Raw genomic sequence first — 55,455 nt, forward strand, 5'->3', positions numbered from 1 at the left:
ATGAGGCCGGTTCCGATCACTGCCGCGCTACGCATGTGCGCCGTCCTTCCCGTCCCGCACCGTCCACGCCGCCGCGTCCGGAGCGAGTGCGGCGCCGCCCGGCGGCCCCGGCTCGCTGGTCAGCAGGACGGTGTGGCCCTCGGGCAGCGGGACGGCGCGGTCCGAGAGGTTCACCACGCACACCACGTCACCGCGCCGGAAGGCGAGCACGCCGGGGCCGCCGGGCAGCCACTCCAGCGGCGCGCCGTGCAGCGCGGGCAGCGCCCGCCGCAGGCGCAGCGCCGCCCGGTACAGCTCCAGCGTCGATCCGGCCACGCCCTCCTGCGCCTCGACGGTGAGCTCCGCCCACCCCTTCGGCTGCGGCAGCCACGGCTCGGCGTCCTCACCCGTGAAGCCGTACGGCGGGGCGGCACCGCCCCACGGCAGCGGCACCCGGCACCCGTCGCGCCCCGGATCCTCGCCGCCCGAGCGGAAGTGCATCGGATCGCGCAGCCGGTCCGCCGGAATGTCCTCGACCTCCGGCAGGCCCAGCTCCTCCCCCTGGTAGAGGTAGACGGATCCCGGCAGGGCGAGGGTGAGCAGCGCGGCGGCCCTGGCGCGGCGGGTCCCCAGGGCGAGATCCGTCGGCGTGCCGTGGGCCTTGGCGGCGAAGTCGAAGCCGGTGCCGGCCCGGCCGTAGCGGGTGACGGTGCGCGTCACGTCGTGATTGCACAGCACCCAGCAGGCGGGGGCGCCGCCGTGCGCGGCGAGCGTGGCGTCGACGCAACGGCGCAGCTGTTCGGCGTCCCAGGTACTGCGCAGAAAGTCGAGGTTGAAGGCGGTGTGCAGCTCGTCGGGGCGCAGATAGCGGGCGAAGCGCCCGGGTTCGTGCAGCCACATCTCGCCGATGAGCGCGCGGTCGCCGGGATAGGAGTCGGTGATCCGCCGCCAGGAGCGGTAGAGGCCGTGGAGTTCCTCGCGGTCGGCGTACGGGTGCGAGGGGTCCTCCGGGGCGAGGCCGGGGTCGGCGAGGTCGGGCAGGGCCGGGTCCTTGGCGAGCAGGGTCGCGGAGTCCACGCGTATGCCCGCGACCCCGCGGTCCAGCCAGAACCGCAGTACCTCCTCGTGGGCGTCGCGCACCCGGGGGTGGCCCCAGTTGAGGTCGGGCTGGTCGGGGGAGAACAGGTGCAGAAACCACTCGCCGGGCGTTCCGTCCGGCCCGGCGGTCCGCGTCCAGGCCGGGCCGCCGAACTCCGAACGCCAGTTGTTGGGCGGCTCCTGACCCGACGGGCCGCGCCCGGGACGGAAGTGGAACAGCGCGCGCTCCGCGGAGCCGGGGGGCGCGGCGAGCGCGGCGCGGAACCACGGATGGGCGCTGGAGACGTGATTCGGCACGATGTCCACGACCGTACGGATGCCGAGCTCAAGGGCTTCGGCGATGAGCCGCTCGGCCTCGTCGAGGGTGCCGAACAGCGGGTCGACACCGTGGTAGTCCACGACGTCGTAGCCGCCGTCGGCCATGGGCGAGGGGTACCACGGCGTGAACCACAGGGCGTCGACGCCGAGCCGCGCCAGATACGGCAGCCGGGCCCGGACCCCGGCGAGGTCGCCCGTGCCGTCCCCGTTGCCATCGGCGAAGCTGCGCAGGTAGATCTCGTAGATCACCGCGCTCCGCCACCAGGCCCGGTCCTGGGGCACGGACCGTACGGAGCGCGCGGGTCGCGCCGTTCGCGCCGTCACGGCTGCCCGGCCCGGGCCGGATCCGCGAGGGACAGCTCCGCCACATCCACCACGGTCAGATCGGGCAGCACACGGTGGGCGAGCGAGTAGTCGCAAGCACGCGTCAGCGGGGTGGGAACGGCCAGCACCGTCATGCCCGCCGCCCGGGCCGCCGCGACCCCGCTCACCGAGTCCTCGAACACGACGCAGCGCTGCGGCGCCACCGAAAGCCGCGCGGCCGTCTCCAGGTACACGGCGGGGTCGGGCTTCCGCCGCGGTACCTGGTCACCGGTGACGACCGTCGCGAAGCTGCCGGCCAGTTCGTAGTGGCGCAGCCAGCGCCGCACCCAGCCCTCGTCCGCCGCCGAGGCGACCGCGAGCGGCAGGCCCACGGCCCGCAGTGCGGCGAGCAGTTCGCGGACTCCCGGCATCAACCGCACGTTCTCGGGGGTGAAGTGCTCGGCCCACAGCGTGTCCAGCCGGTCCTGGAGCTGGGCGTCGGTACGGGTGACGGCCCCGGCGGAGTTCCGCAGCATGCCGAACAGCAGGGGGTGCGCGTCGGGGCTGCCGCAGACCTCCCGCGCCCACCGCCCCTGGGGGAGTTCCGCGCCGTGCTCCCGGAACAGGGCGGAGCAGGCGAGGAAGTGGGGGCGGATCGAGTCGACCAACACTCCGTCGTGGTCGAAGACGACGGCCTGGATCGCTGGGTCCATCAGGAACCTTTCTCGGGTACGTCAGGGGCGGGGGAGCGGGGTCACGGCTGTGGCCGTGGCACCTCGCGGATCACGCGGGCGGGGTTGCCCACCGCGATCACGTCGGCCGGCAGGTCCCTCGTGACCACGCTTCCGGCGCCCACGACGGTCCGTTCGCCGATGGTCACCCCCGGCAGCACGATCACCCCGCCGCCGAGCCACACGTCGTCCCCGATGGTGATCGGCCGGGCCCGCTCCCACATGGCGCTCCGCCGTTGTGGGTCGAGGTCGTGGTCGGCGGTGTAGAGCTGGCACCTCGGCGCCAGCCAGACGCGCGAACCCAGCACGATCGGCGCGCAGTCCAGAAGCACGGCGTCGAAGTTGATCCTGGTCTCGGCGCCCAGCTCGATGAAGAAGCCGAATTCGCACAGGAACCGGGGCATCACCCAGCCGCCGGGCCCGACCCGGCCGAGCAGCTCGTGAAGAATCGGCTGCCGGGCCTTGTCGTCGGTGAGCGCGGTCGCGTTGAACGCGTCCAGGAGGCGGGCACAGCGCTCCCGGTAGGGCATCAGGGCCGGCTCCGTGGACACGTACGGCAGTCCGCCGGCCATCCGGGCCTTGAGCGCGGCCAGTTGTCTCCGCTCGTCGGTCGCTTCCATGTCCTCGTCCATTGAGATGCCTTTCCGGGGGCTGGTTACCGGGGGCGGAGCCGGAGGGTGATCGGCCGGTGGTCGGAGGCGCCCGGCCGTCCGTCGTGCGGGAGCAGCCGGGGGTCGTCCACCGCCTGGTACGAGGCCAGCGCCCCGGTCAGGGGCGGCGACAGCAGGAACACGTCGATGCGGCGCGGCGCCTGGCCCGGCGGGTGGTGCCCGAAGGTCGGCGAGCGATCCCGCGCATGGGCTCCCGCGTCGACGAACAGCGGATCGTCGGCCTCGCCCAGCAGCCGCCGCAGCGGAGAGCGGTCGGCGTGCTTCTCGCCGGGCCACCGGTGGTCGTCGCGGCGGTGGCGGGGCACGGTCGTCCAGTCCGGCTCCGGATCGTCCGGCGGGAGGGAGTTCGCGTCCATGGCCAGGACCGTGGGGGCCGGCGCGGCGGGGTTCGCGTACTGGCGCAGCCGGTCGGACTCGATCCGCCGGTTCGTGGGGCTGAACGGGTCCAGATGGGCCACGACGAACCGCAGCTCGTGCGACCACCCGGGCAGCCGCAGCGTGACGCTGCCGTGGCCGTGCCACGGGGCGAGGTCGTGCGGTATCCGCTCGGTCTCCACCGGTTCGATGTCCCGCTGCCAGAAGATCGCCAGATGGCAGCCGGTCTTCGCGGTGAACAGCGCGCCGTCCATGCCGAACCCGGCCTTGGCGTCCTCGAAGAACCGCCCCCCGTCCCGGTCCCAGCCCCACCCCTCGGTGGTCATCAGCACCCGGGGCCGGTGTTCCGCGACGATGTCCCGCTGCAGCAGCCAGCGTTCGTCCCGGCCTTCCAGCCGGTCGATGCCCGCCTCGTACAGGTTCCAGAACATGACGAGGTCGCTCGCGGCGGCCGTCGCCGGCTGCATGCCCGCCCCGCTCACTTGAATCCGAGGATCATGGATTCCGGACCGTCCAGGTGTTCCACGCGGGTCTCCCGGAAGCCCGCCTCACGCAGCCATTCCTGGCACTCGGGGCCGGTGTAGTCGAAGCCGCCGGGGACCTCCAAGTGCATCATGAGGCTGAGGATCAGCCCGACCGCGTTGCTCCGCCGGTCGCCGTCGATCAGCGTCTCGTAGATCAGCACGGCCCCGCCCTCCGGCAGTGCCCGGTACGCCTTGTCCAGCAGCAGCCGCTTCTCCTCCAGCCCCCAGTTGTGCAGGATGTGCCCGAACACCAGCACGTCGGCCGAGGGCAGTTCGTCGCGGAAGAAGTCCCCGGGCCTGAAGCTCATCCGGTCGGCGAGGCCGAGCGCGCCGGTGTACGCCTCGAACCCCTCGCGGGCCTGCGGCAGGTCGAAGCCGACCGCGGTCAGATGCGGGTGGCGCAGCAGGATCCGGCCGGGCAGCGCGCCCTCGGACGCGCCGATGTCGGCGAGCGAGCGGTAGCTGTCCCAGGGGAAGCTCTCCGCGATCACCCGCGCCGAGCCGATGCTCAGCGCCGTCATGTCCCGCTGGAAGGCGCGGACCGAGTTCGACGTCGCGTACATGTCGGCGTAGAAGTCCCGGCCGGTACGGGCCCCGCGCAGCGCCTCGCCGGTCCGCAGCACTCCCGTCAGGTCGTCGGCCAGGCCCGCGCACTGGGTCAGGTAGCTGTCGCCGAGATAGGTGGCGGGCTTGCCCGCGTCCAGGTATTCGTCGGCCGCAGGCGTGTTGGCGTAGACATCGCCGGTACGGTCCAGCAGGTCGAGCGCCACCAGGGCGTCCAGGAAGTCGCCGACGGCGCCGGGGCCGAGACTGAGCCGGCCGGCCAGCTCATCTCCGCGCAGCGGCTCCTTGGCCAGCTCGGTGAAGACGCCCAGCTCGATGGCGCTGAGCATCGTCTTGGTCTTCCAGTACGCCCAGAACAACTCGGTGACGGGCTGAGGTGAGGTCATGTCCTTACCTTCTGGTCGGGTCGGTCGGCGGGGTGCGGATGGGCGGCGGTCGGTTCCGCCCGCCGGGCCAGGGCGACGGCGGCCGTGACAGCCAGGCCGCACAGCAGGGTGAGAGTGGCGATCGACAGCGGAATCGACACCGCTGCCCGGGCCGGGGCGGCGAACAGGCCCAGCAGGGGCGGCAGGGCCGCGCTGCCGATCAGGTTGGTCAGCAGCAGTACGGCGCTGACGCGCTCCGGAGGGAGCGGCAGGGCGGCGGTGGCCCAGACGAGCACGGTCGGGAAGACCGTGCCCAGCGCGAACCCGGCCAGCCCGTAACCCGCCGGTGCCCAGCGGCCGTCGAGCGTGGTGAGGAGCAGGCCGGTGGCGGCGAGCAGGCAGAGCAGGACCAGCCGCGGTTGGCCCAGCCGGTGCGTCACGGGCGGCAGCACCACCCGGCCAGCGGTGAGGCCCGCCCAGAACAGCGCGGTGAGCCCGGCGGCCTCCTCGGCGGAACGGCTCGCGGCCTCCAGGTGGGTGGACTCCAGCGCGCCGATACCGGCCTCCACGCCCGCGTACAGGAAGGCCACGGCCGCGAACACGGTCAGCAGGGGCAGGCGACGGCGCCCGGCCGGGGCGTCGGTGTCGGTATCGGTCGTAGGCGGGGTGCCGGGGCCCGCCGTGCCGAGGTGCCGGGCCGGCCAGAGGAGCGGCGCCGCCAGCCCCGCCGTCACCAGCAGCAGCCACGACACCTCACCGAACCGCCCCACCAGCAGCGGCCCCACGGTGGCGCCCGCGCCGAAGCACGCGTGCAGCAGATTCATCAGCAGCAGCCCGCGCCGCCCCGGGAAGCGGCCGAAGAAGGCGTTCAGATACAGCAGCAGCCCGCCGAAGCCCGTCGCCGTGGCGAACGCGTTCAGCAGCCACCAGGTGGGCGCGAGCGCCATCCCCGCGCAGCCGCCCGCGAACGCGCCCAGCAGGGCGAGGACCGGGCGCCCGGTGGCGGACCCCCCGGCGCCGGTACGGCCGCCCAACCCGCACGCGGCGACCCCGGCGAGCGCACCCAGGTTGTACAGCCCGACCAGCTCGGCCCCGCCCCCCTCGGGCAGCCCGTACGCGGACCTGAGCAGCGGCAACGCCGCTCCCAGCGCCGCGGTGACCACACCCAGCAGCAGGGACAGCACCAGAGGGGCCACGACGAGTAGCCGGGCGGGCGCGGCGGGCGGCACCGGCATGGTCACCTCCGGTCGGGCAGGGCTGTGGCGCGGAACCTGACCGGGGCGAAGACGGCCGAGGCGGACGGGGTGAACGGCGCCTGGACGAAGAGCCCCAGCCGCAGCTCCGGCTCCGAGAAGCCGAAGAACGTTCGTACGAACCGCCAGTCGTCCTCGGGCGCCGCACGGAAGAACACCGCCTGCCGGGGCCCCTCGCGGGTCACCAGCAGCTCCGCCTCGGGACCGGCCAGCGCCGGCCCCAGCGCCTCGTCGGACACCGGCCGGGACAGCACAGTGACCACCGCCCAGCCACCCGCCTTGACCCGTTCCACGCAGACCTTGAGCCAGCCCTCGGGGCCGTGCAGGGCGATCCCGCCCGCGTCGCCGAACGCGGCGCCGTCGACCGAGATCCGGGTCCAGGCGGTGAAGTCGCCCCGGACCGTGCGCTGGAGCAGCGGCAGTCCGCTCGCCTCGTGGGCGCCGGGCATGGCGAACAGATCGGCCCCTCCCGGCGCGGTGATCTCCAGCGACCCGCCGGTACGCGAGCAGGAGAGCGGCTCGGCGGACCAGCTCCAGCCCTCGTCGAAGCCGAACACGGCCTCCGTCTGTGCGGTGCCCGTGGGCTCCGTCGACGCCGTCATGCCGTCATCCCGCCGTCGACGCTGATCGCCTGGCCGGTGACCTTCTTCGCCGTGGCCAGGAAGACCACCAGCTCCGCGATGTCCTCGGGGGTCTGGAATTCCCGCTGGGGAATCATGGTGCGCATCCGCTCCCAGCACTCGTCCTCGGTCTCGCCGGGCCGGACGAACGCCGACAGGAGATAGCTCCACATATTGGTCCGGATCATCCCGGGGCAGATCGCGTTGACCCGGATGCCGTCGCGGGCCACCTCCAGGGCGAGCGAGGAGGAGAAGCCGATCACTCCGAACTTCGCGGCGCAGTAGTGCGACACCTTGGCGAAGCCGCCGCGCCCCGACACCGAGGAGAAGTTGATGATTGCCCCGCCGCCGGAGTCGCGCAGCAGCGGCACGGCGTGCTTGGAGGACAGGAAGACGCCGTCCAGATTCCCGGACACCACCTGCTGGAACTCCGTGAGCTCCATCTGCTCCACCGGGCTGACATGGGTCACCCCGAAGGCGTTGACGACCACGTCGAGCCGTCCCGGCCCGCCTGCCAGCGACCCGTACAGCTCGCGCACCGCGGCCTCGTCGGTGGCATCGACCTCCGCCGCGGTCACCCTCAGCCCCGCCTCGCTCAGCCGGGCCGCCAGCTTCTGGGCGTCGGCGAAGCCGCTCACCCGGGTGGACCGGTAGTGGTTGAACACCGAGGGCAGCCGGTCGGTGTCGGCCACCACCACGGTCGCGTCCTGCCGGGCCAGCGCCTCCACCGCGGCGGCACCGATGCCCCGGCCACCGCCGATGACCAGCGCCACCTTGCCGGCGAGCCCCGTCCCCGTCCCCGTATCGGTCCCGGTCCCGGATTCCGTTGTCGTCATGCCGTCATGTCCTTCCCATGCGTTGCGCTTACGGGCTCCGGCGTCAGGCCGTAGTCGAGCGGGGGTAGCACCAGGGCGTCCAGGAGCCGGGGGAAAGCCCGGTAGTCCGCCAGATTGCGGCTTCCTTCGGTGATCAGCCGCCGCAGCTCCCTCCGGTCCTGGCCCGACTCCTCCGGCAGGGCGTCCACCGCGGACAGCAGGCCGTCGTCCCGGCGCCGGAAGAAGTCGGTGAAGATCTGCTCGGACCGTGCCAGCGCCCGGTCCAGGTCGACGCCCGTCCGCCGCTCCACCGTCAGCCGACCGGTCAGCCGGGCGTCGTAGGCGATCTCCTGTCGCACCACCTCGCCGGACAGCGCCCGCAGGAACGTCCGGTCCTGGTACGGCGACTCGGCAGTCACGTCCGCGGGTTCGAAGTCGCGGCCGCACAGCTTGTCCACGAGCGCGTCCTCGTCGACCCAGCCGAGCGCCTCGACCCTGCTCATGGAGAACGCGGTCTCGGTGTCGAGCGCCGTCGGCACCAGATTGCGCGCGGGCAGCAGTTCGACGGCCGGGCCGATATCGGCACCCAGTACCGGAATCCCGTGGGCGAGCGCCTCCAGCACCACCCGGCCGAGCGTCTCCCGCGACGCCGTGCTCGGGAACAACAGCACATCTATCTCCGAGAAGAACCCGGCGAGTTCGTTCTGCCCCAGGACGCCGAGCACCCGGACGGCATCCGGCTCGACCCCCTGTCGGCCCAGCTCCGCCAGCACCGAACCGGTCTCCCAGCGGGGATGGTTCGGCTTGCCCGCGCACAGCAGACTGACGCGCCCCGGGCTCGCCCGGTGGCAGCGAGCGAAGACCGACAGCACCTGGTCGAAGTTCTTCGCCAGAGACAGGGCACCGAGATAGCCGATGCGCAGCGGCTCGTCGGGCGCCGGTATCCGGGCCCGGGGAAGCCGGGGCAGCCGGTCGAGCATGGGGTAGGCGACCGCCGAGTTGTCCTCGGTGACCGACGCCAGATGCCGGATGAACAGCTGGCGCGTGTACTCGGTCGGGAACAGCACCAGGTCACCGGGGCGCAGCAGCGGCGCGCACAGCTCCTCCTGCGCCCAGTAGCCGGACCACAGCGCCGTGTGCACCTCGCGGACGATCCGGAAGCGGCCCTTCGTACGCTCCCGCCACAGGTGGTGCAGGAAGGCGTACGGGCCTGCCCCGGCGTACACCACCTCGCCCGGCGAGGCCGATGCGACACTCTCGGCACCGCGGGTCAGATCGTGCCAGGCAACGCTCCGGTGGCTGTCCAGCAGTTCAGCCACCTCACGATGCATGAGGATGGCGCCGTCGACGATGCCCGAGGTGTCCGGCGCCCGGTAGTCATGCGCGTGCAGCCGCACGGGGGGCCTCCTCCCCGGGACGGTCCTCGCCGTCCGCGTCCGACGGCCTTCCGTCGAGCAGTTCGCGCAGCTGCGCCGGGCTCATCCGGTGCAGCCGGAGCTGCTTGTCGTGCACGCGGTTGGCGATGTCCCGCTGTACGCCGTGCACCTCGGCCGGGAGCAGGTACTTCGTGCGCAGCCGCTCGCCGAAGCCGCCGTGCGCCCCGTTGTACTCGATGGCCAGCAGCCGTTCGCTGCCGCGCAAGCGCGCGACGGTCTCCGCATCGAGCTCGGGGTCGAGCGCCGCGCAGTGCAGATGCGGCAGGCCGAGGTCCCGATTGGCCTCCGCGACGAGTACGGTCGCGTAGCCGAAGGTGACCAGGGCAGTCCCCAGGTCACCGGCGGCGGGCGGGGTGATCCACACTCCGCCGTCCACGTCTGCGGAGCAGTCCGCCCCGGGCGGGTCGAACTTCGCGTCGACCGTGCTGAGAACGTGCGTGATGTCCGGGTTGTGGTCCAGCCGGTCCAGGCAGGCGTCGAACTCCGCCTCGGTCACCGGCTCGTAGACGCGGGTGTTCATCACCAGGCCGAGCAGGTTCGCGGCGTTGTGCGCGCCGCCCCAGGCCCCCCAGCTGCGCCCGGCCAGCACCAGCAGATTGCGCACGCTGGTGGTCGCCTCGGTGAGCATGCTGAGCGAGTCCATGTAGTACATCGCGTCGGTGGCGACCACCTTCAGCGTCCGCTCGGGCAGCGCGAGGGTCAGGCCGAGGCTGAGCGTCTCCGCGAGCCCGGTGTTGGTGTACGGCACCTTGCCGCGCAGCCCGAAGCGGTTCGCCATGTCGGCGGTGAACACCGCGAGTTCCCGGCCGGTGCGCTTCTGGCGGTCGGCCAGCATCCGTCCGGTGGTCGCGGCGAAGGACACCTTGGCGGGCTTCGCCGGTGCGGCCGAGCCCTCTGCCGGCTTCGGCTTGAAACTGTGGTCGCCCTTGCGGGTCCGGCACACCAGCGCCGCCGACCCCGGCGCGGCCAGCAGTTCGCCGAGCGAGTCCGCGACGGCCTTCGCGTCCAGGCCGTCGACCTCCTCGACACGGTGCAGATAGCCGGCCAGGTAGTCGCGGCTGAGCGGCCTCGGGAGCGGCTCGATGCCCTTGTCGTTGGCGTCCACGACCAGGACCAGATTGGTCAGACCCGCGTCGTGGGCGAAGCGCAGGCACTCGAAGACCACGCCCTCCTGCAACTCGCCGTCGCCGGCCAGGCAGACCACCTTGCGGTCGTCGCCCCGCTCGGCCATCGCGCTGGCGAGACTCACCGCCTGCGCGACGCCCACACCGAGGCTGTACCGCATGGTGTTGCGGAAGCCCAGGTCCCGGTGGATCACCCCGGTCAGTCCGCCCTGGTGCAGGGTGGCCAGCGGTGTGAACGGGAAGGTGCCACGGACGTAGTGCTCGGCGTAGAAGCTCGGCGCGATGTGTCCCCGGCCGACGATCAGCTCGGCCGGGCCCTGGCCCTCCTCGGAGTCCGCGGATACGAGTCCGAGCTCGAAGCAGGCGCGTACGAGCGGCAGGGACGACAGGCAGCTCTGGTAGTTCCCCGAGCCCGCGATCTCGTGCATCCGCAGCAGTACCCGGGCGCTGTCGTCATGGACCCGCTCGGGAACGGCGGCCGCGAGCTTGCGCAGCGAGTCGAGCAGCGGGCCACTGTAATCGCCCGCTTCCAGCTCGGCCAGCTCGCGCCGCACCACCGTGCTCTCCTCGGGCGTCAGCCGGGGCAGCGCGGCCTGACCCGGCTCGGCGAAGAGACCGCTCAGCCCGGTCATCGACCGCTCCCGCACACCTCGTCGAGGGCGGCGGCGAGGACCTGCAGCATCTCGTCCGCCTCGGTCTCGGTCGTCACGAAGGCGGGAGCCATGACGAACCAGTCGTCCTGGCCGCGGATGATCAGGCCGCGCCGCAGGCACGCCTGGGCGAACCGTTCGCCGATCGGCCGTTCGCCGCCGTCCTCCAGCAGTTTGACCCCGTACAGCAGTCCGATCGACCGCAAGGTGCCGCGCCCGCCGATCAGCTCCCGCAGCCGCGGCTCGATGTACTCCGACAGCTTGCCGATCCGCACCGGGAAGTCGCCGTCCCGGAACAGGTTCACCGCGGCCAGGCCCGCGGCCGAGGCCATGGGGTTGGCGGCGTACGTGTGCGAGGGGGCGAAGGCCAGCGGACCGCCGGAGTCACCGAGAATCGCGGCGACCCGCTCGGCCATCAGCACCGCGGCCAGCGGGGCGTAACCGCCGGATATGCCCTTGCCGACGCACATGATGTCCGGGGTGACGCCGAAGGTCTGGGCGGCGAACGGCCTGCCGGTGCGGCCGAATCCGGTGACGATCTCGTCGAAGACGAGCAGCACGTTGTGCCGGTCGCAGATCTCCCGGAGCCGCGTGAGGTAGTCGGCCGACGGGATCGCCATGCCGCGCAGATGGATGACCGGCTCGATGACCAGGGCGGCCACCGAATCCGGGCCCTCGGCCTCGATCGTCCGCTCGATGATCGACGCGGCCAGCGCTCCCGACTCCTCGGGCGGCACGCCCCAGAAGGACTCCAGGCAGTCCGGCGGCCAGACGTGGAGGAAGCCGCCCAGGCCCGGGCCGAAGCGCCCGACATCGGGACGCCCGGTCAGCGACAGCGAGCCGAAGGTGGCGCCGTGGTACCCGTGGTAGTGGCTGAGCACCTTGATCTTGTCGGGGTTGCCGTGCGTACGGTGGTAGAGCCGGGCCAGCCGGACCGCCGCCTCGACGCTCTCCGAACCGCCGTTGACCAGCTTGGCCGCCGTGATGCCGGGCGGCGCCAGGTCGACCAGGCCCCGGGCCAGCTCCAGCGCGGCGTGATTGGTGCCGTGCAGGGGTGGGTTGAAGGGGAGCGTCCGCAGCTGGTCCTCCACCGCCCGCGTGATGGGCTCGCAGTCGTAGCCGAAGCAGGTGACGAACACGCCGGACAGGCCGTCCAGATAGCTGCGGCCGCCGGCGTCCTGTAGCCGGATTCCCTTGCCGGAGGTGAAGAGCACCGCGTCCTCGGAGTGCGGGACCTCGAAGCAGTAGGCGGACAGGTCGGTCGGCCACGACGACAGCGTGGATTCTTGGACAGACATGAGGTATCTCTCTCTGTGAGGGGGTGCGCCCACGCGTTCAGCGTGGGAGCGGAGAGACGAGGGACTGGTGGATCCGAAGCCTGCGCGGGGGTGCGAGCAGGTCGAAGTACTCGGTCCACACAGGGCTGAGGATGTCCCTGAGCAGGATGTCCTTGGCGATGTCGACGATCACCGGCAGCGAGTGGGCCATCAGGAGTGGCATCAACAGCCGCTCCTCGCCCGGCGCGAGCAGGCCGGCGGCCGTCGCCGCCTCCCGGAACGCGGCGAGGGAGCGGCGGCGGCCGGTCTCGTCGGCCACCCGCCCCGCCATCTCGGCCAGCCAGGCGAGGTCCAGCAACCGGTCGCCGACGTGCAGATTGTCGAAGTCCAGCACGGCTGCGACGTCAGGGCCATCGCCTTCGCCCGCACCGTCGCCCGTGGGGGAGAACAGGAAGTGGTGGTAGTGCAGGTCGCCGTGCACCACCGCGGGCCTGGCGGGCTGTTCGCCCGCCGCGGCCGGTCCGGCCTCTCGCAGCAGCCGGCCCGACGCGATGACGCCGCGCAGCGCCGAGGCGGCCGCCCGGCCCCAGCTGTCGCCGCGCCGCTCCGCGAGCGGCAGCAGCCGCTCCTCGGCGTCCCGCAGGGCGGACGGCCAGTGTTCCTCGTCGACCAGCCGGGGCAGCCGGATCGGGGCGAGCGTGTCCGCCACCCCGCCCGGCGGCCGGTCCAGGGCGCGGCGCAGCCCGAGCCCGGTGCGTACGACGGCGGCGGCCTGTGCGAGCGTGAGCTCGCCGGACGCGGCGCCCGGCGCGAGCGGAGCGAGTTCGCACACCAGCCCGTCGTGCCAGACGCTGGTGGCGCCGTCCGAGGCCGCCACGGCCGCCGGGGCGGGCACCCCGTGGCTGCGGCAGTGCGCGAGGACCTCTTCCTTGAGCGGATAGAATCGCGGCTCCCGTGCGGCGTCGGGATTCAGCTGGACCTTCAGTACGTAGCCTGCCTCGGGGCGCTCCACATGCCACAGGCCCGCGGTGTGACTGAGCGGCGCGGTGTCACCGGCCGAGAGCGGCCGCACAGGGATACCGGACCACCGCGGTCCCCAGCGGGCGGCGAGCACCTGGCGCACCCATCCCGCGCTCCCGGCCGCCTCCACGCGGGGCGGCACCGCAGCGGTCATCGGCGGTCCTGCGGGCGCGGTGGCCGACCGGAGCTCCACGACGTTCGCATGGGACCCTCCCCTGCCTGAATCTGGTGGTTGGTGCTGGACAGTGCAGTGATTCCAGCAAGCGGTTCTGTCGTGGCCCTGTGATGCACCTGTCCCGCTGCCGCCGCAGTCTGTGCTCGCTCTGTCGTCCTAGGGATATGACCAGACTTTTGTGGACGTGAGGCCGCAACTGCGGCATCGCTGGCGAGAGCCGATCGCTCTGGACAGTAATGCCCTGGATACTGACCGTATGTTCTTCCAGGTCCTGGGTCCGGTACAGATGCTGGTGCAGCACGGTGCCTTCCGCCCAATTCGGGGCGCCCGGTTGTCGGCTCTGCTGGCCCTGCTGCTTGTCCACGCGCCGGCGGTGGTGAAACGGGATTTTCTGATCGAGGAGTTATGGGCCGACCAACCCGTCAAGGACCCGGTCAACGCCTTGCACCTGCACATTGCCAAGCTGCGCGTCCTGCTGGGCAGGGACAGCGGCCTGCTGCAGACGCGGAAGGGCCTCGGATACCGGATGGGTCTCTCGGCGGACATGCTCGACGCGACCCGCTTCGCACGGCTCGCCGTCGAGGGCAACGACCACCTCGACCAAGGGCGCCCGGCCGACGCGGCGGTGGTGCTTCAGGAGGCACTTCGGCTGTGGCGGGGCCCGGCGCTGGCGGGCGCGGGTGACTCCGTGGCCATCGCCGGTGAGCGGGCGCGGTTGCAAGAACTGCGCCTCGTGGCATCCGAGCATCTCGCAGAGGCGCGACTGGCCCAGGGGCAGCACGTCGCCCTGGTGCCCGAGCTGAAGGCGCTGGTCGCCGAGCACCCGCTGCGCGAGAGTCTGCGCGGGCTGCTGATGCGGGCGCTCTACGGAGCGGGCCAACAGGCCGAGGCGCTCGAGGTTTTCAACGCCACGCGCGGAGTACTCCGCGACGCGCTGGGGGTGAGTCCTTCCCCTCCCTTGCGCGCACTGCACGCCGCTTTGCTGGCCCAGGACACGCTCGCGCTGAACGCCCCGCGAAGGGGGCTCGCCGCCACAACGCCGCCGACGGGGCCTCGGAACGCCCTGAGCCGGGTGGCTCCCGGGTCAGGGTCCCAGACCACCGGTGAGGCAGGCCGGACGGGCGGACTCGTCCCGCCGCTCGACGCGTTCGTCGGACGGCGCGCGGACCTGGGGACCATCACGGCAGCGGTGCGGCAGAACCGCCTGGTGACCGTGGTCGGTCCGGGCGGCGCGGGCAAGACCCGGATCGCCCTCCAGGCGGCGGACAGTCTGCGCGAGGAATTCCCGGACGGCATCTGCCTGGTGGAACTCGCCTCACTTCCCGCCGGTGCCGGCCCCGACCGGCTGGTCGCCGCATTCGCCGAGGCGCTCGGCATCCCGGATTCGCCCGACCGGATCCCTCAACTCGTGCGACTGAAGGCCGCCCTGGCCGGAAAGCGGATGCTCCTTGTGGTCGACACGTGCGAACACGTACGCCAGGGCGTGGCCCACACCGTCGACACCCTGATGCGCGGCTGCTCCGCTCTGACCGTGCTGGCCACGAGCAGGGAGGCGCTGGCCGTGCCCGGCGAAACGGTTTTCCCGCTGCGCCCGTTGCCGCTCGGCGAGGCGGTCGAGCTGTTCCGGGCCCGGATGACCTCGGCCACGCCGGACCTGGGGTGGGATGACGCCACGCGGGCGAGCGCGGCAGCGGTGTGCCGTCGGCTGGACTGCCTGCCGCTGGCCATCGAATTGGCTGTCGGCCGCACCCGCATGCTCACCGTCCCGGACATCGAGGCGCGGCTCGCCGACGGCCTCCATATCCTCGCTCAGACCCCGTCCCCCGCTCCCGAGCGGCATCGCACCCTGTACGCGATGCTGGACTGGAGCCATGACCTCCTCGGCGCCCAGGAGAAGCGGGTCTTCCACGACTTGTCCGTGCTCGTGGGTACCTGGGACCTCGACGCCGCGGAACACTTCTGCGCGGACGCGACCCTGTCCGGCGCGGAGGTGGTCGACACCGTCGGCCGACTGGTCGGCAAGTCGCTCCTGGCCCCCTTGCGGGGAGCGGGCAGCTCACGCTTCCGGATGCTGGAGACGGTGCGTATCTACGCGCACCAGAAGCTCGCGGCCTCCGGCCGCGAGGAGGAGGTCCGCAACCGCCACGCGGCCTGGACCTTACGTCGACCCGAGTCGGCCGCCCGGAGCGGTCCCGAGCCCCACAGCGGTCGGCCCCCCGCCCGGCCGACCGCGCCGGCCCGGCACGATGCCATGTGGATCGCGAGAAGCCAGGGCGCGTGCCGGCACTGCTCTCTCACGAGCTGAGCACACCCGTCCGCGGTCGGTGGCGTAGGCGAGGAACACGCCGATCTGGCTGTTCTCGGTGCGTCCGGCGGTGCCGGAGTACTGCCTTTGCACGCCGGCCGAGCGGATGCCCTTCTTGAGGAAGCCGGTGTCGTCGACGATCAGAACGGTATCCCGGTCTCCGAGGTGTTCGACGACGTAGTCGCGTACGTCGTCCAGGACCTCGTCGGCGTCCCAGTCGATCCGGTTCAGCAGCCGGCGGATGTGGTCGGGCCCCGCGTGTCCGGCTTCTTCCGCGAGCGTCCAGCCGTTCTTCCGCTCCAGCGGAGCGATCATCCCCCGCATATAGGCGAGTGCCGACTGGCGCGGCTCCTCCCGGCTGAACCGGTGCACGAACCGCTCGTGCACCGTGCTCAGTTCCCCGGCCCACAACCTGACATCAGCAAGGTCCCCACCCATAACCAGACCAACGACTGAGCTGGCCAGCAGTCACGGCAAACACCGTTGCAGTACTAGCCGGTGTCGGTGACGGCGCCTCGCCTCAGGGCATCCGGTCTTGTCGGCGGCGAGTAGCGTGACCGAGCCCCAGGTCGCCAATGCGGGCAGCCGAAGGTCCTCCTAGCCGCCCGGGGTCACGAGACCCGATTCGTACGCCACCACTACCGCTTGTGCCCTGCTGTCCAGGTCCAGCTTGGTCATCGTGCGGTTGAGGTGGGTCTTGACGGTCGCCTCGCTGATGTAGAGGCGGTCAGCGATCTCCAAGTTGGACAGGCCGCGTGCGATCAGTTTCAGGACCTCGAGCTCACGGGAGGTCAACGCCTTCAAGTCCGCGGGCTGATCGCTGGCCGTCTGCCGGGCGTACGCCTCCACGAGGCGGCGGGTGACGCTGGGCGCGAAGAGCGCGTCGCCACCGCCGACCGCGGCCACCGCGGCGAGTAGCCGTTCGGGGCCGGAGTTCTTGAGGAGAAATCCGGAGGCTCCGGCGCGGAGAGCCCCATACACGTACTCGTCGAGGTCGAAGGTGGTCAGTACCAGGATGCGGGGCGTGGGGTCGGTGGCCTGGGCGAGGATGCGTTCGGTGGCGTCGATGCCGTCCATTCCGGGCATCCGGATGTCCATCAGGATGACCTCGGGGGCGGTCTCGGCGGCGAGCGCCACGGCCTCCGCGCCGTCGCTCGCCTCGCCGACCACCTCGATGCCGGGTGCGGCGCGCAGCAGCCCCACCAGTCCGGCCCGGATGAGGAACTGGTCGTCCACGACGAGCACCGTGGTCATGTGGTGGCGTCGTCCCCCGCCCTGCGGCCCGCGCGGAGGTCGGCAGGGTCAGCCGCACGGCGAAGCCACCTTGCTCCTGCGGGCCGATGCTGATCTGCCCGCCGTAGAGCTTGGCCCGCTCGCGCATGCCAAGCAAGCCATGTCGCCGCCGGTTCGCACTTTGTCCGGAATCACCCCCTCTCCGTCGTTCGTGACCGCAACAGTGACCTGATGCGGTTCATACCTCAGCCGTACCTCCGCACTCGCTCCGGGTGCGTGGCCGTAGTTAGCGACGCAACCTCGGCCGCTGATCAGCCTGGCGCCCCAGCCCAGAGCCATGGAAAGCCGCTGAACCGGTCCCCTCTCTTCCCACCAGCTCCCAGGGCCGCCCACAAAAAGTGCTGGCCCGGTCCGGCCCCCACCGGGTGGGCTAGCGTGGCCGGGTGATCAGGAGCTGGATGGAATGGGGCGCGATCATCGACCCTGAGCGCTTCAACGACTGGTACCGGAAGGAGCGGGATCGGCTCTCGGACATGGCCCGGGACGCCGACTGGAACGGCCTGTTCGAGGAGCTGCTGGACAGACAACCGGGGCCGGGGCGGGTCAACCTCCCCCGGATCGGGAACCGCACCGGGTTCGCCCCGCTGCATCAGGCAGCCTGGCACGGCGCGGCGTTCGCCGTCGTCTCCCGGCTGATCGCGCACGGCGCCTGGCGCACGCAGCGCACCCGGGACGGACGGCGTGCCGTGGACGTCGCGCGGGAACGGGGGCACACGCATCTGCTCCAGCTTCTGGAGCCGGTCGTGGTGCGCCAACTCCCCTCCCCTCCCGAGATGCTGGAACACCGCTTCCACTCGCTGCTCCAGGCGCGGATCGGCCCCTGCTTCGAGGAGACCGAGCACCTGCTGCCGCCGCTGGCCCCCCTGACGGAAGGACCCGCCATAGAGATCACCTTCACCGTCTGGGGGCTGATGGGCGGCGTCACCTACCGCCTGGAGGAGGACCATCTGCACGTGCACATCCACTCACGGATGGACGCCGACGACGGCGAGCACTACCGGGTCACCCCCGACGGCTGGACCAAGGTCCGATCCCCGCGTCTGGCGCCGCCCCCTCCGCCCGCCCCGCAGCGCCCCACGTCCTGACCGGCGGACGGGCCAGACCATCGTCGGCGGCTGGTGGCCGTACGAACCTCGACATCGCCGCTGCCCTTTCCCGGCTCGACGTTGCCCTGCACGACCGTTGGGAGCTGATGGTCTCGGTGTGGTCCGGGACGACGAGCACGGCCACTGGACAGCCGACAGCACCATGCCGCCGGCCGAGGACCGGGCTTCGGCCGTAGGTGCCCGGGTTCCCGGGCACGCCGAGCGGTCCCAGGCCGGAGGGGGAGACACCAGGTGCGGGCCTCGGGAAGGCAGGCCGACCAGGCTCCGGTACCGGCACCTTGCCGTACGGGTGATCGGTACGCTCACGGGCATGGGGCTGGACATCAATGTCATCATCGCCGATTGGTCATGGCTGGGCGAGGTTCCCCCCAGGCAGAGGCTGTCGCGGTTGAGGGACGCCTGGTACGCCAAGGAGACCGGGCTGTGGGATCTCGATACGCCGGTGGTCGAAGGTGACTGGAGTGGCCACGAGGGCCCAACAGCGACTCCTTCGCCGTCTACGAGTTCCGGGACACCCTCGGTTCGTTCAAGTCGGCCGCCTGACAGCGTGCGGGAACTGGCCGCGACCTGGGAGGAGGTACGGCCCCGGCTCGACGGGCTGCGTGGGGCGTTTGACGAGCATGCCGCCGTGCCCGAGGGCTGGGTCGGCGACTTCGACGAGTTCACCGACCTGCTGGAGGACTGGGGTCGCGTCCTTTCCGAATCCGCCCGGCGGGGCTGGGGACTCGTGGGGCTGAGCGGGTAGGGCGCGACCGGTCACCTCGCGTCGCGGCGCTCGCCCTTCGACATCTGCTCCTCGGGCGGTCACCTGGATGGCCGAGAAGAGCGCCCGTTGGACGCATGACCCGCAATCATCGAATGTCAGTCCCGCTTGCCACCATGGCGATCATGAGTCACAACATCGGGTACTCCACAGCAGACCAGGCCGACGTCCTGGCCTACCTGGGCAGCAACGGCAACCTCACCCCGGATCAGCAACGCCGCCTCGACGGAATGCGCCAGGCCGCCCGGACCCATCAGGCCGACCTCGATCACCAGGGCATCGACTGGGGCCTGTCCATCCCCGACGCTCTGGACCACCTCCTCGCCGGGCGCACCGACGCATCCGCAGAGTACGCGGGCCGGGCGTACCACTCCGCGTTGCAGCACATCATCGACCACAACGCATCCGATCCGTCCCATCTGGGCACCTACTCAAAGCCCTCGACGTTCTTCAGCCTGGTGGACGACGAGCTGGGCCGCCTCGGCGTGCCCGCCCACCTCCTGCCCCACGGCTTCCTCTACGGCGGGCCGCCCGACAGCTTCCCGTTCATCCCGAACTCGATCGACGGATACCCCGCGATCGGCCACCTGCCGCTGGCCAAGGCCAAGCCCGCCGCCGATGCATACCGCGCCGTCCTGGACCAGATGAACCCGGACTTCCGGTACGACGTGCGAGAACTGATCGAGACGCTGGAGTTCGAGCACAGCACGTGGGAAGAGGCCACGGAGAACGTCAGCTGGTACACCCAGGACACCCTCTTCTTCAAGCTCACCTGACCGGCGGCCAGCCCGTGGTCGAGGGGTTCGCCGATCTCCTCGCACAGCGGGGCCAGGCGGGCGGCGGCCTGGTCCTCGGGGAGGTAGCCGGGGGCGACTTCGAGCATCAGCTCACCGAGGGCGAGGACGTTGGCGGCGAGCTGGTCGACGGCGCGCCGCCCGTCCACGGCGGTTGGGTCCGCCGATGGTTCGGTGGGCGCGGATGGCGCGGTGCGGACGCCGTGGACGGCCTGGTGGACGACGGCGCGGACGGCCTCCTGTTCCGGGCCTCAGGCGCCGCTGGCGGTCCAAGCGGCGAGGCGGCGGGCGATTAGGGCCGCGACGTCGTCGGCGCGGTCGGCCACGGCCAGGAGTGCCCCGCTGGGACAGCCCGAAGTCGATCGTGGCCGCCGCCGGGTCGGTGTCTCGCGCGGATTTCCGGCCGGGAGCGTCCCTGTAGTGGCTGTGACCTGGGAAGGAACATAGCGAACATGTCCGGGACGTGGTTGCAGACTTGCTGCGGCTCACTCGATCAGGGGTCGGCGAGCCGCACGATCATGCGATCGGCAGGTCCTGCGACGGGCTGAGTACGAAGCTCCCTGTCGGCACGGGCGGCCCCGCAACGGCATCGCCAGCCGCTACGAAATGATTGCGGCCATCTACCTGGCCGGACTCCGCATGCAGGCATCTTCATCTGGTCCGCCCGATGATCCGGATGGGGAATGGTCTAACTCCCGGCCGTGGCGGCCGTGACTACGGTGACTGCGACCATGGCTGCCTGCATGTCGCGGATGGCAGCGCGAACGCTCTCGGCCGCCCATTGCCCGGCGGCCACCTCCCCCATCCTTGCGGCGACCTGCTCACGCGGGCTGTCGGGAAAGGCCAGGCGGTGCAGCTTGGCGGCGTGGATCAGTGCGATGAGGCCCGCTGTCCGTGTGTCCGGCTCGGCGCTATCCAGTACGACGGCGCGGAGCCGTTCCCGCAACTCAGCCTCGACGGCGCCGTCGGCCTCGGGAAAGCGGCGTATCGGGAACACGCCGAGTGCCTTGTGCTTCTCCTCCACGACCACTCCGCGCTTGCACAGGCTCTCCAGAGCCGCACCGACGGCCTTGGCTTGGTCCTTCGTCAGCCACTCCGTCACCCGTCGCTTCTTGCGACCACGCAGCCACGTCTCCATCAGTGCCGTCCGGCTGTCGAGTAGCTGGTCCCCGGTCGGCGTCGTGTCTGTCAGTTCGAGGTGCTTGCCTGCAACGGACACCCGCCCGGCCAGGACCAGTTCGAGCAGGATCCCTCCCGACACCGCCCACCCAGCGGCTTGCCGCTGCTTCGCCGACCCGGACTCATCGTCCAGAGACAGCAGCATGATCTCCTCGGCCAGTGTGATCGCCATACCCACTACCCCCGTATACGCCCTGAGATCACTTTCTCATGATCAGACGCCCGGAACCGCTAAGAGGTTACCCCGCTAACTCCGGCTTAGCTCGCCCCTCTCACCTCATGCCTGGTCCACTGACTGATCCAAGAGAAACGGCAGGGCGATGGTGGTGACGACGGCGCTGATTCAGGTAGGGACGGTGCCCCAGTCGATGCTGCCGCGGTCACCCCCGCACTATGCCGCGCGGCACCCGCCGACCGGGCCTCTTTCGGCCCACCGGCCTGCTCCTGCGCCGTGCAGGCACACCACGCGGCCCCGGGGTTCAGACACAGGTACTCAAACGGCTTAGAAGCCGTTGCTCTATCGATCTTGGTGAGCGTGAGTTCGAGGTCGTCGACTCGGTCGGGTGATCTCTTGGCTGGCTGCGCATGAAGGCAGGGCCTCCCGCACAGCTCGTGGGTGTCGAATCCAGCCGAGCAACAGGAGGCCCCTGGTGCTGCAGTCTTCCGTGTCCGTGCCAGTGTGGTCTAACTCGGCTTTTCTGAAGTGTGATTGTCTCGCTCACCGGTTCGGGAACGCAGGGGACCGGCCGTACAGGCATCCGAGGTATCCGTCCGACATGAGCGACGCGGAGTGGGCGGTCGTACGCGAGGCGATGCCGGTTCCCGGCTGGCTGGAGGGCCGCGGCGGCCAGCCGGAGCGCTATTGCCACCGGCAGATGGTCGACGCGGTGCGTTACCTGGTCGCGGGCGGCATCACCTGGCGGGCGATGCCCGCGGACTTCCCCGCGTGGGACCGCGTCTATGCCTTCTTCCGGCGCTGGCGCGACAAGGGCCTGACTGCCGAGTTCCACGACCGGCTGCGCGACCGGGTCCGCAAGGATGCGGGCCGGGACCCGGAGCCGACGGTCGGCATCATCGACGCGCAGTCCGTGAGGAGCCGCATCGGTGCCTGCCGCGACCAGGGATTCGATGGCGGGAAGAAGGTCAACGGCCGTAAGCGGCACATCCTGGTGGACACTCTCGGACTGCTGCTGGCCGTGATGGTGACCGCGGCCTCGGTCACCGACCGGGACGCGGGCCAGACTCTGCTGGCCCGCCTGCACGAGCGGCACTGGCGTGTTACGCGGGTGTGGGCCGACGGCGGCTACACCGGGCGGCTCGTCGACTTCGCCCGCGAGGTCCTGCGCGTCGCGTTGACCGTGGTCAGACGCAGCGACGACTCCAGCGGTTTCACCGTGCTGCCCAAGAGGTGGCTGGTGGAGCGCACGTTCGCCTGGCTGATGCATTCACGCCGCCTGGCCCGCGACTACGAGACGCGCACCGACACCTCGGAAGCGGTGATCCGGTGGTCGATGAGCATGGTCATGAGCCGCCGGCTCGTGCGACGGGCACGCTGAACAGTCCCGGATCTTCCTCCGCCAGCCACCCCCGCGCGGTCAGGCGCTTCGCCTTCGACCGCACCCCTTCGACCTTCGCGGGGACGGGCTCCAGCCCGAGGGACACCGCGAGTTGACGGCAGTCCATCGCTCCCCTGCCGGTTCCGCCCCCATCTGCCAGGACATCCATGATCCGCTGGTAGTCCGGCGCGAGAACCGTCGGGGCGAGCCCTTCCCGCCAGTGCGGCACCACCGAACCGGGCACAGCCGCCGTGACCTGCACCGACTCTCCGCCGGCCACCGCGGCCGACGGCGCATCCGCGCCGCCGCGAGGCTCCGCCAGAACCTCGCCCACCGTCTCACGGGCGATCACGAACCGCTGCCACACAGCCTCGGCCTCCTGCAGTTCGGCCTGGAGAACCTCCACCCGCTCCCGAGCGGCGCGTTCCCGCTCCTCCAGCAACCCCATCACCGACGGCATCCCGGCACCTCCACCGAAGAGGACGACACGACACCTCGTCCCTGCCGCCGAAACACCCCACCTACACCTGACCAGCAGAAACGCACCCGTCACGCTCGGAAAGACAACGGCTTCTTAGGCATCAGGTTGTGCGCCAGAACAGGGCCGTGGAACGGCGCGTTGCTGGTCGCGCGTCGCGAAGGTCGGCGATCCTTGTGCGGTCATGTGGATGCTGCTCTTGGCCGTCGTGGTGCTCGCGGCCGCGAATGCGCTCACCGTCCTGCTCGCACCCGGTTGGTACGTGCCGGTCTGTGTAGTCGCGGCCGGACTGCTTGTTCTGATCGCCCGCCGGTCCGGCCTCACTTGGGACGATCTGGGGCTCGGCAAGGCCGCGGCCCGCCGCGGTCTGCGCTGGGGCCTGGTCCTGGCCGGAGCCGTTCTCGTGGTCTATCTGGTGGGTCTGGCCCTGCCATTCACCCAGGAGGCATTCCAGGACGAGCGGGCCGCGGGCCTGTCTCCCGGAGAACTGGCATACCGCGTACTGGTCCGCGTACCCCTCGGCACGGTGCTACTTGAGGAAATCGCATTTCGCGGCGCGTTGTGGGCGATGATTTGGCGACGGTGGGGGCCTGTGTGGGCCACCGTCGCTTCCTCGGTGCTCTTCGGGCTCTGGCACGTACAGCCGTCACGCGGGCTCACGCGCGCGAACGCGGCGGCCCAAGCGGTCTTCGGAGCCGGCCACCTCGGCGTCGCCCTGTCCGTGACAGCGGCGGTCGCCGGCACCGCCCTCGCCGGTGTGCTCTTCTGCGAGCTCCGCCGCCGCTCCGGCAGCCTCATCCCACCCGTAGCGCTGCACTGCGCCCTCAACAGTCTGGGCTACGCACTCGCCTGGGCGGCGAGTCGCTGGTAGGCCTGATCGGCCACTCCCGGGCCTCACCTGTCCGTCTGCCGTAGCTATACGAGCGGACCCCCTTGATGGGAAGGACTGCCTGATTTGCGGTGTGTGATGGCCGGGAGCCGTCGCCGTCGCCACGTAGCGATGCCGCGAGCAGCGAGTGCCGACAATCGGCACGTCCGGCCGCAGCACACACGCCCGTGGGCCGCCTGCGAGGTGCGGTCCTGGACGACCGTGCTCCTCCACAGCTCGTCCATCTCGTCGTCGCTGGACTCGCAGCCCTCCGGATACGCGACATCCGCGCGCTGCTGGGCGGCCTGGACGGTGTCGCGGACGGCGCGACTCAGACGGGTGAGCAGGGAGAGCGTCGGTTCGTGGGTGATCGGGTCGACGATGTCGCGCGTGCGTGCTGTACCCCAGTCGGCGACCATCAACGCAGTGGACACCAGCATCTGAGCCTCCTGAACAGCGACCCAATAATGTCCTCGTCGGCAGCAGAGGCGCCGATCAGCCGGCTGCGGATCACCCGGGCGTTCTCCCAGCCGCGCCAGACTCCGTCCTGGCGGTCTGCTTCGCTGCCGCGCCTGACGTTCTGAGACAGCGGCGGATAGGCCAGCACGAGCTCGGTCGCCGCGCGCCAGTCCCGGGCCAGCGCCTGCACAGCGGCCTCGCCGATGACACGGGCACGCAGACGTTCCCCATGCCATTGCCGGGTCCGGTCGTGCTGTTCTGTGCCGCGCAATCCCGGCACAGCGGCGGTCCGTACCGGGCCGGCGGCTTCCACGAGCGGCTCGTGCGCAGAAGCTCCGTCCCGCAGCTGGCGCAGTAGATCCGAGGACGACGGGCCGATCGCGGCGAGCATGTTGTTGATAGTGAGGCCAGCGGCCTCGGCCAGAGGCCGACCATGGATACCAGGTTGCTGCCAGTACAGGTGCCGCAGCACCCCGATCAGCTCGGGGTCGTGTACAGCTTCCACCGCATCACGCAGGCGCTCCACCTGCTCCAGCACGTGTCGCCGTGTGAAGGCGAGCCGCTGCTCGGCCTCCGCGAAAGCAACCTCGGCATCGGTGAAGTCCCGGACCGACTGCTCAGCGCCGTCCAGGATCTCGTGCAGGCTCTCCTCGCTCATGGCCAGGAGCTTTGAACTGACCAGCCGCCCCGCAGGCGTTGGACATTCGACGCGTGCATGAACATCCGCCCCCGCAGACCGTGCGAGGCCCCTGCTCTGCTGTGCCGACGATATCGCGCTCGCCGGGCGTCGAACCCGGCCCCGGACCGACTGCCCGGGCCGGAACCGGAGGGTGCCCAGGCGGCCGGGGCGGCCGCGTGGCTACCTGTCGGCGCGGTGGTGTGCCGGTACGTGGCCGACTGGACGGCGATCCAACTCTGCTGGAGCCTCGCCGTCGGCCCAAGACCGCGACCAGCAGCACGAACCAGGCATGGACGGTATCGCCTTCCCAAAGGGCCTCGATAAGGGCCTCGATCGCGGCCCCCGACCCGGCAGGGCTGCGGCGCGGGCTGCGAGTACGACAACGACATGGCCACTCACCCCGACCCTCAGCCGAACCGTGATGCCGTGCCAGGCCGACTCCGGCGGCAACTTGGCACCCACAGGAGTCGCTTCCTGTCTCACGGTGTCGCTCGTACGGCTCAACCTGCCAGGTCACGAGAAGGGGGCCCCAGGTAGAACGGGCAGGAGCAGACCAAGCTCGCCTGCTGCGGGCGCCTTCCGGCAGACGGTACGGAAGGCGCACACCTCGTGCACGAACAGGGGCACAGGATGGACGACCGGTACGCGGACTTCTGTCTGGCCGACCCCCACTTCTACGACCGTCTGGACGTAGATCGCCGCAGCGGCGCCAGTGCGGAATGGGAGGCGGCGCGGCGCCCACTACCGCCCGGCTGGGAACGCGTACGCACCCGGGAGGCGCCGCCGGAGTCCTCTACGCCCTCCACCACGCCGCCGGCGTCCACTACGACCGGGGCGAGCAATGGCTGCTGGACCACACCGCCACCCCACAGCCCGACGCCCCGGCAGGCCTGTACACCGGGCTGAGCGGTGTGGCGCTGGTACTGGAACACCTCGGCCACCGCGGCCGCGCCCTCGATGTGATCGCCCATGTCCTGGCCGGACCCTGGCGTCAGACGGGGCCGGGTCTCCACGGCGGTCTACCCGGTATCGGTCTCGTCCTCGACGACCTCGCCACGTCCACCGGCGAGAGCGCACTGCGCGCGGCAGCCGCGGAGATCGCCACTCTCCTCGCCCAGGACACCCCCGGCCAGCTCACCAGCCCGGACGGCACCAGCACGCCAGGCAGACCAGGGCTCATGCACGGCGCCACCGGAACCGCGCTGTTCTTCCTGCACCACTACGACCACACACACGACCCGGCGCTCCTGGACCACGCTGCCCGCGCTCTCCAACAGGACCTCGACCGATGCCTGCACACCAGCTCCGGAGCACTCCACACCGGCGACGGCACACGGAGCCTTCCCTACCTCCGCACGGGCAGCGTCGGCATCGGCATGGTCCTCGACGACTACCTCACCCACCGCCACGACGCCACCTTCGCCCGCGCCCGTGACGCCATCGCCCTCGCCGCCCGCTCCCGCGTCTACGCACAGTCAGGCCTCTTCGACGGACGTGCCGGGATGCTCCTGTACCTGGCCCGCACCAGCACCCCCACCGTGTCCCCCCGCCACCTCGCCGACCAGGTACACGCCCTGGCGTGGCACGCGATCAACCACCACGGCCACCTCGCGTTCCCCGGCAACCAGCTCATGCGCCTGTCCGCCGACCTCGCCACCGGCACCGCCGGATGCCTCCTCGCCCTCGCCGCCGCCTCCGGCTTCCCCGCCCACCTGCCCTTCCTGCCACCTGTGCGCACACGCCACGAACCGGCCGGCGCTCCAAGCCGCGCCCCAGCACCCACCACGGGCTGCTGACACACCCCCACGGAAGGAACCCCGCCATCATGGAACTACTCGACCTGCAAACCCTCCCCGTCGAACAGCCCGAAGAAGCCCAAGCAGACCTTCAAGACGACAGCGGCCTGAGCCTGCTGACCTGCGCAGGAGACAGTGCGGTCAGCGTCGTCCTCTGTCTCTGACCGCCTCGTACCGGCCGACTCCCGCCACCCTCCGAGTGCAGACGGGCAGCCCCAGAGGGTGGCGAAACCACTACCCGCCCCTCGCGCGAAAGCGTCCTCGTGCTCACTCCAGCACGCTGAGCGGGCCGACGAACGTCCCAGAGGCGTCGTCCAGCAGCGCGCCGCCGTACAGCCATGTGGGAGCATCCGCTGCGCCGCTGGCCTGCTGGACGCCCATGGTCGCGAGTCCTCCGCGTGACCGGGGGACCTCAACACCCTCGTCCGGCTCAAGCCGCCGAGCCTGGCGGGCGCAACGAAAAGGGTCAGTCGTCGGTGGGGTGCTCGTGCAGGCGCCGGGGGAGATCGTCCCACCAGTCCCGGGCCCAGGCGCGCAGGGTAACGGTGTCCGCATCGGTGAGGCCGTAGGCGGTGAACTCCTCGTCCTCGTACCACTCCGCTCCGGCCAGGCGGGCTTGGAGGTCCTCGAGACAGAACTCGTCCCGGGCGTGCCGACGGCCGAGGGTTTCCAGGTCGGCTGTGGTGTGGTGGCGGGAGGCGGCGTGGACGTCGATGAGGTCGCGGACGGCTCCGCGGTCGGCCAGAGCCCGCACCTTGGTACCGATGACGTCGTCGAGGGCGAGGACGGGGCCGTACGCGGTCGCTAGCGGGTAGGCGGTGCCGATGGCCAGGACGTCGGAGAGGAGCCGGCGGTGCAGGTCGCCGAGGTTCACGCTGCGGCTACCGGGGCGGCGGCCAGCTCGGGGAACGCGGCTTCCCACACGTCGCGGATGGCGCGGCTGATCAGCGTGCGCAGCACGGGCCACCGGGCGACCAGGAGGTCCCGGTTCAGCAGCGTGATGAGGTCCTCTTGCTGTCCTTCGGCCAGCACGGTGCGGTACATGCTCATCCGCGACCGTGGCCGGTCAAGATCGAACCTTGTCAAGGCCACATGCAGCGGCAGCTGCACCGTGCCCTGCGCATGCCCGGCCAGCTCACCGAGTGAGACGGGCAGCCTGCGGGCGTACCGCTCCCGCAGCACCTTCGGCAGCGGACGGCGACGGCTCGGCGGCAGGCATGGCGGACATGCAGAGGAGTATGGCGCAGCACTCGGGCAAGCGTGCCACCACCAGTGACGACCGGGTTTGGCTTGCTCAGAGAGCGGTGTCGGACTCGATGCCCTGCGCACGGGCGAGGGCGAACAGGATTCGTTCAGCCATGCGCAAACACCGCGGACCCGCGCTCGACCACGAGGCCGCCGACTCAACGACCTCGCGGCTGGCCGGGGAGATGTAAAGGGCGGGACGGTGGGAACGCGGGGCTGATCCAGTTGCCTGCCACGGGAGTGATCGTGACCTGCATCGACCGACATGACGTGGGGCTGCTGCTCAGGCTGGGCACCGGCGGAGTGCTGGCCGCACACGGCGCGCAGAAGCTGTTCGGCTGGTTCGGCGTGGGCGGGCTCGAGGGGACCGCGCGATTCTTCGAGGTCCGTGGGCTACCGACCGGCCAAGCCGAGCGCGCTGGCCGCCGGGCTCGCGGAGGCGGGCGGCGGCACGCTGCTGGCGCTGGGTCTGGCCACACCGGCGGCGGGCGCCGCGGCGGCCGGCGGAATGGCGGGAGCGGCGGCCGTGCACGCTCCGCAGGGGTTCTTCGCCCAGGGCGGCGGCTATGAGTACCCGGCGTCCCTCGGTCTGACGGCGGCAAGCCTGGCGGTCACGGGTCCCGGCCGGCTCTCCTGGGACGCGCGGTCCGGCCACGCGTTCAACCGCGACTGGATGGTTCCGGCGGCGTTCGCGGTGACGGCGGCGGTCACGACGCTGGTAGTCGGGGCGCGGGCCAAGCGGCTGCGGGAGAAGCCGGAAGGGGATCAGGAAGCGCTGTCCGAGGAGTAACCGCCCATTCGAGCAGGACGAATCAAGGCGAAGCACGGGGTCCGCTTGAGCCCGCGCAGGGTGCCCGCTTGATCGTTCGGTGTGTTCAGATCATCAGCCCGACGAGCGGAGAGGTGGTGAGTGATCACCGGGGATCCGGGTCGGCGCGGAGTATTCGGTCCTGGAGGTCATCACAACCACAAGCCGGGTGTTGCTCCGGATCCCTGAGCGGCCCGACGTCTTGGCGGAGCGAGACGCTCCTCGGTTGTGGGATGCCGCTATGTTCACCGTGATCAGCAGTCGGATGTCGGACTGTTGGGTTGCAGGACTGGAGGGCGCGGTGACGCTGGCGCCGAAGGAGTGGCAGCGTCCAGGCTTCTGGGAAGACTACTTCGACGGCGAGCCATCTGCTGGCGCCGAGTACGAGCGTTCAAGGCGCGGAACGCCTCTGATGCAGCTCACTGAGCCGACCTGCCGTCGTGGCGAGGCACCGCTCGGCGGTGGAGCGGATGCGGCCGGCCTCCTCCTGGTCGAGCATCAGGTAGGAGAGGCTGTGAATACTGACCGCGGCCATCATGTCGTGCATCGCGGGCGGCTAGTTGATCGGTCCCGGTCCTCCGCCAGGAGGGTGGGGCCAGTGGTGAAGGTCCCAGACGATCCTGGGCCACCACGGAGGGCATTGTGCGCATGGGCGGCTTGGCCGGGCGCCCGAACATGACCTGTGCGAGATCATGAGCGCGATCCTGTACGACCGCGCCGGCGTGCAGTGGCGCTATCGACTTCCCACCCTGGGAAACCCTCTACGGCTACTTCACCACGTGGCGCATCTTTGCCCAGCTCAACGGCCTGCTACGGGAGCTACTGCGACGCCAGGGCGGCCGAAACACCGAGCCATCGGCGTGCGTCATCGACGCGCAGAGCGTCAAGACATCCACCAGCGTTCCCGCCGCCAGCCAGGGCACCGACGCCGACAAGCTATTTCTGGCCGTGCTGGTCACCGCGGCGAGTGTGCAGGACTCCGTGGCCGGCGCCCACCTGTTCGAGCAGGTGGCCGGGGACCATCCCACGATCCGCAAAGTCTGGGTCGACGGCGGCTACCGCAAACACTTCGTCGAACACGCCGCCACCCTCGGCATCGACCTCGAAATCACCCAACACATCCCCGGAACCAGGGGATTTATCCCGATCCCGAAACGCTGGGCGGTCGAGCGGACCTACGGCTGGCTGATGCTCCACCGACGCTTGGCCCGCGACTACGAAACCCTTCTCACCCGCTCCGAAGCCATGACCCACGTGGCCATGACCGGGCTCATGGCCCGCCGCCTCACCGGCGAGAACACCACTCCTGGCGCGACCCCACAAAGACTCACCAACCGCAGATTCCGGGGTGAAACAACGGGAGAAAACGACCTCTCAGCAAGTACACCACCACTGGAGAGATCAATAGGAGGCCTGCCCACCGGGCCAGACCGGCAGTCATCCACTGCTTCCCCGTCGGTCCTCCCTCACAAGGCGCCCAGGGACGGCGGCTGCCGAGTCCGGCAGCTTGCGCAACGGCGCCTGCGCGGCGACTGCATGCGCCAGCCACGCCAGAGGCCGCTTCCCATGTCGCAGCCGTTGTACAGCGTCCAGAAACCGTTGTAGAGATCCATCAGGTCGATCATGTCGACCGCTTCAAGGCTTTGCTGGCGCCCCATGCTTCGGACTGCCGGCACGAAGGTACTCGGATCCCGGAGCTTCGTGAGGGCTCACCACCTTCGACCCCGGCACCCCGCGGCCGGACAACTGGCCCGACCACCTGGCGCTGTGGGCCAGGCACCACCAGGAGCAGGAGAACGCGCTACCGCTGGAGCAGTGCGTGGTCGACCTCTCCAGCCCCGAGCTGACCGCGGCGCAGCTGATCGGGGCCCGGAGATGGCCGAGCTCGGCGGCATCACCGCCTCCACGCTGCGCGCCTACATCTCGGGCGGCAACAGCGAGGTGCCCCTGCCCCAGGCCACCGTCGGCGGCCGCGACCAGTGGGCACGCGCGGTGGCCGAGGACTGGGTGGAGGCCCGCCAACGCTCCTACCAGGGCATCGACGCCGCCATGTCCGCCGGAGACCGCGACAACCTCTCACCCGGCGCGGCCGACGTCCGCGACCGGTTCGCCACCGACCTCCACCACACGCTCTGGGACCGGCCCGACGTACGCAAGCGGTGGGTACTGCGCCAGCGCAACACGGAATCCGTTGCCGAGATCGCCAACGAACTGGCCTGGTCCCTCGCCGCCAGCCTCGACCGGATCATCCCCACCCAGCATCTCGGACGGGTCGTCCAGGGCACGGTGATGCACGACTTCGCCGAGTCCGGCGAGATGTTCGCCGACGAGGCCAAGAAGCGAGGGAAGCGGTCCTGATGGTATTTCAACCTGACGCCGTCGGTGGCCAAGGTGCTCGACTGGTACGTCCGTCACTTCCCCAGCGACGCGTACTCCACCATCGGGGAGATCCAGCGGCAGACCCACACCACGTGGAACGCGCCGGCCGCGGACACGCTAAGCGCAGTGCGCTCAGCACTCTCGCTCGACGGCAAGCTGACCGAGCAGCAGCGGCAGACGTACTTCGCGCTGCTCGAACCGCATGAAGGCACCGACTGTCACCGTCCGCAATGGACCGCCGGCGAGTTCGCCCCTCGTGCAGGTGAACTCGCCGCCGCAGCACGGGACCTCAGGCGCGGTTGACAGCCGACAGGACCGCTTGGACCGACGCCCTCAGGACGGACGTGTCCCGGCCGACGCCCCAGCGCACCGCATCGCCGACGCGGCACTCGGCGTAGGCCACGGCGGTGCTGCCGGGGCCGGTCGTGGTGGCGTGTTCGGCGAAGTGGAGGATGTCCACTGCGACTCCGGCGGCGGCCAGGGCGTCCGTCAGGGCGGACAGCGGGCCGTTGCCGGTGCCCTCGTAGCGGTGTTCAGGACCGTCGTCGCGCCGCACGGCGCACGCGAAGTTGTGCGTGCCCGGGGCCGTCTCGCCGGTGGTCCATGAGGTCAGGGCCAGCCGGCCGTCGTGGTCGGGGGTGCCAGGCGCGACGTACGTGGCGTGGAACAGCTCCCACAGCTCCTTCGGCGCGACCTCCGCGCCACTCTCGTCCGTGGTGGTCTGCACCGTGCGCGAGAAGTCGGCGCGCAGGCGGGGCGGCAGGTCCAGGCCGTAGTGGGCATGGAGCAGATGGGCGATGCCGCCCTTGCCGGACTGGCTGTTGACGCGGATCACCGCCTCGTATGTACGCCCCACGTCACCGGGGTCGATGGGCAGGTACGGCACCGCCCACGGGGCCTGGTCGACCGGTGTGCACGACTCGGCCGCCTGCCGGGCGTGGTGGGCCATGCCCTTGCTGATGGCGTCCTGGTGAGTGCCGGAGAACGCGGTGTGGACCAGCTCGCCGCCGTACGGGTGGCGGGGGTGGACCGGCAGCCGGTTGCAATACTCCACCGTGTCGCGGACGGCGTCGATGTCGGAGAAGTCGACCATCGGGTCCACGCCCTGGGAGTAGAGGTTGAGCGCGAGGGTGACCAGATCGACGTTGCCCGTCCGTTCACCGTTGCCGAACAGGCAGCCCTCGACGCGCTGCGCCCCGGCCAGCACCGCGAGTTCTGCGCACGCCACCCCGGTGCCCCGGTCGTTGTGCGGGTGGACGGAGAGGATGACCGCGTCGCGCCGCGCCAGGTGGTGGTGGGCGTACTCGATCTGGTCCGCGTACACGTTGGGGGTGGCGATCTCCACCGTCGCCGGGAGGTTGTGGATCACCGGCCGGTCGGGGGAGGCGTCCCACAGTTCGGTGAGGCCGTCGCAGACCTTCAGCACGAAGTCCGGCTCTGTGAGGTTGAAGACCTCGGGCGAGAACTGGAAGCGGATGTGCTCGCTGGCCGGGCGGGCGTCGGCGAGACGCGCCATGTGCGTGGCGGCGTCCCGGATCAGTCCGTGGACCTCGGCGCGGTCGCGGCCGAGGACGACGTCGCGCCAGGTGGGGGCGGTGGCGGTGTACAGGTGCACCACGGAGCGCGGCAGGCCCTCGATGGCCGCGTACGTACGGTCGATCAGGTCGAGCCGGGCCGGGGTGAAGACCACCACGGTCACGTCGTCCGGGACGGCGCCGGACTCGGCGAGGTGGCGTACGAAGTCGAAGTCGGTCCGGCTCGCGGACGGGTAGCCGATCTCGATCTCCTTGAAGCCCATCGTCACCAGGAGGTCGAACATCCTGCGCTTGCGCGCGGTGTCCATCGGCTCGGCCAGCGCCTGGTTGCCGTCGCGCAGGTCCACCGGCACCCACAGGGGCGCGCGTTCGATCCGACGGGTGGGCCAGCGGCGGTCCGCGTCGGGCAGCGGGAGCGCGACCCGGTCGTGGGCGGGCCGGTAGCGGTGGTGCGGCATGGCGCTGGGGCGCTGCGGGTTCCACGCGGGGGCACCGGCGGGCACGGGCGCATGCGGAGTACGGAGGGTGGGGAAGGCGGAGGGAGGGGCGGTGGTGGAGGAGACGTCGGAGGCGGTGCTTGTCATCGGGCTGGTGCCCTTTCGCTCGTGGGAGGACCGACCGGCAACGCACGGCGCCCACGGCGGGGTGCCGGTCGTGTCAGGCCCCGCCGCGGCAGCCGAGAAGAAGGAGTCCGCGCAGCGTCATGCGGGGTACAGTAATCACAACCCAACTCCTCAGACAACCTGAGGAATCGAGAAGTCAAGAGGTGAGCACCGGATGCCACTCGGCGCCCTCCGCCGCAGCCCCCTGGTGGAACAGGCCACCGCGACACTGCGCAACGAGATCACCAGAGGCCACTGGCCGGTCGGCAGCAAGCTCCCCGGCGAGACCACCCTCGCCAAGACGCTCGGGGTCGGCCGCTCCACCGTGCGCGAGGCGCTCCAGGCCCTGGCCGGGGCGGGCCTGGTGCAGGCACGGCAGGGGGCCGGTGTCTTCGTCGTCGCCACCGAGCCCGACGAGGACTGGCCGACGAAGCTCCGCCGCGCCGCCGTCGCCGACGTCTACGAGGTGCGGATGCTGATCGAGGTGCAGGCCGCACGCCTCGCGGCCGACCGCCGAACCGACGTCGACATCGCCGCGCTCGACGCCGCCCTGGCCTACCGGCGCGCCAGGTCGACGAGCGACGACGCGGCCTTCGTCGACGCCGACATCGCGCTCCACGCCGCCGTCGTCACGGCCGCCCACAACCCCGTGCTCACCGACCTGTTCGCCGAGTTCGCCCCCGCGCTGCGGCAGGGCCTCATCGACCTGATCGAGCTGCTCGGCCTGCGGGCCGACGAACCAGACCACGGCGATGAGGCCCACGCCGAGCTCGTACGGGCCGTCCAGCGCGGCGACGCCGACGCGGCGGGAGGCGCACTACAGGCCGAACTCGAGCGGATACTGGCACATCTCCGCGGGGCCTGATGGGCGTGGCGGGAGCCGGCAACGGTGTATCTGGGACACCGTGGCAGCGGTGCGGGCCTGTCCCAACTGCGGCCACGGCGGGGTGCGGACGTGCGCTGGCCTGGGCGCGGATGCGCGCAGGGCACTCCGCCGCCTTGGAGGTCTACTTCGACAAAGCCGACGGGTGGGAGGACTACCAGCATCGGCTCTTCACCGAACTCGCCACGGCGGTCAACGAGAAACGCGCCTGGGGCGTGCGCTCCCGGCTTCCGCAAGCCACAGCGTTAACCCGGCGCGGCGCCAGTGCATCCGAGCAACGCATCCTGTCCGCGGCACGCACCTTCCTGCACGAGCAGGACCACGTCGGAGGCACGGCACCGGGCCGGATGGAGCTGAAGACGAGAAGGCGTCCCACCGCGCGGGCCGCTCAGGCGGAACCGGAGCCCGGGAAGACATCGGTCGCCGCTCCGAAGGGTCAGAGGAAGCCGAAGCGGCGCCAGCCGCAGGAGAGGCCGAACGCTGGCCGGATGGAACGGCGGGCACGCCGCGCCGCGCTAGCAGAGGTCAGGGGGGAGGCGTCCAGGGGCGGCGGCTGCCGAGTCCGGCAGCTCGCCACCGGCGTCCGCGCGGCGACCGCATGCGGCCCCGCTTTTCCGCGGTACCAGCTGCTGGCGGTTGTCCGGTCTCGGTCGAGCCGGTCCCGTCTTCATACGCCCGGCCCAATGTTCCCATCCGGTGCGGTGCGAGACCCCCTGCCAGCCGCGACGGACGACTGGTACCAGTCGCACAGTCTCGCCAGCTCCTCCCGCGTGGCCGCGCTGATAGACAGTCGTTCCAGCTCGCAGGGGGAACCGTAGGGGCTGTCGACGCCGTCTGGCCACAGAGGGGTCTGCGGAACGCCGACTTCGAAGAAGAACCGCAGGTGATAGGGCATAGAGCACCCTACTCATGGCACCTGATGGCGGATCACTCGGCCTCACCCCACCCGCCGTGGCTTGGTGCCGATCTTGTGGTGAGTCGGCCGCTGGAAGGGCTGGCCGGTGGCGAGGATTCGCTCCCACGTCATGCCGGGTTGGCCCAGTGCTGGGTTCCTGGTCCCCAGCGGTCGGCCGGGGCAGCGGGGGACCTCCGCGGAAGGGAGAGTCCGGCAGTGATGGGGCCCCGCCGCACCCGGTGTAGTCCGGACCATCGGAAAGGCACCTCTCCCAACGGACGGCCGCGCCCGCGGTCTGGCCCGGCCGCGGCGAGCCGGCCACCGGCACCGATCTGCTGGCCGGTGCCCGGCGGGAGTACCGGAAGGCGGGCCGCCCGGTGCTGAAGAACGTCACCTCGTGAGGGACGTCTGGGCCGGCCCCGCGCGCGTCTGACCGGCTTCCGTGCTACTCGCGTGGCTTGAGCATCCGCTCCAGCGAGGCCCTCAGGCGCCGGGGCCGGGCGCTCCGTCGCGGATCGCCCGCGGCGAGGCCCCGAGTTCGCGGCGGCAGGCCTTGTTGAACGCCTGGAGGTCCGTGATCCCCACCGACGCCGCGATCGTGGCGATCGGCAGCGTCGTCTCGCGCAGCAGGTGCCTGGCTCGCTCCATGCGGCGGTGCCGGATGTGGGCCACGACCGTGTGCCCGGTCTCGGCCCGGAAGAGCCGGGTGAGGTGGTTGTGCGAGACACCCGCTCCGCGCGCCACGTCCGGCACGGTGAGCGGCTCGGCGAGACGCGACTCGACGTACGCGATCGCGGCGGCGACGGCGGGGTGCCCGCCGCCCGTGCCGGCGGGGACGGACAACTGCGCCACGCGCCACAGCGCTGACCACACCTCGGCCACCGCCTGCGCCGGGGCCCTGGGGACGGCCGCGATGGCCTGGAGCAGGAGGCTGGAGAGCAGGGCCGTCTGGGCCCCCGCGTTCTGCACCACCGGCACCGTACGGGCCGCCCCGTGGTCGGGTAGCCGCAGATGGGCGTACAGGTGCTCGGAGCGCCCGCGATAGCGGTAGCGCACCAGGACACCGGGCGGGACGAGGCTGACGTAACCGGGCCGCACGGTGTACCCAACGCCGTCGACCGTGAGCTCGGCGGTGTAGCGGTAGAGGTGCAGCTGCCACAGGTCGGGCAGGCGGAAGACGTCGCGGGGGCGCCGCGTGCCGTGGACGCCGACGCCGAGCCCCTCGATGTGCGGGGGCAAGTCGAGCCGGACCGGGACTCGCTGCGGCTGGGACTGGGGAGCTGCTCCCGTCATGCCCGTCATGCCCGTCATGGTGAAAAATTACCAGTAGTAGTGAGCAGGGCCCACGCGTCCCAGAGTGGCCGCGTTCTAGCGTCGTGGAGACGAACCACGAGAAACCACCGCTCCCGCTCTCCCGACCGGAGGAGAACATGGCCGCCCGACCCGCTCGCGAACAGCTCCTGACCTCGGCGCGCATGGCCCGGTTCGTGGCCCACGGCTTTCTGCGCCTCGACTCCGTCGTCCCCGACTCCCTCAACGACCAAGCGCTCGGTGTGCTCGCCGCGGGCGTGCCGGCCGTCCCGTACGGCACCCCGGTCGCCAAGGCCTTCCCCGAGGGCTCCTTCGCGCGCAGCCTGCTCGACCTCCCGGCCGTGGCCGGTGCGCTCTACAGCCTGGTCGGCCCGGACCCCACCATCGACCACCACGCCGTGCACGTCCGGCAGCCCCAGGAGGGCCAGGCCCAGCCGCTGCACGGTGACGCCATCATCGATGTCCGGCCGGACGCCTTCGACGTCCAGCTCATGTACTACCCGCGCGAGGTGACGCTGGAGGCCGGCGGGACCCTGATCGTGCCGGGCAGCCATCTGCGGCGCACCAACGAGAGCGACACCGGCCGGTACCAGAACCTGCTCGGGCAGCAGCGGATGGTGTGTCCGGCGGGCACGGTGCTGATCCTGCACCACGGCATCTGGCACGGCGGCCGGCGCAACGACAGCGGTGTCCCGCGCTACATGTTCAAGATCCGCTTCAATCCGACCGTCCCGCAGGTCCGCCTGTGGAACACCGACGACCTCGGCGACCCGGCGGTGGCCGAGGAGCTGCGGACCCGGTTCCCGTGGTACGAGCAGGCGACCGGTCGGCTGGAGTTGCACAACCGGATCAGGCTGTGGCGGGCGCTGACCGGGGACCCGTCCTTCGATCTGGACCACTGGGTGACCCGGGTGACCAACCGGCCCGGCAGGGCCACCGTCGACGCCTGAGCGCCGTCCCGCCCGCCGCCTTCGCCTCCGCCCCCTCCCCCGCCGTCGCCTCACACCAGGAGCTGTCCACCGTGACCACACAACCCACGACCGCCGAGCCCGCCATCACCAGCACCGTCCGGCAGCAGGTGCTCGTCCTCTACCTGAACAACTCCTCCGTCGACAGCGGCGTCATCGGCTGGGCGCGCTACGACGGCACAGGCGCCACCTCACCCACCGCCGGGGACGGGGACGAGCCGCCGTACGCCACCGGCGTGGCGGCACTGCTCGACGGCTGGCGGCTGTTCCAGGCGTCGCAGCTCATCCCGCCCTACCCGGGCCACGAGTACGACGTGTCCTTCCTCAAGCACGAGTTCCTGTTCGAGAAGCTCGTCGACACAGCCACGGCCGCCGGTCCCGCGTGACGGCCCCGCCCGGTCCGGCCCCGTCGTGACCGGCTCGGCACCGTCCGCCGCCCCGCGTCCAGGCGGGCGTCCCGCGGCGGAGATGCCGGGCCACGGGCCCGTCCGGCGCCGACCCGGATCCGGCGAGCCCCGGCCGCGTACCAGCCGAGCGCCACCGCTTGAGGGGGCCAGACTCCGGCCTGCGGTCGGCCAGAAGGCCAAGATGGAGAACGGGGGCGCGGGGCCGGGGACAAGAATCCGCATCCGCCGCCTGGGGACGGTGTGGAAAGGGGCGGAGGCATGCCACCGATGGAGAACGGGTGGAGCAGCGGCTCGGTGCGGCTCCCCGCGCTCACCGGGGACGGGCGCATTCCCTGGAGTGCTCTTCCGCCGGATGTGGTGGCCGCGATCGAGGGCGTGACCGGGGGCGCGGTGCGCGCGGCGGTGAGCCAGGAAGGGGGGTTCTCCGATGGGCTCGCGGCCCGGCTGGAACTGTCCGACAGGCGTCAGGTGTTCGTCAAGGCCGTCGACGCCGTAGCCGCGCCTGGGGTGGCGGCGATCCACCGGCGTGAGATCGAGGTGGCGGGCGCGCTGCCGCCCGAGGTGGCGGCACCCCGTCTGCTGGGATCGCTGGATCAGAACGGATGGGTGGTGCTGGTCCACCAGGACATCGCGGGCACGCTTCCGGCACAACCGTGGCGCGGGGACGAACTGGAGCGGGTACTCGACGCCGTCACAGGGCTGGCCGGGCGGCTCACCCCGCACCCCTGTGGGATGTCGCCCCGCGTGCACCGCGCCTGGGCGGCTGGGAGCGGCTGGCCAACGATCCGCGAGCGGTGGCCCGGCTCGCCGCCCTCGCGCCGAAGACCGCCGAGGCGCTGGATCAACACCTGCGGTGGGAGGAGCGGCTGGGCAAGACCACCGCCGGAAACACCCTGGTGCACGGGGATCTGTATCCGTTCAACATCCTGCTCACCGAGGACCGTGTGGTGTTCGTGGACTGGCCGCACGCATGGATCGGTCCCGCGCACGCGGACCTGGTCATGCTGCTCGGCAGCGTCGCGCTCAGCGGCATCGACCCCGAGCCCTACGCAGCCCGCCACCCGCTGCTGGCCATCATGTGCGCCCGGGGCGAGGCGGAGCCGACGCCAATCCGCCAGATGATGACCGGACTCGCCCTGGCGTCACTGCGCTGGCTGGCGCGGCGCCGCCGCCATGCGACGGGATAACACCGCATCCCGCCGGTGCTTGTCCTTGCGCTGCCCGGGCTCGACGCGGGTGGTGGACTCGGCGGAAGCCGGGCGGACCGGGAACGGGGGCGGAGCAGGTATGGCAGCGGCCCTGGCGAGCACCGGACGACCAGCCGTACGGCGCCTGGGAGAACGAGCACGAGCGCGGGTGGAGCGCCCAGCGTGGTGGCTGCCGGGGGCGGCCCCTACCCAAGAAGGCCGGGGCAGCATCGCTTCGCGTAATCGTCTTCTTCCGGGTGCTCCCGCAGCCGCGCCAGGGCCCAGGCAGTGCGCGCATCCTTACCGGGGCCGAAGGCGGCAGCCAGGCGGCGCGCCTGCCACGTCGTACGCGGAGCGAGCACCCAGCGCACCAGCGGGAAACGAATCCGTCCGGCACCGGCGGACACCTCTGCCGGGCCAAGCGGGAGGCGGACAGAACGGTCGTGGGTCGCAGTCGCCTGAGCACGCGCCAAGAGCTGGCGCATCTGCTCGTACGGCGGGCGGCGGCGGAGCTGGCCGAGCCGTTCACCTTCGTGGTCGGAACGAACGGTGTGCTTCGGCTGGCGCCGCGGCGAAGTGAGCACGTGGCTTGTGCCGGCGGAGACATGGTTCTGAGCGCCGGCGAGATCAGCTTCATGCGCGAGGCAGGCCGGTGGGCCGTGGGCGAGGTCAGCAACCACTCCACTGGGTACTGCCCGGACGTCAGATCCTGGTCCGCAGTCGCTCGTGCTCTGGACGGCATAGCGCTCGGCAGGCCCTCCGGCTTCACCCATGAGGTGTGTCTGCGTCTTCTGCGGCAACGATCTGCCTGAGGCGTGGAACGTGGATCCCGCTGCGTGACGGCTGTGGGCCACAGCCACTCGTTGAGGCCTCCCTCTGACCGAGAACGTGTTCCGCGCCGAGGAACGCGACTCCGTTACCCACCGTGTCAGCAACAACACCGAACCGGAGATTCGGATTCTCGTTCGCATTATGTTGGTGGGCTGACCACGGCGCGCCGCCGCGCTTGGGGTCCTTGGGCGCGTACTTGCCGTTGCGCTGCTTGGTGGTGTCGATGGTGACGTCGCCGGCGTACTCGGAGTGGCCTTGCCCGTGGCCTGGTGCTGCGCGTCTAGGAGGCGATCTGGGTGGCGTCCTTGACGCCCTCGCCGGCCCGCTATCACCTTCATGCGTGCCCGACGGCCTCCTGACGCTCCTCGCGGGCGGCCCGTGGCGGGCGGGGGCGCCGCGGCCGTCCGATCAGCACGGCCAGGTGCACCGCGAGCATCACCGCAGCGGTCACGGCGGCGCTGCGCCACAGCAGCGCGTCCATCCGGCCCGCCGAGAGGTACGCGCCCGCAGCCACCGCCACCAGGGCGCACACCGCACGGTCGATGATGCTCTCCACCGACAGCAGGGTGGCGCGCGGAGCGCCCGGCGGCACCGCGTCGTTCACCAGTTTGCGCTGGATCGGATACGCGAAGCCGGTGACCGCCGAGAACAGGCAGAGCAGCGCCACCGCCGCCATCGGCCCGCCGAGGGTGATACCGGCCAGGGACACCGCCATCGCCAGGCTCAAGACGGACACCATCGTCAGCGGTTGCAGCTTGCGGCCCAGCCACTGCGGCCGGGCCGCACCCACGGCCTCGGCCACCGTCACCGCCGCCAGCACACCGCCGTGCGAGGGCTCGGGGATGCCCTGGTCGATCAGGATCGGCTGGAACAGGTTCACCTGGCAGATCCGGGAGAGCGTGAAGACCGCCACACCCTGCACCATCACCAGGGCCAGCCACGGGGAGCCGCGCAGCTGGCGCAGCGCGCGCCCGGCCTCCCGCCACACCCCCGACCGGCGTCCGCCCGACTCCGCGCCCACCAGCCGGGGCAGGGCCATGACACAGGCCAGTGACGCCCCGGCGCTGACCGCGCTGAGGAGGTACGGGGTGGGCCGGGACAGCGCCATCAGGGGTCCCACCAGGGGCCAGCACATCACCTTCGCGGCCAGCCCGAGGGCCCGCGCGGTGCCCTCGGCGTGCAGATAGTGGTCGTCCGCGCCCTCCGCGTGCAGGGCGTCGTAGAGGTAGGCGCTGGCCGCCCCGGAGGTGAGGGAGCGGCCCGCGGCGATGGCGAGGAAGTGGACCAGGAAGCCGGTGTAGTCAGGGGAGAGGACCGGGGCCAGGTTCGCCGCGGTCATCACCACGGCGCCCGCGCGCAGACAGTTGCGGGCGCCGATCCGGTCGGCCACCAGGCCGGTCGGGATCTCGAACAGGCAGAACGCGATGTAGTAGAGGGACTGGATGCCGAAGATCTGCGCGTCCGAGAGCCCGGCCTGCCGCTGGTAGGCGTAGAAGACCGGCATCCACCACAGCAGGTTGAACAGCAGCTGGAAACCGTTGTTGAGGGCGATGACCCGGCGTGCCCCGGCGGTGAGCGGGGTCCGTCCCTCCGCCGGGGAGCGGCGCAGGAACGGCACACGGCCCTTCACAGCGCGTACGGGCGGAGCTGAACCAGCTTGAAACCGCCCTCTTCGGTCATCAGCCACTCGATGTCCAGCGGATCATCCGGATCGTCCGCGAAGTGCGACTGGAGCAGCCGCCCGGTGAGCGCGAGATCCGCCAGCCGCGCCCGGGCCGAGGACGGCAGGTCCTCACCGGACGAACCGAGGTCCACGGTGCGGCCCCCGCCCTCCACGGTGTTGTAGAGGTACTGCAACGGCAGCGCGGTGCCGTCGACGACGCTCTCGGGCGAACCGGGCGTGCAGTTGATGTAGATACTGCGGAAGTCCTCGCGCCGCGTGGGGTTGCAGGTGACCAGCACCCCGCCTAGCTCGGCCGGGGTGTACTCCTGCACGATGACGCCCATGTAGGTGTCGTCCAGGGAGATGCCCGCCTCGTGACGGAGCCGGACACTGCGCGGCGACACCAGCGAGGCCCACACCTGCCGGACGGCGTCAAGGAGTTCGTCCGTGCCGTGCACCGTGGTGATGGAGTCGTAGACCCCGGCGGCGGAAAAGCCGGGTAGGTCCTCGGCATTGGAGGAGGACCTGACCACCAGCCGCTTGCGGCACACCCGGTCCGCGAACGGGCCGGTGATCCACGCGGCCACATCCTCCGGCACCGGGGTGCCGCGCACCAGCTGCTGGAGGCTCAGGCACAGCGGGTCCAGCACATCAGTGGCTCCCAGCTCCAGCGCCATCTTCAGCTTGCCGATGCCCTGTTGCAGAGCGGGCGAGGAGATCAGGAAGCGGTGCTGGAGGGCGAACGGCAGCGCCACGCCGTCGGGCGCGGTGACGGTGGCCGCCGCGAACTCCGAGGCCGCATGGCGCAGCGCCTCGGGGTCGGCGGACGCGGTCAGCCGGGAGGCGAGATGGCCGTACAGATCCTTCCGGGGAGGCCGGGCGCGGCCGTAGAAGGCGGTGAGATCGGCGGTGCGGCTGTCCAGCACATGGTGGAGTTCACCGAGGTTGGCGGCCTTGGTGCCGTAGCGGTCGCGGTCCTCGCGGCGCAGCCGGCGCAGTTCCAGGACGGGGACGTCCTCCAGCAGCGGCGGCTCCAGCCGGATTCGCTGCTGGTGCCACGCGGGCTCGTCCAGCTCCGGGACCTCGTGCAGCCGGACCAGGCTCACCTCGTCGTCCTGGACCCGGTAGCACACCCACGCCCCGTCCAGTTCCTCCGACTCCACCAGCCGGGCCATGTCGCGCACGATGGCGTTCGGGATGCCCCAGCCGGAGGCCAGCACATTGGTGTGGGACAACGGGGTGATGGGGGCGGCGTTGATGAATCCGGCCACCCGTGGCACATCGTCGGGCAGACGGTCCATGGCCACGATGTCCGACCAGCCGAGGTCCGCGGCGTGCGCGCGGTACTCCTCAAGCGAGGCGAACCAGCGCAGTCGGCCGATGGCCTCCCCGGTGTTCAGCGGGGTGCGGGGGCGGCTGACGAACAGCTCGTGGCTGAGGATGCGCGGCAGCCGTACGTCGCTCACGGGGGCGAGTGCCGCTTCCTGGCCGTGGTTGGCGGGTTTCAGCAGCAACGGCAGCCGCCCGTCCACCCGCTCCCGAACGAAGTCGTAGAACTCCTGGACCAAGGGGCCGTCCATGGTGTCGGCCTCGGTGGTCTCCAGCACCAGGAACGGCCGGTCCCGGCCCTCAGTGTCCTCGTCGGCGTGCAGCGACAGCACACCGAGCAGGAAGCGGCGGCCGGGGTCGGTGTACACCGAGGCGTTGAAAGCGTCGAGTCCGGCGTCGAGTTCGTCCAGGTCCATCCCGAGGATGCGGGTGGCCACATAGTTGACGTGGAAGGGGTGGACGGCGGTGTCCAGCAGATGCCAGGTGTGCTCGGTGCGGTCGACCACCACCTTCAGATACGGGTGTCCGGCCAGCACTCCGGACAGCGACCGGAACAGCGGCAGCGACAGGTTCTCGCCGACCACGGTGGCATCGGTGCCGGGCGCGGTGGCCGGGCTCGGAAACGCGCTGATGCCGGTCATCACGGCCTCCCGGTGGCCGGGACGGGCGGCAGGGCGGTGGGCAGGGCGTCGTTGAGCCTTTCGAAGTCACGTATCACCGTGACCGGATCGTCGGCCACCAGCAGACACAGCGCTGCCATGGTGTTCGCGCCCGCCGCCGGGTCGTAGACCGGCACCGGGGTGCCGTCCGGCAGCGAGTGTTCGGCCACCTTCGTCAGCCGCGCCCCGGTGGAGATCAGTCCGGAGCGCTGGACGGCGTCGAAGTCCCACAGCCGCCGGTCCGGCCACGGCGCGCCGGAGCCGTCCACTGCCAGCACCACCAGCGAGCCGGCCGCGCCCTTGGCGTCCGCTGCGCCCAGCACCGAACCGGGCCCCGGATCAGGCCAGTCGACCTCGCGGCCGAGCAGCCGGTCGATGAGCATGCCGATGACATCCACCCCGAAGACCTCCTCGATCTGGGGGACGGTCATCGCGCCACCGAACCGGGCGGCGGTCTCGATGACCCACATCCGTCCATCGGCGCCCAGCTTGATCTCGGTGTGGGTGCCGCAGGTGCGCAGGCCGAGCGCGTCCACCGCGGCCGTCGCCAGCTCCACCACCTTGCGTTGGGCGTCCTCGGGGAGCAGGGCGGGGGTGATCCCGGCGCGCTCGGTGAACGGCTCGACGGTGGGCATCCGCCCGCTCAGGCACACCGGGTGATAGACGCCCTCGGCCACGACGCCCTCGACGCTGACGTAGTCGCCCCAGCCCGGCTCCTCGAACCAGTCCCCGGCCGTGCCCGTCACGATCTCCTCGACGAGGAAGTCGGCGTCCGCCCCGGCCACATGGAGCTCGGCGTAGCCCTGGCGGGCGGACTCCTCCATCACCTCACGGGCCCGGGCCCAGGCGGGCGCGATGTCCTCCGGGGCGCGCAGGATCTGATGGGCGGTGGACCCGGCGCTCCAGGCCGCCTTCATCAGCATCGGGTACGGGATCTCGGCCGCGGCTTCGTGCAGATCGCGCTCGGTGGCCACGGAGCGGAACCGTGGCTGGGACACCCCGTGCGCCTCCCAGGTGCGGCGCATCATCCGCTTGTCCCGGGCCAGCACGCAGTGCGGCCCGGCCCCGGCGAGACCCAGCCGCTCGCAGGCGTCGGCCACCGCCACCACGGCGTACTCGGACGGGGTGAACACCGCGTCGGCGCCGACGGCCTGTGCCTGAGCCGTGATGAGCGCGACGAGGTCCTGGGACGCGGTGTCCACGGAGGCGACCACCGAGGCGCACAGTCGGGTGACCACCTCGTGGGCGGAGGGCGGATGGGGACTGAGCACGAGCAGATGCACTTCGGCCTTCGCGGCGACCCGGGACAGCGCGTATTCCAGCGGCGGCCCGCCCTTGGCGTAGACAAACAGCACCTTACTCACAGATAACGACTCCTCGGTTCAGAGTTTCCCGACGGCTCAGCAAAAACCGGCGGGCTGGCACATCCGCCGCGATCCGGGCCCGTCAAGCGAACCAGTCGGGCATGACCCTTACCCCCCGAATCGGGGGTGGGCGCTCAGGCAAATGCCTGAGTGTCACGATGGGTTCACGGTGAGCAAGGCCGTCGGGCATGGGTTTCAGCCCTTCTCGGCCCCTTTTGCGTTCCGGCTGGTTACGCCGCATGTGAGCGCCGGGCCTGGGCAATCCTTAGCCATGCCTTCGGCGGTCCGTACCCGGAGGCCGGACCGGAAAGGCGACTGGTGTCCGATATGGGCCTGAGTACGCTGCTCGAGCGCATGCCCGTGTCATGGTGGGAAACCGATGAGGGACTGCGCATCGTCAACTGCGGCGGGGGCGCCTTCCACGACCCCGGCACCGCACAGCGGTTCGTCGACAGTCTCGGCGGCACGGTCGGCGCCGCGCGGGAAGGGACGGCCGCCGAGGGCCGGGAGTCGGGGATCGACCGCCGCCAGGTCCGGTTCGGCGGGCGGCTGTTCGACGTCACCTCCTATCCCGGCCGACTGGCCGGTGACGGCGGGGGCGGGGTCAGCGGGCTCGCGGTGGACATCAGCGCCCTGGAATTCGGACGCCACGGCTACGCCGCGTTCACCGACTTCGCCGACTTCGCGCCCGCCGCGGCGTTCATCCGCGACGCCCACGGCCGCTACCTGTGGGCCAACCACGCCTACGCCCATCTGTCCGGCACCACCCCCGACGCCGTGATCGGCAGCAGCGTCACCGATGTCGACGCCCCCGAGGACGTGGCTACCTTCCAGACCCTGGACCGGCAGGTGCTCAGCTCGGGCAAGCCGGTACGGCACACCATCGGCTACCACCGCCCCGACGGCTCACCCGGGCGCGCGGTCGGCCACCGCTTCCCGGTGGCCGAGGGTGGCCAAACCTGTGTGGCCGGGATCTACATCGACATCACCGACTACACCCTCGCCCTGAGCCAGCGGCGCGCCGCCGAGGAGGACCTCCAGGCGCTCAGCGAACACAGCGGTCTGCCGTGCGCCCTGCTCTCGCCGGGCGGCCGGATACGCCGCGTCAGCGCCTCGGCCGCGGAACTGCTCCGGGTCCATGTGCCCGATCTGCTCGGTCGCCCCGCCCACCGCTATCTGGCCCCCGCCGACGATCTGGCCGGACTGCGCCACGCCTGGCGGGATCTGGTGAACCGGCGCTGGCGCCGGTTCCAGACCTCCGCGGTCTTCCTCGACGCCCGGGGCGACGAGTGGCGGGCCCGGGTGCTGCTCACCGCCGTCAGCAGCGGTTCACGGCGGGCCCGCGGCGTCTGGGCGATACTGCCCCACCACACCCTGCCGCACCCGCCGCTGCCACCGCTCACCGCGGCGCAGTTGCGCATCCTCACCCTGCTGTCCGCCGGGCACGGCAACAACGAGATCGCCGCCTCGCTCCGGCTCTCCCGGCAGACCCTGGACTACCACCTCGGCCGGCTGCGGGAGTTGCTGGCGGCACCCACCCGGCTGGCGCTGGTCAGCCGGGCGTATGTACTGGGCATCCTCGATCCGCAGGCGTGGCCGCCGCGCTCGGCCGTCGGCTGCCGCCCGGCCGGTCCCTGCTGACGGGAAGCGGCCGGGAAGCTTCAGTCTGCCGCTCCTGGCTCGTGGCCACCGCAATGAACCAGGTACGCCGCAACTGGCGGGAGCGGCAGGACGCGCCCGTCGGCGGCTTGGGGATGCCCGGGCCCGAGCCCGACTTCGCCGATCTGACGCTCGTGCGGCTGGGGCTGGAAGGCCAGCGCAAGGAGGTCGCTGGGCCTATCAGGTACTTCGCGAAGGTTCACCCAGCGCGAGCGCGAGGCCTTCCTTGAGTTGGCCGAGCGACGTGGAACGACCGTCGAGGCTCTGCTTCAGCGTGGGTGCTTGGCCGACGACGCTCCGTAGAAAGAGTGGTAGCACGCGATGGAGGGTACCGATGTGCGTTCCCGGGTTGAACCTTCGCAACGCTGATCATCCCCACAGGCGACACCGGCTCTGACCTGTGGAAAAGGCCGATCCCGTGGGGCGGGAGAGTTCACCGGAACTTCACGGCCGATCCCGCCGGGTGGGCGTCGGCGGCCATGTCACGCCCGCCCGGCGGGCACCGCTTTCGTCCTCGGTGCCCTATGGGTGAGGCCGTGCAAATGCTGCGCGACGGCCACCCGCCCACACCTCACACACCACATGCATCACGACAACTCAAAGCAGCCGACTCCGACGTCAACCGACCCATGCCCACGTACCACTCCCCCGGCCAACGCCCCAATCCGCAGTGCCTCGATTCTGCCGATGAGCGGAGAGAGCCCCGCACTCACGGGACTCTCGTCGTTTGACGAACCTTCGAGCAGCACAGGGAGGGGACGGGTTCGCCCACCTGCCGGCTAAGCGCTGGGCGAACCCGTAGGCCCATGCACAACGATCGGCTCATCAGCCTCGCCGCCATTGTTCTCCTCGCAATAGGCGGAATCACGATTTATGTCGCGTATGTCAACCCCGTGTTGGGTGCGGCGATCCTTGTAGGAGTGGGGGTGATCAGCCTGCTTCTGCTCTTGCTCAAGTAGAGCCCGCCCTTGACCAGCAAGGGGGAACGTCGTGTTGCCTCGGCTCTTGACTCTTGACAGCCAGGGCTGGGTAACGCCGGGCACTCGCCCGGCGCCCGGCGCTTTTTGCCCCCCCCCTGACCGTCACGGCTCTCCGGGCCCGCCGACCTGACGGTCGGCGGGCCCTCACCGTCAGGTCGTCGAACGCAACCGGTCCAATTCGTTGCTGATCGCATCCCGCAGCACGTCATGCTGCGGGGTGAGCCTGAACCGTTCATCACTCCACCGCTCATGCGGATACAGCCACACAGGCTTGCCCACCAACTCGGCCGGCTCCCACTCGAACCGCGGCCAGACGTGGGCATGCAGGAACGGGTCCGTGTTACCAAGGATCTCCAGGTTGACCCTGCGGAAATCGGGATCCAGGCGCTGGCAGGCCCGCTCAACCGCTTCTCCGAGCTGGTCCATGTCGGACAGAAATGCCAGCCGCTTGGCCTTCGGCATGTCAGACAGCCGTTGAACACCGGGTTCGTCCACGAGAAGGACCGAGTAGCCCGGCAAGAACTGAACGTCCCCGATCACTGCGAATCCCGCCTCAAGCCGCCGCAGCACGGTGGGGTTCTCCCCTCGCAGAGCAGCCCCGATCCGATCCATCCACCAGTCACCCGTCATGGCCAGAACCTACCCGCAGGTGATCAAGCCCCGCGCCTCACCTTTCCCCCACACACATCAAGGACCAACCAGGTGAGGCGAGAAGCGACCCCGGCCGTTTTCAGGAATCGCCATCAGCTCCACTGTGCTCGGGGTCTGGGCGGCCCTGGCGAGAGCCGTGCGGATCTTCTCCTGGGCCCGGTCCAGGGTGAGGGCCTTGCCCGGTGGAGTGCACTCGCGCCAGCGCCCGTGCACGCACGGACAAGAAAGATCACCAGCCCCTGCATAACGTCTCTGCCGTGAAAACAACGACGCCCCCCATCCCAGAACTACCGCACCTGGTACGCGACAGCCACCGCCCTCTTGGCCGCTCTCTTCCTGCTGACCGGAACGACCACCCCGGCACAGGCGGCAGAAACGAACTGGTCCAACTGGGGCAGCAGCGCGAGAGCGAACTCCGCCGCCCAGTCGGTACCATCGCCGGCGCCACGTACGACGTCACCCGAGGCGTGGACAACAACATCTGGTTCCGCTACAACGGCGGAACATGGCGCCCGCTGGGCGGCGACGAGTCATCCCGCACAACCTCCCCGCCCCGCATCCTCGAATGGCCACAAGGCCGGGCGATCGTTTTCGTCAGAGGCATGGACGGCGAGATCTGGTACACCCAGGCGAACAGCGGCTCCGCCAACTTCTGTCCTGGTGGGCCGCCCCTGGGACGTCACCCCCCACGCCCTGCTCTCCTCGGACGCCAACGACCTGAATGGAGACGGCCAGATAGCGGTCTACGGCACAGAGCGTTTCGAACGCGTACTCCGCAGCTTTTGGACGGGAGCCGACAACCACGTCTACAGCGTGACGAGAACCGCGAACGGCACGGTCACCAACATCTCGGAGGTGAATGGCGGCGGAGTCTGCCGAAGCGGCATTTCGGCGGCCCGCCTGGGAACCCAGACCACGGTGGTCACCCCCGGCCAGCCAGGCTACGAAGCCCAGCAACGCGTAATGATCGCCTGCCGAGGAAACGACGGAACGATCTGGGAAACCACATCCTCGGACGGCGGCCGAACCTTCGACGGCTGGCGCCGCCCAGCAGGCACCCCGGCCCCCTCCCACAGCGCCCCCTCCAACATCCCCACCCCGACTTCCTGGACCCTCACCCTCCGCTGGAACGCCACAGCCAGCTCAGCTTGGCCCGACAACTCAATCATCGCCAAGCGCATCAACTGACGAATACGGAGAGCAATGAGCGGTGCATTGGCGTGCCGTCCAGGCCCGGGGACGGGCTGGGCGTTGGTGCTGCGCCGCGCCCCCGGAGACCGTGGTCGCACCCGTTCAGGAAGGGCTGACGGCGGTGGGCGCGGCTTGGGTGAGGCGGTCCAGCCGTCCGTACAGCACCCGCACCAGTTGGGCGCGGTCCTTCAACGCACTGGTTGCCTCCAGTGGGACGGACAGCCGCTACTCGGCCTGGTCCAGGAAGTCTTCGGCGAGGGCTCGGCGGCCGTTGTCCTTGACCAAATGGGCGGCGCGGCGCCGGATGTCTGCGGCTACCGCGCGGGCGTGGCCGGCCAGCTTCAAGGCGACCTGCGACTAGGTGTGTTGTCCGGAGAGGTTGGTGATGCGGCTGGCTGGGGTGTGGCCGCTGATTCCGGTGTGGGGTCGGTGGAAGTTGTACCAGTCCAGCCAGTCGGGAAACGCGGCCTGCCGTTCGGCTTCTGATGTGTAGGGCCGCTGGTAGGCCCATTCGTCGAGCAGGGTGCGGTGGAAGCGTTCGACCTTCCCGTTCGTCTGCGGGCGCCAGGGGCGGGTCCAGCGGGGGCTGATGCCCAGGTCACGGCAGGTCTGCCGCCAGGTGTTCTTGCTGTAGGCCCAGGCGTTGTCGGTCAGCACCCGTTCGACGGTCACGTCCTGGACCGCGAACCAGGCGGCGGCGCGGGCCAGGAAGGCCGCGCAGGTGGGGGCCTTCTCGTCGGGCAGGTTCTCGGTGTAGGCCAGGCGGGAGTGGTCATCCAGCGCGGTGTGCAGGAAGGCATAGCCGGTCCCGTTCTTGTTCTTGCGGGCGGCTGCCCGGCCCAGGGTTTTGTGGCCGCCGCCGTCGGGGATGCGGCCGAGTTTCTTGACGTCGATGTGGACCAGTTCGCCGGGGCGGGAGCGTTCGTAGCGGCGGACGGGTTCGCCGGTGGCCCGGTCCAGCGCGGCCAGCGGCGGCAGGCCGTGGCGTTGAAGGATGCGGTGAGCGGTGGAGGCGGCGACGCCAGAACGGGCGGCCAGCCGCAGCGGGCCGATCCGGTGTTCACGGCGCATCCGCAGCACCCGCTCCTCCACACAGGCGGGCGTCCGGCGGGGTGAGTGATGGGGGCGGCTGGAACGGTCCTGCAGACCCGCTGCCCCGTGGTGGCGATAGCGCCCGGCCCAGCGGGCTGCGGTGGTGTGGCTGACCTGGAACCGTTCGGCCGCCCGTCGCAGCGGCCAGCCGTCCTCGACGACACACCGGGCCAGACGCAGCCTGCCGGTCGGAGTCAGCGGGGCGTTACGGTGGATCAACGAGGGCCTCCTGTGTGCCGGTGGTAGATGTCGCAATCCACACCGAAACCAGAAGGCCCTCGCCTCGTTCAAGCACCACTCACGGCGCGTCGCCCGTCACCAACGTCCCCGGACAGCACACCTAGGGCGTGTCCTGTCGATCAGCGGAGCCAGATCATGTTGGCGGCGATGACGACTTCGGCTCGGTAGATCGCGGCGCGCTTGGCGTATCGGGTGGCCAGGCCGCGCCATTGCTTGAGCCGGTTGAAGCAGCGCTCGACTACGTTCCGGTCGTGGTAGAGGTCGCGGTCGAAGCAAGGTGGTCGGCCGCGGCGCCGGGATTTCTGATCAGCACGCTCGGGGATGGTGGTGGCGATCCCGCGCCGGCGTAGCTCGGCGCGGGTAGACGGATGCGAGTATGCCTTGTCGGCGATGACCCGATCCGGCCGCGACCGGGGACGCCCCAGCCCCAGCCGGGGCACCCGGATCGCCTCCAGTAGCGGCACCAACTGCGGGTTGTCACCGGCCTGTCCGGGCGTCAGCAGGATCGACAGTGGACGGCCGCGCCCATCCACAGCCAGGTGCACTTTGGTGCTCAACCCGCCGCGGGATCGTCCCAGTGCCTCGCCGCCGACCGGCGCAACCGGCCACGTGCCGCAGCCCCCTTTTTTCCGGGCCCCTGCCGCATGCTGATGGGCACGGGCGATGGTGGAGTCGACCGACACCGCCCACTCGATCGTCCCGACCGCGTCATCGTGCGCCTGGACCTGCGTGAGGATCCGATCCCAGGTCCCATCCGCCGTCCACCGGCGCAGCCGCTCATGGCAGGTCTTCCACGGCCCATACCGCTCCGGCAGATCCCGCCACGGCGCACCCGTGCGTACCTTCCACAAGAGCCCGTCGATGACCTGGCGATGATCCCGCCACCGGCCACGACGCCCGTTGGAGCGCGGCAACAGCGGCATGATCCGCGCCCAGGCCGCATCGGTCAATTCACCACGACGAATCATCCGACCATCATCGAACCCCGACCTATCCCATGTCCTCAAAGGGCGTTCGGGCCCAGCCAGGGTCAGCGACGCGGCCTGTCCGATACCGCCGCCTGATCATTTTCAGGCGGCTCGGCTGACGTCCAGCCGTTCGGACGACGGCTCGTATCCAGCTGCCCTGTAGGCGGCGACGGCGGCAGCGTTCGAGGTCGGGGTGCTGACGAGTGCGCTTGATGCACCCAGTTCACGCAGCGCCGCCGCAGCGGCGACGCTGATCGCCGTCCCCTAGCCGCGACCGCGATGGTCGGCGTGCACGCCCACCGGCTCCAGCAGGCCGGGCTTGCCGGGCCCGGCCGACCAGACCGTCGCCGCGGCCACCGCGTTGTCCTGGTCGTCGTAGCCGATCAGGCAGCGGGCGTCGGCATAGACCGGCCCGGCCGCGAGGACGTGCCAAATCTCCTCGGTGAACGCCGGGCTGCCGAACGCCGAGCGATGCACTGCGGTCCGCACCCCCGCCGTCTCCGGACCGGCTACCTCGATCCGCAGGCCGGAGTCCTTCACCGGCTCGGCAAGGTCGTGGCGCAGCGGCGTCCACGGCTCGTCCAGAATCCAGCCCGCCTCCAAGAGGACCTCGCGGAGCAGGGCGCCGTTGGGGATTTCGAGGCCGACCTTCCCGGGCGGCAGGACCCCGCGCTCCGGATCATCGAGGTCCGCCAGCAGCTGGCGCGCCAGATCACCGTCCTGTCGCAGCTCCGGCGCGGTCGTCAGGCGCAGCACATCAGGGTCGTCCAGGTATCCGAGGCCAACCGACGAAATTAGCTGACCTGGAGCTTCGCCGACGGTCGAGTGTGCGGATCCCCTGCTTACCCGGCCCCTCGCCCGCCAGAAGTAGCTCGCCGCCCGCGGTAGCCACGAAAGCCGCGGCGCAGCGCAAGGGCGCACCAAATGAACGCTGCCGTCAGTGCGGCTGCGGCCGAGGCACCCAGCACCGGCGGCTCCGGCCGAAAGCCCAGTGAGAGCCGGGTGCCCATGAAGGTGAGTATGAGTACGAGCACATCCGGCCCGATGAGCGGAACCCTGGCGGCGACAGCCCGCAGCGCGGCTGCCGCCGTCAGACCGGTCACGCTCCAGGCCACCAGGTACGGCCGCACCTGCCCCGAAACGGCGAGCGGCATCCCGTACTCATCGGGGCCGAAACGGTACGACGCGTCTGCCCAGCCCAGGCCGACCCCGAGGATGGTGAGGCCCGCCACCCACAAGGCATGGCGCCATAGTGGACCAGGCCGCAGGGACTCTTCGTCGCCGTCAAAGCCGGCGCAGTTGTCAGGGCTGGGGAGGCCGGGCGATTCAGTCACGCCCAGAAAAACGCGGCCCGGAGGCCGCAGGTTCCCACCCGAATCGCCAACCGATGCTTTCGCGTCGGCCGAGAAGCACCGCCGAGCTCTCGGTGTTGAGCCCGTCGCTCGTTTCGTCACCCCACCCTCTGCATTTCGTCGGTTCCCCTCCGACGGCAATGATCCGTCCGTCCACGCTCCAGGTGCGGACGGCCGCGGCCAGCCGATCCGCGCCCAGCGCCCAGGCCCAGCCGAGGTCTCCCGGATGGAGTTGCAGCGGCGTGCGGTCGTCCTGCCAGACGCGGAGGGCATCCACGACCCCGGTCAGCCCATCGACGCCGGGCTCGTTCAGAACGATCGTCATGTCCCGCATCTCACACCATCGCGGCGACCGGCCGCACCTGGTTTTACTCAGCCAGTCAGATCGACAGGACACGCCCTAGGGTCTGTTGCGAAAGTGGATCTTGTTCGTTGATGATCACTTCCTGTGGGACGTGGGGATCTGACGAACGGCCAGTGGGCCCGGCTTGAGCCTCTGCTGCCGACGGGCATCAAGCCGGGGCGGCCGCAGGTGTGGACGCGGAGGCAGCTGATAGACGGCATACGGTGGCGGACCCGGACCGGTGCTCCCTGGCGGGACGTGCCCGAACGTTATGGGCCGTGGGACCGGGTCTATGACCTGTTCCGGCGCTGGCAGCGGGACGGCACCTGGGCAAGGATCCTCACCCAGCTCCAGGCCGAGGCGGACGCGAAGGGCCTGATCACCTGGGAGGTCAACGTCGACTCCACCGTCTGCCGGGCTCATCAGCACGCCGCGGGAGCGGCGAAAAAGGGGACCTCCAGAAGGAACCGCCCGGCGGGATCTTCGTCGAGCCGGCCGACCACGGCCTCGGACGCTCCCGCGGCGGACTGACCAGCAAAATCCACCTTGCAGTCGAGCAGGGGCAGAAGCCCTTGTCCCTCGTGATCACGGCCGGGCAGCGGGGCGACTCCCCGCAGTTCGAAGCGGTCCTGGAAGCCATCCGGGTTCCGAGGCTGGGGCTCGGCAGGCCGCGCAAGCGCCCGGACCGGGTGCGGGCCGACAAGGCGTACGATTCCCGCGGCAATCGCTCCTACCTGCGCAGACGCGGGATCAAAGCCACCATTGCGGTTCCGGCGGACCGAGTCCGCAACCGCCTCAAGCGTGGATCGCGTGGCGGGCGGCCGCCGAAGTTCGACAAGGACGACTACAAGCAACGGCACGCGGTCGAGTGCGGGATCAACCGGCTCAAGCGGCACCGGGCCGTTGCCACTCGGTACGACAAACTCGCCGTCCGCTACGAAGCGACAGTGCTGGTCGCAGCCATCAACGAGTGGCTGTGACCAGCACTTTCACAACAGGCCCTAGTCGCAGGGCTCCAGCTTCGGGTCCTCCCAGGCGAGCACGGCCGTGATGAGTGCCTTCGTAGGGGGCGCGGTCCAGCGGGAGGAGCGCCTCGATCCGGCCCTGAGGGTCGTACAGGATCGTGTGCGTGCCGGGCTTCAGGCCGTGCTTGTCCGGCCCGGTACCGGCCGTGGAGACGTTCGCGGGTACGCCCATGGGGCCTGGCCCCTCCCCTGCTGGTGGCATCGGTGTTCTTTGACGCTACGGACGGCCGGGGAGGGTACTCAACGACGTTGCGCAGGATTGCGCGGATTCACTCCAAGGCATCGATCGCGGAGCGGATGAGGGCGCTGGCGGTGTCGCCGTGGACGGCCATCGCCGACAGGCCGGTGATGGTGCCGGGGGCAGCGGCATCACGGTGAGCAGGTGGGCGAGCTGGCCGACCATCGTCTCGGCCGTGCCGATCCGGGTCGGGGGTGCGCTGGACGCCGGCCACCTGCAGCGACGACTTTCCGAGCCCCACAGACCCGAGATCACGGGGCGGCGTCGAGATCCACTTCGAGGTTGTCGGTCTCGGTCCAGAATCCTTCGTCTGCTTCGTGCAGCCGGGACGCGGCGTGCTTCAGGTGGAGGAGCGCCGCGTCGCGTGCGGCCTCGGCGTTGCGGGCTTCGATGGCAGCCAGTATGGAGTGGTGCTCCTGCCGGACGGCTTCGAGGAAGTCACTCCTACGCGCCTCGTTCGCACGCGTGACGCGGATTCCGCTGCGCAGCACCTCGCCGAGGTAGCGCACCGTCGAGACCATCACGGAATTCCCGGTCGATTCGGCGATGGACCTGTGGAAAGCGAGATCCTCGTCCACACCGTCACCGCCGGCCGCGACCGCTGTGTCGATGGCCTCCAGTGCCTGACGCATCCGGGCGAGGTCGGCCGGGGTGGCCCGGGTGGCCGCGAGGTACGCCGCCTCGCCCTCGATGGGGCGGCGTACCTCCACGATCAGCCGCACCTTGGACTCGGTGTGCTGGGCGGTCTCGGCCTCAAGGTCGAGGGGTCGTATGCGCCGGGGCATGACGAAGACGCCGCGCCCCTGGCGCGGCTCGACCAAGCCCGCGTTGCGGAGTCTGGACACGGCCTCGCGCACGACGGTGCGGCTGACGCCGAGCTGCTTGACCAGCTCCACCTCGGTCGGCAGCTTGTCGCCCTCGGCCAGCCGCCCGGACTCGATCTCCTCCGAGAGCATGGCGGCGACCCGATCCGCGAGCCGTAGGGGACCGCTCACCTTGGAAAACATGGTCTTCAGTCTATCGGCACGGGCCGCTCCGGCCGCGAGGATGCGCCGGCCGCGACCGCGTCGGCGTGG

General features: G+C 70.7%; 52 protein-coding genes and 5 pseudogenes (2 of these 57 cut by a window edge). 21 read left to right on the top strand and 36 right to left on the bottom strand.

Annotated elements, in window-relative coordinates:
* The 13 genes in view from HYQ63_RS01270 to HYQ63_RS01330 are tightly spaced (at most 41 nt apart) and all read right to left on the bottom strand, a layout consistent with a single transcriptional unit that may run on beyond the window.
* Positions 1–35, bottom strand: partial view of a prephenate dehydrogenase gene (locus HYQ63_RS01270; protein WP_179932088.1) — the beginning only. Its footprint begins 853 nt before the window's first position; only the first 35 of its 888 coding nucleotides appear in the window; it begins with the start codon at positions 33–35; its stop codon lies beyond the left edge, outside the window.
* Positions 28–1,677, bottom strand: coding sequence for a glycoside hydrolase family 13 protein (locus HYQ63_RS01275; protein ID WP_218929527.1), 1,650 nt, complete (start codon positions 1,675–1,677; stop codon positions 28–30). The genes HYQ63_RS01270 and HYQ63_RS01275 overlap by 8 nt, the downstream gene beginning before the upstream one ends.
* 38 nt (positions 1,678–1,715) lie before the next feature.
* On the bottom strand, positions 1,716–2,411 hold the full coding sequence (locus HYQ63_RS01280) for an HAD family phosphatase (protein ID WP_179932089.1): 696 nt from the start codon (positions 2,409–2,411) through the stop codon (positions 1,716–1,718).
* A gap of 41 nt (positions 2,412–2,452) precedes the next feature.
* Positions 2,453–3,049: a sugar O-acetyltransferase gene (locus HYQ63_RS01285; RefSeq protein ID WP_257231513.1), complete on the bottom strand. Its 597-nt coding sequence runs from the start codon at positions 3,047–3,049 to the stop codon at positions 2,453–2,455.
* 35 nt (positions 3,050–3,084) lie between these two features.
* Positions 3,085–3,942, bottom strand: a complete 858-nt coding sequence (locus tag HYQ63_RS01290) for an endonuclease/exonuclease/phosphatase family protein (protein WP_257231514.1) — start codon at positions 3,940–3,942, stop codon at positions 3,085–3,087.
* Positions 3,943–3,953: 11 nt separating this feature from the next.
* A complete protein-coding gene (locus HYQ63_RS01295; RefSeq protein ID WP_179932092.1) occupies positions 3,954–4,949 on the bottom strand; it encodes a methyltransferase in 996 nt (331 codons plus the stop codon).
* A complete protein-coding gene (locus HYQ63_RS01300) occupies positions 4,946–6,163 on the bottom strand; it encodes a sugar MFS transporter (protein ID WP_257231515.1) in 1,218 nt (405 codons plus the stop codon). The genes HYQ63_RS01295 and HYQ63_RS01300 overlap by 4 nt, the downstream gene beginning before the upstream one ends.
* A 2-nt stretch (positions 6,164–6,165) precedes the next feature.
* The gene (locus tag HYQ63_RS01305) at positions 6,166–6,783 is read right to left on the bottom strand and encodes a DUF1349 domain-containing protein (protein WP_179932094.1); all 618 of its coding nucleotides are present in this window, start codon (positions 6,781–6,783) and stop codon (positions 6,166–6,168) included.
* Positions 6,780–7,637: an SDR family NAD(P)-dependent oxidoreductase gene (locus HYQ63_RS01310; RefSeq protein ID WP_257231516.1), complete on the bottom strand. Its 858-nt coding sequence runs from the start codon at positions 7,635–7,637 to the stop codon at positions 6,780–6,782. The genes HYQ63_RS01305 and HYQ63_RS01310 overlap by 4 nt, the downstream gene beginning before the upstream one ends.
* Entirely contained in the window at positions 7,634–9,013 is a 1,380-nt protein-coding gene (locus HYQ63_RS01315) for a glycosyltransferase (RefSeq protein ID WP_179932095.1), read from the bottom strand. The genes HYQ63_RS01310 and HYQ63_RS01315 overlap by 4 nt, the downstream gene beginning before the upstream one ends.
* Positions 8,994–10,808: a 1-deoxy-D-xylulose-5-phosphate synthase N-terminal domain-containing protein gene (locus HYQ63_RS01320; RefSeq protein ID WP_179932096.1), complete on the bottom strand. Its 1,815-nt coding sequence runs from the start codon at positions 10,806–10,808 to the stop codon at positions 8,994–8,996. The genes HYQ63_RS01315 and HYQ63_RS01320 overlap by 20 nt, the downstream gene beginning before the upstream one ends.
* Positions 10,805–12,124, bottom strand: coding sequence for an aspartate aminotransferase family protein (locus tag HYQ63_RS01325; RefSeq protein WP_179932097.1), 1,320 nt, complete (start codon positions 12,122–12,124; stop codon positions 10,805–10,807). The genes HYQ63_RS01320 and HYQ63_RS01325 overlap by 4 nt, the downstream gene beginning before the upstream one ends.
* A 37-nt stretch (positions 12,125–12,161) precedes the next feature.
* On the bottom strand, positions 12,162–13,277 hold the full coding sequence (locus HYQ63_RS01330; RefSeq protein WP_257231517.1) for an aminoglycoside phosphotransferase family protein: 1,116 nt from the start codon (positions 13,275–13,277) through the stop codon (positions 12,162–12,164).
* Between the two features lie 307 nt (positions 13,278–13,584).
* Here HYQ63_RS01330 and HYQ63_RS01335 point away from each other — a divergent pair, with 307 nt between their 5' ends.
* Positions 13,585–15,603, top strand: coding sequence for a BTAD domain-containing putative transcriptional regulator (locus tag HYQ63_RS01335; protein WP_373689194.1), 2,019 nt, complete (start codon positions 13,585–13,587; stop codon positions 15,601–15,603).
* On the opposite strand, the pseudogene HYQ63_RS01340 reads toward HYQ63_RS01335, so the two are convergent.
* A pseudogene (locus HYQ63_RS01340) lies at positions 15,580–16,041 on the bottom strand (transposase); the annotation flags it as partial. The gene HYQ63_RS01335 and the pseudogene HYQ63_RS01340 sit on opposite strands and share 24 nt — an antisense overlap.
* A gap of 159 nt (positions 16,042–16,200) precedes the next feature.
* On the bottom strand, positions 16,201–16,857 hold the full coding sequence (locus tag HYQ63_RS01345) for a response regulator transcription factor (RefSeq protein ID WP_179932099.1): 657 nt from the start codon (positions 16,855–16,857) through the stop codon (positions 16,201–16,203).
* Positions 16,858–17,279: 422 nt separating this feature from the next.
* Here HYQ63_RS01345 and HYQ63_RS01350 point away from each other — a divergent pair, with 422 nt between their 5' ends.
* The 4 genes from HYQ63_RS01350 to HYQ63_RS01365 all read left to right on the top strand — a co-directional run bounded on the left by HYQ63_RS01350 (position 17,280) and on the right by HYQ63_RS01365 (position 19,855).
* A complete protein-coding gene (locus HYQ63_RS01350; RefSeq protein WP_257231518.1) occupies positions 17,280–17,981 on the top strand; it encodes an ankyrin repeat domain-containing protein in 702 nt (233 codons plus the stop codon).
* A 568-nt stretch (positions 17,982–18,549) separates the two neighbouring features.
* Positions 18,550–18,747, top strand: a complete 198-nt coding sequence (locus HYQ63_RS44240) for a hypothetical protein (protein WP_257231519.1) — start codon at positions 18,550–18,552, stop codon at positions 18,745–18,747.
* Positions 18,748–18,890: 143 nt separating this feature from the next.
* Complete coding sequence (locus HYQ63_RS01360; protein ID WP_179932100.1) at positions 18,891–19,541, top strand: hypothetical protein; 651 nt, start codon at positions 18,891–18,893, stop codon at positions 19,539–19,541.
* 14 nt (positions 19,542–19,555) lie between these two features.
* The gene (locus tag HYQ63_RS01365; RefSeq protein ID WP_179932101.1) at positions 19,556–19,855 is read left to right on the top strand and encodes a hypothetical protein; all 300 of its coding nucleotides are present in this window, start codon (positions 19,556–19,558) and stop codon (positions 19,853–19,855) included.
* A 392-nt stretch (positions 19,856–20,247) separates the two neighbouring features.
* On the opposite strand, the gene HYQ63_RS01370 is transcribed toward HYQ63_RS01365, so the two are convergent.
* Positions 20,248–20,910: a GPP34 family phosphoprotein gene (locus HYQ63_RS01370; protein WP_179932102.1), complete on the bottom strand. Its 663-nt coding sequence runs from the start codon at positions 20,908–20,910 to the stop codon at positions 20,248–20,250.
* A gap of 604 nt (positions 20,911–21,514) precedes the next feature.
* On the opposite strand from HYQ63_RS01370, the gene HYQ63_RS01375 reads away from it, so the two are divergent.
* Positions 21,515–22,294, top strand: a complete 780-nt coding sequence (locus tag HYQ63_RS01375) for an IS5 family transposase (RefSeq protein WP_179932103.1) — start codon at positions 21,515–21,517, stop codon at positions 22,292–22,294.
* On the opposite strand, the gene HYQ63_RS01380 is transcribed toward HYQ63_RS01375, so the two are convergent.
* The gene (locus HYQ63_RS01380; protein WP_179932104.1) at positions 22,260–22,754 is read right to left on the bottom strand and encodes a hypothetical protein; all 495 of its coding nucleotides are present in this window, start codon (positions 22,752–22,754) and stop codon (positions 22,260–22,262) included. The two genes, HYQ63_RS01375 and HYQ63_RS01380, sit on opposite strands and share 35 nt — an antisense overlap.
* Before the next feature lie 208 nt (positions 22,755–22,962).
* Here HYQ63_RS01380 and HYQ63_RS01385 point away from each other — a divergent pair, with 208 nt between their 5' ends.
* Complete coding sequence (locus HYQ63_RS01385) at positions 22,963–23,643, top strand: CPBP family intramembrane glutamic endopeptidase (protein WP_257231520.1); 681 nt, start codon at positions 22,963–22,965, stop codon at positions 23,641–23,643.
* A 44-nt stretch (positions 23,644–23,687) separates the two neighbouring features.
* Here HYQ63_RS01385 and HYQ63_RS01390 read toward each other — a convergent pair whose 3' ends face one another.
* Both HYQ63_RS01390 and HYQ63_RS01395 read right to left on the bottom strand, forming a co-directional pair.
* Positions 23,688–24,080 carry a hypothetical protein gene (locus HYQ63_RS01390; RefSeq protein ID WP_179932106.1) on the bottom strand — a complete coding sequence of 131 codons (393 nt, stop codon included), beginning with the start codon at positions 24,078–24,080 and terminating at the stop codon, positions 23,688–23,690.
* Positions 24,059–24,757, bottom strand: a complete 699-nt coding sequence (locus HYQ63_RS01395; protein WP_179932107.1) for a hypothetical protein — start codon at positions 24,755–24,757, stop codon at positions 24,059–24,061. The genes HYQ63_RS01390 and HYQ63_RS01395 overlap by 22 nt, the downstream gene beginning before the upstream one ends.
* Before the next feature lie 740 nt (positions 24,758–25,497).
* Between HYQ63_RS01395 and HYQ63_RS01400 the strand changes: the two genes are divergently transcribed.
* Together HYQ63_RS01400 and HYQ63_RS01405 are read left to right on the top strand one after the other, a co-directional pair.
* On the top strand, positions 25,498–26,574 hold the full coding sequence (locus tag HYQ63_RS01400; RefSeq protein ID WP_179932108.1) for a lanthionine synthetase LanC family protein: 1,077 nt from the start codon (positions 25,498–25,500) through the stop codon (positions 26,572–26,574).
* Between the two features lie 29 nt (positions 26,575–26,603).
* Positions 26,604–26,738: a SapB/AmfS family lanthipeptide gene (locus HYQ63_RS01405; RefSeq protein ID WP_179932109.1), complete on the top strand. Its 135-nt coding sequence runs from the start codon at positions 26,604–26,606 to the stop codon at positions 26,736–26,738.
* 302 nt (positions 26,739–27,040) lie between these two features.
* Here HYQ63_RS01405 and HYQ63_RS01410 read toward each other — a convergent pair.
* A pseudogene (locus HYQ63_RS01410) lies at positions 27,041–27,385 on the bottom strand (nucleotidyl transferase AbiEii/AbiGii toxin family protein); the annotation flags it as partial.
* Positions 27,386–27,444: 59 nt separating this feature from the next.
* Positions 27,445–27,756, bottom strand: a complete 312-nt coding sequence (locus HYQ63_RS01415; protein WP_306664803.1) for a hypothetical protein — start codon at positions 27,754–27,756, stop codon at positions 27,445–27,447.
* 309 nt (positions 27,757–28,065) lie between these two features.
* Between HYQ63_RS01415 and HYQ63_RS01420 the strand changes: the two are divergent.
* Positions 28,066–28,609, top strand: a pseudogene (locus tag HYQ63_RS01420) (DoxX family protein).
* A gap of 409 nt (positions 28,610–29,018) precedes the next feature.
* Here the strand turns inward: HYQ63_RS01420 and HYQ63_RS01425 are convergent.
* A complete protein-coding gene (locus HYQ63_RS01425) occupies positions 29,019–29,174 on the bottom strand; it encodes a hypothetical protein (protein WP_179932111.1) in 156 nt (51 codons plus the stop codon).
* Positions 29,175–29,286: 112 nt separating this feature from the next.
* Between HYQ63_RS01425 and HYQ63_RS01430 the strand changes: the two are divergent.
* Positions 29,287–29,979 (top strand): annotated as a pseudogene (locus HYQ63_RS01430) (transposase); the annotation flags it as partial.
* Positions 29,980–30,093: 114 nt separating this feature from the next.
* On the opposite strand, the gene HYQ63_RS01435 reads toward HYQ63_RS01430, so the two are convergent.
* Positions 30,094–30,285 carry a hypothetical protein gene (locus HYQ63_RS01435; RefSeq protein ID WP_179932112.1) on the bottom strand — a complete coding sequence of 64 codons (192 nt, stop codon included), beginning with the start codon at positions 30,283–30,285 and terminating at the stop codon, positions 30,094–30,096.
* A gap of 217 nt (positions 30,286–30,502) precedes the next feature.
* On the opposite strand from HYQ63_RS01435, the gene HYQ63_RS01440 reads away from it, so the two are divergent.
* Both HYQ63_RS01440 and HYQ63_RS01445 read left to right on the top strand, forming a co-directional pair.
* On the top strand, positions 30,503–30,985 hold the full coding sequence (locus tag HYQ63_RS01440; protein WP_179932113.1) for a hypothetical protein: 483 nt from the start codon (positions 30,503–30,505) through the stop codon (positions 30,983–30,985).
* A gap of 24 nt (positions 30,986–31,009) precedes the next feature.
* Positions 31,010–31,309 carry a hypothetical protein gene (locus HYQ63_RS01445; protein ID WP_179932114.1) on the top strand — a complete coding sequence of 100 codons (300 nt, stop codon included), beginning with the start codon at positions 31,010–31,012 and terminating at the stop codon, positions 31,307–31,309.
* Here the strand turns inward: HYQ63_RS01445 and leuA are convergent.
* Positions 31,296–33,125 carry a 2-isopropylmalate synthase gene (gene leuA / locus HYQ63_RS01450; protein WP_179932115.1) on the bottom strand — a complete coding sequence of 610 codons (1,830 nt, stop codon included), beginning with the start codon at positions 33,123–33,125 and terminating at the stop codon, positions 31,296–31,298. The genes HYQ63_RS01445 and leuA overlap by 14 nt on opposite strands.
* A 193-nt stretch (positions 33,126–33,318) precedes the next feature.
* On the opposite strand from leuA, the gene HYQ63_RS01455 reads away from it, so the two are divergent.
* A complete protein-coding gene (locus tag HYQ63_RS01455) occupies positions 33,319–34,008 on the top strand; it encodes a FadR/GntR family transcriptional regulator (RefSeq protein ID WP_179932116.1) in 690 nt (229 codons plus the stop codon).
* A 1,396-nt stretch (positions 34,009–35,404) separates the two neighbouring features.
* Here the strand turns inward: HYQ63_RS01455 and HYQ63_RS01460 are convergent.
* The gene (locus HYQ63_RS01460; protein WP_373689006.1) at positions 35,405–36,223 is read right to left on the bottom strand and encodes a helix-turn-helix domain-containing protein; all 819 of its coding nucleotides are present in this window, start codon (positions 36,221–36,223) and stop codon (positions 35,405–35,407) included.
* Positions 36,224–36,351: 128 nt separating this feature from the next.
* On the opposite strand from HYQ63_RS01460, the gene HYQ63_RS01465 reads away from it, so the two are divergent.
* The 4 genes and pseudogenes from HYQ63_RS01465 to HYQ63_RS44245 all read left to right on the top strand — a co-directional run bounded on the left by HYQ63_RS01465 (position 36,352) and on the right by HYQ63_RS44245 (position 39,634).
* Positions 36,352–37,182 (top strand): phytanoyl-CoA dioxygenase family protein, encoded by an 831-nt coding sequence (locus HYQ63_RS01465; RefSeq protein WP_179932117.1) that lies wholly within the window; start codon positions 36,352–36,354, stop codon positions 37,180–37,182.
* Positions 37,183–37,253: 71 nt separating this feature from the next.
* Complete coding sequence (locus tag HYQ63_RS01470; RefSeq protein ID WP_179932118.1) at positions 37,254–37,586, top strand: hypothetical protein; 333 nt, start codon at positions 37,254–37,256, stop codon at positions 37,584–37,586.
* Between the two features lie 623 nt (positions 37,587–38,209).
* Positions 38,210–38,794 (top strand): phosphotransferase family protein, encoded by a 585-nt coding sequence (locus HYQ63_RS01475; RefSeq protein ID WP_373689007.1) that lies wholly within the window; start codon positions 38,210–38,212, stop codon positions 38,792–38,794.
* 443 nt (positions 38,795–39,237) lie between these two features.
* Positions 39,238–39,634: pseudogene (locus tag HYQ63_RS44245) on the top strand (hypothetical protein).
* Between the two features lie 325 nt (positions 39,635–39,959).
* Here HYQ63_RS44245 and HYQ63_RS01480 read toward each other — a convergent pair.
* Genes HYQ63_RS01480 through HYQ63_RS01490 form a run of 3 tightly spaced genes read right to left on the bottom strand, consistent with a single transcriptional unit; the run spans position 39,960 to position 44,640 of the window.
* Positions 39,960–41,243 (bottom strand): MFS transporter, encoded by a 1,284-nt coding sequence (locus HYQ63_RS01480; protein WP_257231522.1) that lies wholly within the window; start codon positions 41,241–41,243, stop codon positions 39,960–39,962.
* An 8-nt stretch (positions 41,244–41,251) separates the two neighbouring features.
* On the bottom strand, positions 41,252–43,258 hold the full coding sequence (locus HYQ63_RS01485) for a PEP/pyruvate-binding domain-containing protein (RefSeq protein WP_179932121.1): 2,007 nt from the start codon (positions 43,256–43,258) through the stop codon (positions 41,252–41,254).
* Entirely contained in the window at positions 43,258–44,640 is a 1,383-nt protein-coding gene (locus HYQ63_RS01490; protein WP_179932122.1) for an acetyl-CoA carboxylase biotin carboxylase subunit family protein, read from the bottom strand. Before HYQ63_RS01490 ends, HYQ63_RS01485 begins: the two co-directional genes overlap by 1 nt.
* Positions 44,641–44,994: 354 nt before the next feature.
* Between HYQ63_RS01490 and HYQ63_RS01495 the strand changes: the two genes are divergently transcribed.
* Complete coding sequence (locus HYQ63_RS01495) at positions 44,995–46,281, top strand: PAS domain-containing protein (protein ID WP_257231523.1); 1,287 nt, start codon at positions 44,995–44,997, stop codon at positions 46,279–46,281.
* Between the two features lie 1,148 nt (positions 46,282–47,429).
* Here HYQ63_RS01495 and HYQ63_RS01500 read toward each other — a convergent pair.
* The gene (locus tag HYQ63_RS01500) at positions 47,430–47,909 is read right to left on the bottom strand and encodes an HIT family protein (RefSeq protein ID WP_179932124.1); all 480 of its coding nucleotides are present in this window, start codon (positions 47,907–47,909) and stop codon (positions 47,430–47,432) included.
* Between the two features lie 681 nt (positions 47,910–48,590).
* Here HYQ63_RS01500 and HYQ63_RS01505 point away from each other — a divergent pair.
* Positions 48,591–49,118 carry a hypothetical protein gene (locus HYQ63_RS01505; RefSeq protein ID WP_179932125.1) on the top strand — a complete coding sequence of 176 codons (528 nt, stop codon included), beginning with the start codon at positions 48,591–48,593 and terminating at the stop codon, positions 49,116–49,118.
* 360 nt (positions 49,119–49,478) lie between these two features.
* Here HYQ63_RS01505 and HYQ63_RS01510 read toward each other — a convergent pair whose 3' ends face one another.
* The 5 genes from HYQ63_RS01510 to HYQ63_RS01530 all read right to left on the bottom strand — a co-directional run bounded on the left by HYQ63_RS01510 (position 49,479) and on the right by HYQ63_RS01530 (position 53,098).
* Positions 49,479–50,432 carry an IS481 family transposase gene (locus HYQ63_RS01510; RefSeq protein ID WP_179932126.1) on the bottom strand — a complete coding sequence of 318 codons (954 nt, stop codon included), beginning with the start codon at positions 50,430–50,432 and terminating at the stop codon, positions 49,479–49,481.
* Between the two features lie 140 nt (positions 50,433–50,572).
* Positions 50,573–51,421 (bottom strand): IS5 family transposase, encoded by an 849-nt coding sequence (locus HYQ63_RS01515; RefSeq protein ID WP_179932127.1) that lies wholly within the window; start codon positions 51,419–51,421, stop codon positions 50,573–50,575.
* 264 nt (positions 51,422–51,685) lie between these two features.
* A complete protein-coding gene (locus HYQ63_RS01520) occupies positions 51,686–52,177 on the bottom strand; it encodes a hypothetical protein (RefSeq protein WP_179932128.1) in 492 nt (163 codons plus the stop codon).
* An 86-nt stretch (positions 52,178–52,263) separates the two neighbouring features.
* Positions 52,264–52,653 carry a hypothetical protein gene (locus HYQ63_RS01525; protein ID WP_257231524.1) on the bottom strand — a complete coding sequence of 130 codons (390 nt, stop codon included), beginning with the start codon at positions 52,651–52,653 and terminating at the stop codon, positions 52,264–52,266.
* A 94-nt stretch (positions 52,654–52,747) separates the two neighbouring features.
* A complete protein-coding gene (locus tag HYQ63_RS01530; protein ID WP_179932130.1) occupies positions 52,748–53,098 on the bottom strand; it encodes a hypothetical protein in 351 nt (116 codons plus the stop codon).
* 123 nt (positions 53,099–53,221) lie between these two features.
* On the opposite strand from HYQ63_RS01530, the gene HYQ63_RS01535 reads away from it, so the two are divergent.
* A protein-coding gene (locus tag HYQ63_RS01535) for an IS5 family transposase (RefSeq protein ID WP_373689008.1) occupies positions 53,222–54,096 on the top strand; the annotation gives its coding sequence in 2 pieces (ribosomal slippage) (positions 53,222–53,615 and positions 53,615–54,096; 876 coding nt in all).
* A 534-nt stretch (positions 54,097–54,630) separates the two neighbouring features.
* Here HYQ63_RS01535 and HYQ63_RS01540 read toward each other — a convergent pair.
* Entirely contained in the window at positions 54,631–55,386 is a 756-nt protein-coding gene (locus HYQ63_RS01540; protein ID WP_179932132.1) for a FadR/GntR family transcriptional regulator, read from the bottom strand.
* A 5-nt stretch (positions 55,387–55,391) separates the two neighbouring features.
* A protein-coding gene (denD, locus tag HYQ63_RS01545) for a D-erythronate dehydrogenase (RefSeq protein ID WP_179932133.1) crosses the window boundary here: on the bottom strand, positions 55,392–55,455 show its end. 980 nt of this gene lie beyond the right edge of the window; only the last 64 of its 1,044 coding nucleotides appear in the window; the start codon falls outside the window, past its right edge; its stop codon occupies positions 55,392–55,394.

The organism is Streptomyces sp. Rer75, assembly GCF_013414305.1.
Lineage (GTDB): Bacteria > Actinomycetota > Actinomycetes > Streptomycetales > Streptomycetaceae > Streptomyces > Streptomyces himastatinicus.

Bases quoted from the DNA above. Each gene is read 5' to 3' on its own strand.
- HYQ63_RS01280 (WP_179932089.1), bottom strand. From the start codon at position 2,411: ATGGACCCAGCGATCCAGGCCGTCGTCTTCGACCACGACGGAGTGTTG.
- HYQ63_RS01285 (WP_257231513.1), bottom strand. From the start codon at position 3,049: ATGGAAGCGACCGACGAGCGGAGACAACTGGCCGCGCTCAAGGCCCGG.
- HYQ63_RS01290 (WP_257231514.1), bottom strand. From the start codon at position 3,942: ATGCAGCCGGCGACGGCCGCCGCGAGCGACCTCGTCATGTTCTGGAAC.
- HYQ63_RS01295 (WP_179932092.1), bottom strand. From the start codon at position 4,949: ATGACCTCACCTCAGCCCGTCACCGAGTTGTTCTGGGCGTACTGGAAG.
- HYQ63_RS01300 (WP_257231515.1), bottom strand. From the start codon at position 6,163: ATGCCGGTGCCGCCCGCCGCGCCCGCCCGGCTACTCGTCGTGGCCCCT.
- HYQ63_RS01305 (WP_179932094.1), bottom strand. From the start codon at position 6,783: ATGACGGCGTCGACGGAGCCCACGGGCACCGCACAGACGGAGGCCGTG.
- HYQ63_RS01310 (WP_257231516.1), bottom strand. From the start codon at position 7,637: ATGACGACAACGGAATCCGGGACCGGGACCGATACGGGGACGGGGACG.
- HYQ63_RS01320 (WP_179932096.1), bottom strand. From the start codon at position 10,808: ATGACCGGGCTGAGCGGTCTCTTCGCCGAGCCGGGTCAGGCCGCGCTG.
- HYQ63_RS01325 (WP_179932097.1), bottom strand. From the start codon at position 12,124: ATGTCTGTCCAAGAATCCACGCTGTCGTCGTGGCCGACCGACCTGTCC.
- HYQ63_RS01330 (WP_257231517.1), bottom strand. From the start codon at position 13,277: ATGACCGCTGCGGTGCCGCCCCGCGTGGAGGCGGCCGGGAGCGCGGGA.
- HYQ63_RS01335 (WP_373689194.1), top strand. From the start codon at position 13,585: ATGCTGGTGCAGCACGGTGCCTTCCGCCCAATTCGGGGCGCCCGGTTG.
- HYQ63_RS01345 (WP_179932099.1), bottom strand. From the start codon at position 16,857: ATGACCACGGTGCTCGTCGTGGACGACCAGTTCCTCATCCGGGCCGGA.
- HYQ63_RS01360 (WP_179932100.1), top strand. From the start codon at position 18,891: ATGAGTCACAACATCGGGTACTCCACAGCAGACCAGGCCGACGTCCTG.
- HYQ63_RS01370 (WP_179932102.1), bottom strand. From the start codon at position 20,910: ATGGCGATCACACTGGCCGAGGAGATCATGCTGCTGTCTCTGGACGAT.
- HYQ63_RS01375 (WP_179932103.1), top strand. From the start codon at position 21,515: ATGAGCGACGCGGAGTGGGCGGTCGTACGCGAGGCGATGCCGGTTCCC.
- HYQ63_RS01380 (WP_179932104.1), bottom strand. From the start codon at position 22,754: ATGCCGTCGGTGATGGGGTTGCTGGAGGAGCGGGAACGCGCCGCTCGG.
- HYQ63_RS01385 (WP_257231520.1), top strand. From the start codon at position 22,963: ATGCTGCTCTTGGCCGTCGTGGTGCTCGCGGCCGCGAATGCGCTCACC.
- HYQ63_RS01390 (WP_179932106.1), bottom strand. From the start codon at position 24,080: ATGCTGGTGTCCACTGCGTTGATGGTCGCCGACTGGGGTACAGCACGC.
- HYQ63_RS01395 (WP_179932107.1), bottom strand. From the start codon at position 24,757: ATGAGCGAGGAGAGCCTGCACGAGATCCTGGACGGCGCTGAGCAGTCG.
- HYQ63_RS01400 (WP_179932108.1), top strand. From the start codon at position 25,498: ATGGGAGGCGGCGCGGCGCCCACTACCGCCCGGCTGGGAACGCGTACG.
- HYQ63_RS01405 (WP_179932109.1), top strand. From the start codon at position 26,604: ATGGAACTACTCGACCTGCAAACCCTCCCCGTCGAACAGCCCGAAGAA.
- HYQ63_RS01425 (WP_179932111.1), bottom strand. From the start codon at position 29,174: ATGCACGACATGATGGCCGCGGTCAGTATTCACAGCCTCTCCTACCTG.
- HYQ63_RS01435 (WP_179932112.1), bottom strand. From the start codon at position 30,285: ATGGGGCGCCAGCAAAGCCTTGAAGCGGTCGACATGATCGACCTGATG.
- HYQ63_RS01440 (WP_179932113.1), top strand. From the start codon at position 30,503: ATGGCCGAGCTCGGCGGCATCACCGCCTCCACGCTGCGCGCCTACATC.
- leuA (WP_179932115.1), bottom strand. From the start codon at position 33,125: ATGACAAGCACCGCCTCCGACGTCTCCTCCACCACCGCCCCTCCCTCC.
- HYQ63_RS01455 (WP_179932116.1), top strand. From the start codon at position 33,319: ATGCCACTCGGCGCCCTCCGCCGCAGCCCCCTGGTGGAACAGGCCACC.
- HYQ63_RS01460 (WP_373689006.1), bottom strand. From the start codon at position 36,223: ATGACGGGCATGACGGGAGCAGCTCCCCAGTCCCAGCCGCAGCGAGTC.
- HYQ63_RS01465 (WP_179932117.1), top strand. From the start codon at position 36,352: ATGGCCGCCCGACCCGCTCGCGAACAGCTCCTGACCTCGGCGCGCATG.
- HYQ63_RS01475 (WP_373689007.1), top strand. From the start codon at position 38,210: ATGGGTGGTGCTGGTCCACCAGGACATCGCGGGCACGCTTCCGGCACA.
- HYQ63_RS01485 (WP_179932121.1), bottom strand. From the start codon at position 43,258: ATGACCGGCATCAGCGCGTTTCCGAGCCCGGCCACCGCGCCCGGCACC.
- HYQ63_RS01495 (WP_257231523.1), top strand. From the start codon at position 44,995: ATGCCCGTGTCATGGTGGGAAACCGATGAGGGACTGCGCATCGTCAAC.
- HYQ63_RS01500 (WP_179932124.1), bottom strand. From the start codon at position 47,909: ATGACGGGTGACTGGTGGATGGATCGGATCGGGGCTGCTCTGCGAGGG.
- HYQ63_RS01515 (WP_179932127.1), bottom strand. From the start codon at position 51,421: ATGATTCGTCGTGGTGAATTGACCGATGCGGCCTGGGCGCGGATCATG.
- HYQ63_RS01530 (WP_179932130.1), bottom strand. From the start codon at position 53,098: ATGACGATCGTTCTGAACGAGCCCGGCGTCGATGGGCTGACCGGGGTC.
- HYQ63_RS01540 (WP_179932132.1), bottom strand. From the start codon at position 55,386: ATGTTTTCCAAGGTGAGCGGTCCCCTACGGCTCGCGGATCGGGTCGCC.